This window comes from Stenotrophomonas sp. YJH_SMC_69 (assembly GCF_059370495.1).
The window spans coordinates 113,653-171,323 of record NZ_JCAFTS010000010.1 but is presented as its reverse complement, the minus strand read 5'-3'; the positions used below and the strand labels follow the sequence as shown (position 1 = coordinate 171,323).

At 68.5% G+C, this 57,671-nt stretch carries 44 protein-coding genes (2 of these 44 only partly in view); 22 read left to right on the top strand and 22 right to left on the bottom strand.

Annotated elements, in window-relative coordinates:
- Window positions 1–543, bottom strand: the 5' portion of a protein-coding gene (locus tag AC5P8F_RS16970; RefSeq protein WP_005420986.1) for a nucleotide-binding protein. 87 nt of this gene lie to the left of the window's left edge; the window shows 543 of its 630 coding nt (coding positions 1–543); it begins with the start codon at window positions 541–543; its stop codon lies off the left edge, out of view.
- Between the two features lie 123 nt (window positions 544–666).
- Between AC5P8F_RS16970 and AC5P8F_RS16965 the strand changes: the two genes are divergently transcribed.
- Window positions 667–2,151 (top strand): AAA family ATPase, encoded by a 1,485-nt coding sequence (locus tag AC5P8F_RS16965; RefSeq protein ID WP_014645482.1) that lies wholly within the window; start codon window positions 667–669, stop codon window positions 2,149–2,151.
- Between the two features lie 385 nt (window positions 2,152–2,536).
- Here the strand turns inward: AC5P8F_RS16965 and AC5P8F_RS16960 are convergent, their stop codons facing one another.
- Entirely contained in the window at window positions 2,537–3,172 is a 636-nt protein-coding gene (locus tag AC5P8F_RS16960) for a tetratricopeptide repeat protein (RefSeq protein ID WP_046427754.1), read from the bottom strand.
- 169 nt (window positions 3,173–3,341) lie between these two features.
- Between AC5P8F_RS16960 and AC5P8F_RS16955 the strand changes: the two genes are divergently transcribed.
- Window positions 3,342–7,028 carry an indolepyruvate ferredoxin oxidoreductase family protein gene (locus tag AC5P8F_RS16955; RefSeq protein ID WP_046427751.1) on the top strand — a complete coding sequence of 1,229 codons (3,687 nt, stop codon included), beginning with the start codon at window positions 3,342–3,344 and terminating at the stop codon, window positions 7,026–7,028.
- A 73-nt stretch (window positions 7,029–7,101) separates the two neighbouring features.
- On the opposite strand, the gene AC5P8F_RS16950 is transcribed toward AC5P8F_RS16955, so the two are convergent.
- Window positions 7,102–7,716 carry a DUF938 domain-containing protein gene (locus AC5P8F_RS16950; protein ID WP_495228622.1) on the bottom strand — a complete coding sequence of 205 codons (615 nt, stop codon included), beginning with the start codon at window positions 7,714–7,716 and terminating at the stop codon, window positions 7,102–7,104.
- A 762-nt stretch (window positions 7,717–8,478) separates the two neighbouring features.
- Here AC5P8F_RS16950 and AC5P8F_RS16945 point away from each other — a divergent pair.
- Genes AC5P8F_RS16945 through AC5P8F_RS16905 form a run of 9 tightly spaced genes read left to right on the top strand, consistent with a single transcriptional unit; the run spans window position 8,479 to window position 20,830 of the window.
- Window positions 8,479–10,110: a TldD/PmbA family protein gene (locus AC5P8F_RS16945; RefSeq protein ID WP_032957606.1), complete on the top strand. Its 1,632-nt coding sequence runs from the start codon at window positions 8,479–8,481 to the stop codon at window positions 10,108–10,110.
- 30 nt (window positions 10,111–10,140) lie between these two features.
- Entirely contained in the window at window positions 10,141–11,775 is a 1,635-nt protein-coding gene (locus AC5P8F_RS16940; RefSeq protein WP_495228621.1) for a TldD/PmbA family protein, read from the top strand.
- A 21-nt stretch (window positions 11,776–11,796) separates the two neighbouring features.
- Complete coding sequence (locus AC5P8F_RS16935) at window positions 11,797–13,131, top strand: TldD/PmbA family protein (protein ID WP_014645476.1); 1,335 nt, start codon at window positions 11,797–11,799, stop codon at window positions 13,129–13,131.
- A complete protein-coding gene (locus AC5P8F_RS16930; protein ID WP_005411842.1) occupies window positions 13,131–13,838 on the top strand; it encodes a DUF4159 domain-containing protein in 708 nt (235 codons plus the stop codon). The genes AC5P8F_RS16935 and AC5P8F_RS16930 overlap by 1 nt, the downstream gene beginning before the upstream one ends.
- Before the next feature lie 16 nt (window positions 13,839–13,854).
- The gene (locus AC5P8F_RS16925; protein ID WP_014645475.1) at window positions 13,855–14,838 is read left to right on the top strand and encodes an AAA family ATPase; all 984 of its coding nucleotides are present in this window, start codon (window positions 13,855–13,857) and stop codon (window positions 14,836–14,838) included.
- Between the two features lie 7 nt (window positions 14,839–14,845).
- Window positions 14,846–15,742 carry a DUF58 domain-containing protein gene (locus AC5P8F_RS16920; protein ID WP_046427741.1) on the top strand — a complete coding sequence of 299 codons (897 nt, stop codon included), beginning with the start codon at window positions 14,846–14,848 and terminating at the stop codon, window positions 15,740–15,742.
- Window positions 15,739–16,860 (top strand): BatA domain-containing protein, encoded by a 1,122-nt coding sequence (locus tag AC5P8F_RS16915; RefSeq protein WP_262093404.1) that lies wholly within the window; start codon window positions 15,739–15,741, stop codon window positions 16,858–16,860. Before AC5P8F_RS16920 ends, AC5P8F_RS16915 begins: the two co-directional genes overlap by 4 nt.
- Window positions 16,857–19,025: a hypothetical protein gene (locus AC5P8F_RS16910; protein ID WP_495228618.1), complete on the top strand. Its 2,169-nt coding sequence runs from the start codon at window positions 16,857–16,859 to the stop codon at window positions 19,023–19,025. The genes AC5P8F_RS16915 and AC5P8F_RS16910 overlap by 4 nt, the downstream gene beginning before the upstream one ends.
- Window positions 19,022–20,830, top strand: a complete 1,809-nt coding sequence (locus AC5P8F_RS16905) for a hypothetical protein (protein ID WP_329768352.1) — start codon at window positions 19,022–19,024, stop codon at window positions 20,828–20,830. Before AC5P8F_RS16910 ends, AC5P8F_RS16905 begins: the two co-directional genes overlap by 4 nt.
- Window positions 20,831–20,889: 59 nt before the next feature.
- Here AC5P8F_RS16905 and AC5P8F_RS16900 read toward each other — a convergent pair whose 3' ends face one another.
- Window positions 20,890–21,564, bottom strand: coding sequence for a hypothetical protein (locus AC5P8F_RS16900; protein WP_014645470.1), 675 nt, complete (start codon window positions 21,562–21,564; stop codon window positions 20,890–20,892).
- A gap of 40 nt (window positions 21,565–21,604) precedes the next feature.
- On the bottom strand, window positions 21,605–22,123 hold the full coding sequence (locus AC5P8F_RS16895; RefSeq protein ID WP_032957598.1) for a hypothetical protein: 519 nt from the start codon (window positions 22,121–22,123) through the stop codon (window positions 21,605–21,607).
- 212 nt (window positions 22,124–22,335) lie between these two features.
- Between AC5P8F_RS16895 and AC5P8F_RS16890 the strand changes: the two genes are divergently transcribed.
- The 3 genes from AC5P8F_RS16890 (at window position 22,336) to AC5P8F_RS16880 (ending at window position 26,237) form a co-directional block, all read left to right on the top strand.
- Complete coding sequence (locus AC5P8F_RS16890) at window positions 22,336–24,825, top strand: DEAD/DEAH box helicase (protein WP_401727957.1); 2,490 nt, start codon at window positions 22,336–22,338, stop codon at window positions 24,823–24,825.
- Complete coding sequence (locus AC5P8F_RS16885) at window positions 24,822–25,844, top strand: ribonuclease H-like domain-containing protein (protein WP_495228616.1); 1,023 nt, start codon at window positions 24,822–24,824, stop codon at window positions 25,842–25,844. The genes AC5P8F_RS16890 and AC5P8F_RS16885 overlap by 4 nt, the downstream gene beginning before the upstream one ends.
- Before the next feature lie 78 nt (window positions 25,845–25,922).
- Window positions 25,923–26,237 carry an I78 family peptidase inhibitor gene (locus tag AC5P8F_RS16880; RefSeq protein ID WP_049404229.1) on the top strand — a complete coding sequence of 105 codons (315 nt, stop codon included), beginning with the start codon at window positions 25,923–25,925 and terminating at the stop codon, window positions 26,235–26,237.
- 66 nt (window positions 26,238–26,303) lie between these two features.
- Here AC5P8F_RS16880 and AC5P8F_RS16875 read toward each other — a convergent pair whose 3' ends face one another.
- Together AC5P8F_RS16875 and AC5P8F_RS16870 are read right to left on the bottom strand one after the other, a co-directional pair.
- Window positions 26,304–28,304 carry a M56 family metallopeptidase gene (locus AC5P8F_RS16875; protein ID WP_046427723.1) on the bottom strand — a complete coding sequence of 667 codons (2,001 nt, stop codon included), beginning with the start codon at window positions 28,302–28,304 and terminating at the stop codon, window positions 26,304–26,306.
- 3 nt (window positions 28,305–28,307) lie between these two features.
- Complete coding sequence (locus tag AC5P8F_RS16870; protein WP_014645465.1) at window positions 28,308–28,694, bottom strand: BlaI/MecI/CopY family transcriptional regulator; 387 nt, start codon at window positions 28,692–28,694, stop codon at window positions 28,308–28,310.
- Window positions 28,695–28,885: 191 nt separating this feature from the next.
- Here AC5P8F_RS16870 and AC5P8F_RS16865 point away from each other — a divergent pair, with 191 nt between their 5' ends.
- Entirely contained in the window at window positions 28,886–30,007 is a 1,122-nt protein-coding gene (locus AC5P8F_RS16865; protein ID WP_329768360.1) for a serine hydrolase domain-containing protein, read from the top strand.
- Here the strand turns inward: AC5P8F_RS16865 and AC5P8F_RS16860 are convergent.
- The 3 genes from AC5P8F_RS16860 to AC5P8F_RS16850 form a co-directional block, all read right to left on the bottom strand.
- Window positions 29,942–30,754 carry a hypothetical protein gene (locus AC5P8F_RS16860; protein ID WP_329768351.1) on the bottom strand — a complete coding sequence of 271 codons (813 nt, stop codon included), beginning with the start codon at window positions 30,752–30,754 and terminating at the stop codon, window positions 29,942–29,944. The two genes, AC5P8F_RS16865 and AC5P8F_RS16860, sit on opposite strands and share 66 nt — an antisense overlap.
- A gap of 3 nt (window positions 30,755–30,757) precedes the next feature.
- Complete coding sequence (locus tag AC5P8F_RS16855; RefSeq protein WP_053495445.1) at window positions 30,758–32,173, bottom strand: XVIPCD domain-containing protein; 1,416 nt, start codon at window positions 32,171–32,173, stop codon at window positions 30,758–30,760.
- 118 nt (window positions 32,174–32,291) lie between these two features.
- On the bottom strand, window positions 32,292–33,398 hold the full coding sequence (locus tag AC5P8F_RS16850; RefSeq protein WP_075075919.1) for an SDR family oxidoreductase: 1,107 nt from the start codon (window positions 33,396–33,398) through the stop codon (window positions 32,292–32,294).
- A 218-nt stretch (window positions 33,399–33,616) separates the two neighbouring features.
- On the opposite strand from AC5P8F_RS16850, the gene AC5P8F_RS16845 reads away from it, so the two are divergent.
- The gene (locus AC5P8F_RS16845; RefSeq protein ID WP_014645461.1) at window positions 33,617–33,925 is read left to right on the top strand and encodes a hypothetical protein; all 309 of its coding nucleotides are present in this window, start codon (window positions 33,617–33,619) and stop codon (window positions 33,923–33,925) included.
- Here the strand turns inward: AC5P8F_RS16845 and AC5P8F_RS16840 are convergent.
- On the bottom strand, window positions 33,913–34,971 hold the full coding sequence (locus AC5P8F_RS16840) for a DNA topoisomerase IB (RefSeq protein ID WP_014645460.1): 1,059 nt from the start codon (window positions 34,969–34,971) through the stop codon (window positions 33,913–33,915). The genes AC5P8F_RS16845 and AC5P8F_RS16840 overlap by 13 nt on opposite strands.
- A gap of 111 nt (window positions 34,972–35,082) precedes the next feature.
- Between AC5P8F_RS16840 and AC5P8F_RS16835 the strand changes: the two genes are divergently transcribed.
- The 3 genes from AC5P8F_RS16835 to AC5P8F_RS16825 all read left to right on the top strand — a co-directional run bounded on the left by AC5P8F_RS16835 (window position 35,083) and on the right by AC5P8F_RS16825 (window position 41,608).
- Entirely contained in the window at window positions 35,083–35,472 is a 390-nt protein-coding gene (locus tag AC5P8F_RS16835) for an I78 family peptidase inhibitor (RefSeq protein ID WP_197574336.1), read from the top strand.
- A 174-nt stretch (window positions 35,473–35,646) separates the two neighbouring features.
- Window positions 35,647–40,101 (top strand): glutamate synthase large subunit, encoded by a 4,455-nt coding sequence (gene gltB, locus AC5P8F_RS16830; protein WP_069118198.1) that lies wholly within the window; start codon window positions 35,647–35,649, stop codon window positions 40,099–40,101.
- A gap of 61 nt (window positions 40,102–40,162) precedes the next feature.
- Window positions 40,163–41,608, top strand: coding sequence for an FAD-dependent oxidoreductase (locus AC5P8F_RS16825; protein ID WP_032962391.1), 1,446 nt, complete (start codon window positions 40,163–40,165; stop codon window positions 41,606–41,608).
- Here the strand turns inward: AC5P8F_RS16825 and AC5P8F_RS16820 are convergent.
- Window positions 41,594–44,002 carry an ATP-binding protein gene (locus AC5P8F_RS16820; protein WP_495228613.1) on the bottom strand — a complete coding sequence of 803 codons (2,409 nt, stop codon included), beginning with the start codon at window positions 44,000–44,002 and terminating at the stop codon, window positions 41,594–41,596. The two genes, AC5P8F_RS16825 and AC5P8F_RS16820, sit on opposite strands and share 15 nt — an antisense overlap.
- 166 nt (window positions 44,003–44,168) lie before the next feature.
- On the opposite strand from AC5P8F_RS16820, the gene AC5P8F_RS16815 reads away from it, so the two are divergent.
- Window positions 44,169–45,035, top strand: coding sequence for a methylglyoxal synthase (locus tag AC5P8F_RS16815; RefSeq protein ID WP_014035467.1), 867 nt, complete (start codon window positions 44,169–44,171; stop codon window positions 45,033–45,035).
- Window positions 45,036–45,360: 325 nt separating this feature from the next.
- Here the strand turns inward: AC5P8F_RS16815 and AC5P8F_RS16810 are convergent, their stop codons facing one another.
- From AC5P8F_RS16810 to ttcA, 3 genes are read right to left on the bottom strand one after another with little or no spacing between them, the layout of a single operon-like run.
- Window positions 45,361–46,140, bottom strand: a complete 780-nt coding sequence (locus AC5P8F_RS16810) for a M48 family metallopeptidase (RefSeq protein WP_111205511.1) — start codon at window positions 46,138–46,140, stop codon at window positions 45,361–45,363.
- 59 nt (window positions 46,141–46,199) lie between these two features.
- Complete coding sequence (locus AC5P8F_RS16805) at window positions 46,200–47,105, bottom strand: recombination-associated protein RdgC (RefSeq protein ID WP_005411825.1); 906 nt, start codon at window positions 47,103–47,105, stop codon at window positions 46,200–46,202.
- A 36-nt stretch (window positions 47,106–47,141) separates the two neighbouring features.
- Window positions 47,142–48,062 carry a tRNA 2-thiocytidine(32) synthetase TtcA gene (gene ttcA / locus AC5P8F_RS16800; RefSeq protein ID WP_032962383.1) on the bottom strand — a complete coding sequence of 307 codons (921 nt, stop codon included), beginning with the start codon at window positions 48,060–48,062 and terminating at the stop codon, window positions 47,142–47,144.
- Between the two features lie 91 nt (window positions 48,063–48,153).
- Here ttcA and AC5P8F_RS16795 point away from each other — a divergent pair, with 91 nt between their 5' ends.
- Window positions 48,154–48,357, top strand: coding sequence for a YdcH family protein (locus AC5P8F_RS16795; protein WP_032962381.1), 204 nt, complete (start codon window positions 48,154–48,156; stop codon window positions 48,355–48,357).
- Window positions 48,358–48,456: 99 nt separating this feature from the next.
- Here the strand turns inward: AC5P8F_RS16795 and plsB are convergent, their stop codons facing one another.
- From plsB to AC5P8F_RS16770, 5 genes are all read right to left on the bottom strand, one after another.
- A complete protein-coding gene (plsB, locus tag AC5P8F_RS16790) occupies window positions 48,457–51,093 on the bottom strand; it encodes a glycerol-3-phosphate 1-O-acyltransferase PlsB (RefSeq protein WP_032962379.1) in 2,637 nt (878 codons plus the stop codon).
- Window positions 51,093–52,046: a hypothetical protein gene (locus AC5P8F_RS16785; RefSeq protein WP_014645453.1), complete on the bottom strand. Its 954-nt coding sequence runs from the start codon at window positions 52,044–52,046 to the stop codon at window positions 51,093–51,095. The genes plsB and AC5P8F_RS16785 overlap by 1 nt, the downstream gene beginning before the upstream one ends.
- Before the next feature lie 316 nt (window positions 52,047–52,362).
- A complete protein-coding gene (locus AC5P8F_RS16780) occupies window positions 52,363–53,184 on the bottom strand; it encodes a S1 family peptidase (RefSeq protein WP_032962376.1) in 822 nt (273 codons plus the stop codon).
- A 218-nt stretch (window positions 53,185–53,402) separates the two neighbouring features.
- On the bottom strand, window positions 53,403–54,128 hold the full coding sequence (pyrF, locus tag AC5P8F_RS16775; protein ID WP_014645451.1) for an orotidine-5'-phosphate decarboxylase: 726 nt from the start codon (window positions 54,126–54,128) through the stop codon (window positions 53,403–53,405).
- Window positions 54,125–55,048 (bottom strand): 5'-nucleotidase, lipoprotein e(P4) family, encoded by a 924-nt coding sequence (locus AC5P8F_RS16770; protein WP_032962372.1) that lies wholly within the window; start codon window positions 55,046–55,048, stop codon window positions 54,125–54,127. Before AC5P8F_RS16770 ends, pyrF begins: the two co-directional genes overlap by 4 nt.
- Window positions 55,049–55,149: 101 nt before the next feature.
- On the opposite strand from AC5P8F_RS16770, the gene AC5P8F_RS16765 reads away from it, so the two are divergent.
- Window positions 55,150–55,800 carry a YceH family protein gene (locus tag AC5P8F_RS16765; RefSeq protein WP_014645449.1) on the top strand — a complete coding sequence of 217 codons (651 nt, stop codon included), beginning with the start codon at window positions 55,150–55,152 and terminating at the stop codon, window positions 55,798–55,800.
- Window positions 55,801–55,931: 131 nt separating this feature from the next.
- Here the strand turns inward: AC5P8F_RS16765 and AC5P8F_RS16760 are convergent, their stop codons facing one another.
- Together AC5P8F_RS16760 and AC5P8F_RS16755 are read right to left on the bottom strand one after the other, a co-directional pair.
- Window positions 55,932–56,456 (bottom strand): GNAT family N-acetyltransferase, encoded by a 525-nt coding sequence (locus AC5P8F_RS16760; protein WP_032962369.1) that lies wholly within the window; start codon window positions 56,454–56,456, stop codon window positions 55,932–55,934.
- Window positions 56,457–56,539: 83 nt separating this feature from the next.
- Window positions 56,540–57,671, bottom strand: partial view of a UvrD-helicase domain-containing protein gene (locus AC5P8F_RS16755; RefSeq protein ID WP_197574340.1) — the 3' portion only. The gene runs 845 nt beyond the window's last position; only the last 1,132 of its 1,977 coding nucleotides appear in the window; the start codon falls outside the window, past its right edge; it ends in the stop codon at window positions 56,540–56,542.

Genomic DNA, 57,671 nt, shown 5'->3' with positions numbered 1-57,671 from the left:
CAGGCCGGTCATGACCACGTAGCTCTGGCTGTCACGCAGCTGCGCGACCACCGGGTATGGCCATTCGGCCAGCATCTGCAGCGCCTGCTGCGAGGTCTGGGTCCAGGGTTTGGTGCGGTTGAGGACCAGCCCCACCGGCAGCTTGCGGCTGTGCACGCGCGGGTTCTGGGCCAGGCTGTTGAGGAAGCCGACGATGGCTTCGATATCCAGCGCCGAGGGCAGCACCGGCACCACCACGGCGTCGGCCGCGTCCAGGAAATGGGGGATATCGTCGGCCAGCGCACCGGCCGGTGCATCGATGATGACGGTATCGGTACCGTCGGGCAGCTTCTGCGCCCACTGCTTCTTCCGATACACATCGATGGGGAGCACCGCGCTTTCCAGCCCTGCACGCCGTTGTGCCCAGCGGGTGCTGGAGCCCTGCGGGTCGGCATCGGCGATCACCGTGGCCTTGCCCTGCAATGCCGCGTACGCGGCCAGGTGGGTGGCGACGGTGGTCTTGCCCACCCCGCCCTTGGAACCGGCCACCAGGATCGTCTTCATGCCAGCCTCGCTTCCGGGTACGTGCCCCGAGCGTACACCGGCGGTGGTGACGGGAGGTAGCACCGTGCTGAACCAGTGGCCATCGCCTTTGCTATCGTGGCGCCCCCGAAGGATCGAACCGGCATGAGCGAACTGCAGGACCTGAGCGCACTGATCCGCGCCAATACCCCCCTGATCGTGATCGAGACCCAGGATGAGGCCCGCATCGTCGAGCTGTTCCGGCAGACGCTGATGCACGTGTGGCGGGCCCTGCACCGCTGGTCCATCACCGAGGGCCTGCGTCGCATCGACCTGGACCGCGAGGACCCGCCGGTCGGCCCGCCCGATGCCAGCGCCGCCCTGCAGATGATCCGCCAGGCCGATCAGCGGGGTGTCTACCTGCTGCTCGATTTCCACCCCTACCTGGGGTATGCCAGCCACCAGCGCGCGCTGCGCGACCTGATCCAGCGCCGCCATAGCGAGCCGCATGTGCTGGTGCTGATCGGCGCCAAGGTCGAGCTGCCGGCCGAGCTGGAGGCCCTGGCGGTGCGCTTCAACCCGCGCCTGCCCGATGCCAATGCCCTGCTGAAGATGCTGCGCGAGGAGGCCGACGCCTATGCGCGCGAACACGGCGGCCGCCGTGTCGAGGTCGACAGCGAGGCGGTGAAGAAGATCCTGAAGAACCTGCAGGGCCTGAGCCTGGTCGATGCCCGCCGCATCGCCCGCCAGCTGATCTACGCCGATGGCGCGCTGCGCGACGACGACCTGCCGCAGCTGGCACGGCTGAAGTTCGAGCTGCTCAACCGCAGCGGCCACCTGTTCTTCGAGCATGACAGCGCGCGCTTCGGCGACGTGGCCGGTGCCAACCGGCTCAAGCGCTGGATCAGCCAGCGCCGGGTGGCCTTCATCGCCGGCTCGGCACCGGCCGGCCTGGATCCGCCGCGCGGCATGTTGCTGCTGGGCGTGCAGGGCTGCGGCAAATCGATGCTGGCCAAGGCCACCGCCGCCGGCTTCGGCGTACCGCTGCTGCGCCTGGACGTGGGCGCGCTGTACAACAAGTACCACGGCGAGACCGAGGCCAACCTGCGCCAGGCGCTGGCCTCGGCCGAGCAGCTGGCGCCCTGCGTGTTGTGGATGGACGAGATCGAGAAGGGCCTGGCCAGCGGTGGCGAGGACGGTGGCGTATCGCGCCGCGTGCTCGGCTACCTGCTGACCTGGATGGCCGAACGCAAGGCGCCGGTCTTCATCGTCGCCACCGCCAACCAGGTACACGAGTTGCCGGCCGAACTGCTGCGCAAGGGCCGCTTTGACGAGATCTTCTTCGTCGACCTGCCCACGCCTGAGGTGCGTGTGGAGCTGCTGCGGCTGCACCTGGGGCGACGCCAGCTCAACGGCGACGACTTCGCGCTGCCGGCGCTGGCGGCCGCGGCCAATGGCTTCTCCGGCGCCGAGATCGAGCAGGCGATCGTGGCCGGGCTGTATGCGGCGCACGCCGAAGGCCGGCCGTTGGATACCGAGCTGCTGATGAACGAGATCCGTGCGACGCGGCCGCTGTCGGTGCTGATGGCCGAGCAGGTAGAGGCATTGCGGGCATGGGCGTCGGGTCGGACGGTTTCCGCGGACGATTGAAGTGGAAGCGCAAAAGCAAAAGCGCTTGGCTGGCTGCTCTTGAGGGCATGGGGGTCAGATCCGTTTTCCTCTGGAAAACGGATCTGACCCCAGTTCGATTTCTATCCCTGGCAGATCTCATCCACGCATGGCGTGGATCGACCGTGTCGACCAAGGTCGACACCTACCAACAGCCGCCGGAACCTGTCGAAGGCGGGGCACTGTGGGTTTGCGGGGTGTGAGCCGCATGGATGCGGCGACCAAGCCCCCATGGATGGGTTTACGGCGGCCCCGCAAACCCACAGTGCCCCGCCATCCCGCAGGAAGCCCCCTGTTGCAACGGCTGCTGCAGTTGCTCCAGCCGTTGCCTCTGCGGGTGCCGGGTGCAACCCGGCCCCCCCCTCCCTCAGGGCCAGGCCGGCGGCGCGGCCGCCCAGGCCTGCTGCACTTCCGCCAGCGAGGCGCGCTCGTCGTCACGCCACAACGGCAACAACTGCGCAAAGCGGCTGCTGTCGCTCCATTGCGTCGGCTCGGTACGCACCGCTGCGGCATACCACTGCACCGCCTCCTGCTTCTGCCCGGCCCGCCACAGCGCCAGCGCATAGGTGGGTGGCAGCCAGCCCGGCTTGCTCAGCGAACCACCGGCAGCGGCCTGCCATTGCTCCAGGGCGGCTTCGGGCTGGCCCTGACGCAGCAGGTCCCAGCCGTAATTCCAGCGCACGCTACGGCCCAGGCTGCCCTGCACCGGCGCATCCTTCAGTGCTTCGCGATACAGCTGTTCACCCAGCTCGGTGCGGCCCTGCGCAATGGCCACCGACGCCAGCTGCACGGTGGCCTCCACGGTACGCCGGCCGCGCTCGCGCTGTTTGAGCAGCTGCGCCACCAGCGCATCCCCGTCGGACTGGACCACGATCATGGGCACGGCGGCCGCATCGCTGTCGAAGTAGAACTCCTGTGGTGCCGGCACCGCCGGCGCGGCCCACACGGGGGCCGTTCCCGAGACCAGCAACATGCTGCCCAGGATCTTTGCTGCAACTGACATCCCTTCTCCCCAGGCCGCAACCGCAGCCTCCCTCTCTCTCCCCGATCCTAACCCCAGCATGGCCGCCGGCGCGAGTGCCGGGGCGGTCGGGCCTCGCTGCTACAATTCGCGCCTTTCCCGCCGCGTGCCTGCACGCGGCCGGTGCCAGCCGATCCTGACCGGGCCAGCCATGACCAGTACCGCGCAACTCACTTCGCCCTCTTCCGCCGACCTGATCGACCGTGACTACACGCTCGACCACAAGTACACCCGCAACGAGGGGCGGATCTACCTGAGTGGCGTGCAGGCGCTGGTGAAACTGCCGTTGATGCAGCGGCTGCGCGACGCGCACGAAGGCATCGACAGCGCCGGTTTCGTCAGTGGCTACCGTGGCAGCCCGCTGGGCGGCTTTGACCTGGAGCTGTGGCGCGCGCGCAAACACCTCGACGCGGCCAAGGTGAAGTTCACCCCCGGCCTGAACGAGGACCTGGGCGCCACCATGGTGTGGGGCACCCAGCAGACCAACCTGTTCCCCGGCGCCAACGTGCAGGGCGTGTTCGGCATGTGGTACGGCAAGGGCCCGGGCGTGGACCGCTGCGGCGACGTGTTCAAGCACGCCAATGCCGCCGGCACCTCGCGCCATGGCGGCGTGCTGGCGCTGGCCGCCGATGACCACGCCTGCCGCAGTTCAACCCTGCCGCATGGCAGCGAGGACGAGTTCGTCAGCGCCATGATGCCGGTGCTGAACCCGGCCGGCGTGCAGGACATCCTGGACATGGGCCTGCTGGGCTGGGCGATGAGCCGCTACACCGGCCGCTGGGTCGGCTTCAAGACGATCGCCGAGACGGTGGAATCGTCGGCCTCGGTCGAGGTCGATCCGATGGCGCGCCGCATCGTGCTGCCGGAAGACTTCGAAATGCCTACGGGCGGCCTCAACATCCGCTGGCCGGACCCGCCGCTGGACCAGGAAATGCGCCTGCACCGCTATGCGGTGAAGGCTGCACAGGCGTTCGCCCGCGCCAATGGCATCGACAAGGTGGTGATGGATGCGCCGCGCGCGCGGCTGGGCATCGTCACCACCGGCAAGAGCTACCTGGACGTGCTGCAGGCGCTGGAATACCTGGGCCTGGACGAAGCCGCCTGCGCCGACATCGGCATCCGCGTGTACAAGGTCGGCATGACCTGGCCGCTGGAGCCGCAGGGCATCGCGCGCTTCGCGCAGGGCCTGGAAGACATCATCGTGGTGGAGGAGAAGCGTGCCTTCATCGAGCGCCAGATGAAGGAACAGTTCTTCAACTGGCCGGCCAGCTGGGGCCAGCGCCCGTCCATCGTCGGCAAGTACGACGAGAGCGGTGAGTGGATCCTGCCGTCCACCGGTGAACTGACCCCGGCCACCATCGCCGGCGTGATCGGTCGCCGCATCCAGAAGTTCTTCAACAACGCATCGATCGAGCAGCGCCTGCAGTGGATGCAGGAGAAGGAAGCCGAACTTGCGTTGCCGCGCGCCAGTTTTCCGCGCGTGCCGCACTACTGCTCCGGCTGCCCGCACAACACGTCCACCAACGTGCCGGAAGGCTCGCGTGCGCTGGCCGGCATCGGTTGCCATTACATGGTGACCTGGATGGACCGCAGCACCGATACCTTCACCCACATGGGCGGCGAAGGCGTGACCTGGGCCGGGCAGGCGCCGTTCACCGATACCCCGCACGTGTTCCAGAACCTCGGCGACGGCACCTACTTCCACAGCGGTTCGCTGGCGATCCGCCAGGCGGTCGCTGCCGGCGTCAACATCACCTACAAGATCCTCTACAACGATGCGGTGGCGATGACCGGCGGCCAGCCGGTGGACGGTCCGCTGAGCGTGCCGGACATCGCAAAGCAGATGCGCGCCGAAGGCATCCACACCATCGTGGTGCTGTCGGACAACATCGGCAAGTGGACCGGCCAGCGCGAGCACTTCCCCAGCGACGTCGAGTTCCATGACCGCAGCGAGCTGGACGAAGTGCAGAAGCGCCTGCGCGAAGTGAAGGGTGTTTCGATCCTGATCTACGAACAGACCTGCGCCACCGAGAAGCGCCGCCGCCGCAAGCGCGGCAAGCTGGAAGACCCGCAGAAGCGGGTGCTGATCAATTCGCTGGTCTGCGAAGGCTGCGGCGACTGCGGCAAGAAGAGCTTCTGCGTGTCGGTGCTGCCTAAGGAAACCGAGTTCGGGCGCAAGCGCGAGATCGACCAGTCCAACTGCAACAAAGACTATTCCTGCGTGAACGGCTTCTGCCCGAGCTTCGTCACCGTGCACGGTGGCCAGCCGCGCAAGGGCAGCAAGCGCGATGCGTCCACGCTGCTGGACAACCTGCCGGCACCGACCCTTCGCGACAGCCTGGAACAGCCCTGGAACATCCTGATCACCGGCGTCGGCGGTACCGGCGTGGTGACCATCGGCGCGCTGCTGGGCATGGCCGGCCACCTGGAAGGCAAGGGCGCGACCGTGCTCGACCAGACCGGCCTGGCGCAGAAGGGCGGCGCGGTGACCACGCATATCCGCATTGCCCGTCGCCCTGAAGACATCCACGCCGTGCGTATCGCCGCCGGTGAAGCCGACCTGGTGCTGGGCTGCGACATGGTGGTGGTCAACGATTACTGGGCGCTGTCGAAGGTGCGCGCCGGCCGTTCGCAGGTGGTGCTGAACACCTACGAAGCGATGCCGGGCACGTTCACCACCCGCCCGGACATGCAGTTCCCCGCCGCCGACATCATCGCCGGCGTGCGCGTGGCACTGGGCGGCCAGGAACCACTGCTGCTCGATGCCACCCAGCTGGCCACCGCGCTGCTGGGCGATGCCATCGCCGCCAACCTGTTCATCCTCGGCTACGCCTGGCAGCAGGGCCTGGTGCCGCTGTCGTTCGACTCACTGATGCGCGCCATCGAGCTCAATGGCGCCGCCGTGGCGATGAACCAGCAGGCCTTTGCGTGGGGCCGCCTGGCCGTGGTCGATCCGCAGGCCGTGCAGCAGGCCGCCGGCCTGGTGCGCAACCGCCACACCGATGCCGAATCCACCCCGGGCCCGCTGCATCCGCTGCCGCCAGGCGAGTGGGAGGGCAATGAATGGGGTGCCACTGCGGCACCGCGCAACACCGGCGACGAACGCGAACTGCGCGGCCTGCCCTCGCACGGTGGCGACGTGGCGTTCCTGCCGCTGGATGACGCCCGCCTGTCGCGCTCGCTGGATGAAATGATCGAGCGCCGCGCCGCGTTCCTGGTCGAGTACCAGGACACTGCCTACGCCAACCGCTACCGCCGCCTGGTCGAGCGCGTGCGCACCGCCGAAGCCGAGCGCATCGGCGGCTCCACGGCGCTGACCGAGACCGTGGCCCGCTACCTGTTCAAGCTGATGGCCTACAAGGACGAGTACGAAGTGGCCCGCCTGTACACCAGCGGCGACTTCCAGCGCCGCCTGCAGCAGCAGTTCGAGGGCGATTACCAGCTGCGCTTCCACCTGGCGCCGCCGCTGTTCGCCAGGAAGGATGAGCAGGGCCGGTTGCTGAAGAAGGAATACGGCCCGTGGATGTTCAAGGCCTTCGGCCTGCTGGCCAGGCTGAAGTTCCTGCGTGGCGGCCGCTTCGACGTATTCGGGCGCACCGCGGAACGCCGCATGGAGCGCAAGCTGATCGGCGATTACGAGGCCACCGTGCAGGTACTGCTGGACGGCCTGGATGACGACCGCCTGGCCCTGGCGGTGGAGATTGCCAGCATCCCCGAGCACATCCGCGGCTTCGGCCACGTCAAGGAAGCGCATTTCGAGCAGGCCAAGGCGCGCGAAGCGGCCCTGCTGGCGCAGTGGCGCAATCCGAAGGCGCTGCATATCGTGCAGGTGGCCTGAAGGGAGTGCCGGCCGCTGGCCAGCATTCATCCCGGCAATCGGTTGCCGGCCAGCGGCCGGCACTACCGATGGTTTACCCCAACCGCCACAGCAGCAGGCGGTTGTTGGCCGGCATCGCTACATCCCCCAGGCGGGTGAATCCGTGCTCGGCGGCCAGCGCCTGCACCGCTTCGCTATCGCGGATGCCGCTGCGCGGGTCGCGCGCCTTCAGCCAGGCATCGAACTGCGCGTTGCTGTCGCTGCTGTAGCGGCCGCCGTAGTTGAACGGGCCGTACGCGGCCAGCAGCGCGCCGCGACGCAGCACCGATGGCAGCGCGGCGAACAACGCCTGCACGTGCGCCCAACTCATGATGTGCAGCGTGTTGGCGCTGAACGCGGCGTCGAACGTGCTGCTCTGTGGCAGGCTGAGCCCAGGCGCCGGTGGCAGTTCCACCTGCAGCGCCACCGCCGGCAGCAGGTTCAGCAGCGCCGCTTCCGCGCGCCAGGCCTCGATGCCGGGCAGATGGTCCGGATGGTCGCTGGGCTGCCAGCGCAGCCAGGGCCAACGCTCGGCGAAGAAGGCCGCGTGCTGGCCGGTGCCGCTGCCGATTTCCAGCACCCGATGGCGGTCGCCCATCCACGGGTCGAGTGCGGCGGCGATCGGTTCGCGGTTGCGCTCGCAGGCTTCTGAATGCGGCTTGCTCGACATCAGGACGGTGTCCGGGCGGGGTCGGCCCCATTGTGCACGAGGGGGGTGTTCCGAGCAGGGCTGCGCCCTGCACCTGCTTCAAGCCACAGCAACGGCAACAGCCAAAGCAACAGCAACAGCGGGCTTCCTGAGGGATGGCGGGGTGGAGTGGCAGGGGACGCCGTAAATCCGTCCATGGAGGCTCGGTCGCGCCATCCATGGCGCTCACGCCCCTGCCACCGGACCCACCCCGCCTTCGACAGTTGGCCGCGATCTGTCGGAAACATCTTGGGGTCAGATCCGTTTTCCGCAGGAAAACGGATCTGACCCCGAATTTCATTCGATATCTGACAGATGTGTCGACCAAGGTCGACACCTACCAGCAGCGCACGGAATCTGTCAGAGGCGGGGCGGTGTGGGTGGGCAGGACCGTTGGCGCCATGGATGGCGCCATCGAGCCCCCATGGGTGAGGGCGCTTTGCTTGCGAAGCACTGCTTCGCAAGCGCCCGAACGCACAGCCGCCAGCGGCTGGGCCGGACCCCGGAGGGGGGTTAACGGCGTGTCCTGCCCACCCACACCGCGCCGCCATCCCTCAGCAAGCCCGCTGTTGCTGTGGCTGTTGCTCCGGCTCTGAGCAGGTGCAGGGCTGCAAGCCCTGCCGAAACACCCCCAACCATGACTGCAGTCACTTGCCCGGATGCCCCGCGCTGGCGAAAGTCGAGTGGTTGACGTGATCGGCTCGGCCCGTTGCCGGCCGCACGCAAGCGAGAGAGAGAAACGCTGTGCAACGACGTGAGTTCCTGGCTTTTTCCGGTCTGGGCCTGGCGGGCCTGCTGCTGCCGCATTCCCGTGCCATCGCCGCCGAGCAACTGCTCGCCCCGGTCGACACCCTCCAGCGCAGGCGCCTGGCGGACGTGGCGCTGGCCACCGCACGCACGGCCAAGGCCAGCTACTGCGATGTGCGCATCGGCCGCTACCTCAACCAGTCGGTCATCACCCGCGAGCATCAGGTCGGCAACGTGACCAACCGCGAATCGTCCGGCGTGGGCGTGCGGGTGATCGTCAACGGGGCCTGGGGCTTCGCTGCCACCCACCAGCAGACCGAGGCCGCCGTACGCGCTGCGGTCGAGCAGGCGGCCGCGATCGCCCGCGCCAACGCCAGCATCCAGACCCGGCCGGTGCAGCTGGCGCCGACGCCGCCGGTCGGGGAGGTGCGCTGGCAGACCCCCGTCCGCAGGAACGCGATGGCGGTGCCGATCCAGGACAAGGTCGAACTGCTGCTGGCCCTCAATGCCGCCGCGCTGGATGCGGGCGCCGACTACATCAATTCCACCCTGTTCCTGGTCAACGAACAGAAGTACTTCGCCTCCAGCGATGGCTCGTTCATCGACCAGGACATCCATCGCATCTGGCTGCCGTTCACCGCCACCGCCATCGACAAGGCCAGCGGCAGGTTCCGCACCCGCGCCGGCCTGTCCTCGCCGATGGGCATGGGCTATGAGTTCCTCGATGGCGATGCGCGCGGCAAGGTGCACCTGCCCGGTGGCATCACCGCTTACCGCGATTCCTACGACCCGGTCGAGGACGCCATTGCGGCCGCCCGCCACGCGCGCGAGAAACTGAAGGCGCCGTCGGTGAAGCCCGGCAAGTACGACCTGGTGCTGGACCCGTCCAACCTGTTCCTGACCATCCACGAAAACGTCGGCCACCCGCTGGAGCTGGACCGCGTGCTCGGCTACGAAGCCAACTACGCCGGCACCAGCTTCGCCACGCTGGACAAGCGCGATGCGGGTTTCCGCTGGGGCAGCGACATCGTCACCTTCTTCGCCGACAAGACCCAGCCGGGCAGCCTCGGTGCGGTCGGCTACGACGACGAGGGCGTCAAGACCCAGCGCTGGGACCTGGTGCGCGACGGCATCCTGGTCGATTACCAGGCCACCCGCGATGAAGCCCATATCCTCGGCCGCGATGCATCGCATGGCTGCAGCTACGCCGATTCCTGGTCCAGCGTGCAGTTCCAGCGCATGGCCAATGTCTCGCTGGCGCCGGGCAAGCAGCCGCTCAGCGTCGAGGACATGATCAAGGACGTGGAGAACGGTATCTACATCCACGGCCGGGGGTCGTACTCGATCGACCAGCAGCGCTACAACGCGCAGTTCGGTGGCCAGCTGTACTACCAGATCAAGGACGGAAAGATCGCCGGCATGGTCGAGGATGCGGCCTACCAGATCCGCACGCCGGAATTCTGGAATGCCTGCACGGCCATCTGCGATGAACGCGATTTCCGCCTGGGCGGTTCGTTCTTCGACGGCAAGGGCCAGCCCGGCCAGGTCTCGGCGGTCTCGCACGGTTCGTCCACCACCCGCTTCAACGGCATCAACATCATCAACACCGCGCGCAGTCTCGGCGCTTGAGCCACCCATCCTTCGACATGGAGAGCAGCCTTGCAAAGACGTGACTTCCTGGCCCTGACCGGGCTTACCGCGGGCGGGCTGATCGTGCCCTCCTTCTTCGGCAAGGTGATCGCCGCCGAGCAGCTGCAGTCCAGCCTCGACCCGGCATTGAAGAAGCGCCTGGCCGACGCGGCGCTGCAGGCGGCGCGCAGCGCCGGTGCCACCTACTGCGACGTGCGCATCGGCCGCTACCTGCGGCAGTTCGTGATCACCCGCGAGGACAAGGTGCAGAACGTGGTGAACACCGAGTCCACCGGCGTGGGCATCCGCGTGATCGTCAACGGCGCCTGGGGCTTTGCCGCCACCAACGCACTGGGTACCGCCGACGTGGCCAGGGCCGCGCAGCAGGCGGCGGCCATCGCCAAGGCCAATGCCGGCGTGCAGACCGCACCGGTGCAGCTGGCCAAGGCGCCGGGCGTGGGTGAGGTGAGCTGGCGCACGCCGATCCGCAAGAATGCGATGGAGGTGCCGATCAAGGACAAGGTCGGCCTGCTGCTGGACGTCAACGCTGCCGCAATGGGCGCTGGTGCCAGCTTCGTCAACTCGATGCTGTTCCTGGTCAACGAGCAGAAGTACTTTGCTTCCACCGATGGTTCCTATATCGACCAGGACGTGCACCGCATCTGGGCGCCGATGACGGTCACCGCCATCGACAAGAGCAGCGGCAAGTTCCGCACCCGTTCGGGCCTGTCCTCGCCGATGGGCCTGGGCTACGAGTACCTGGACGGCGCCGCCGCCGGCAAGGTGGTCAGCCCGAATGGCGTGGTCAACTACAGTTCTTCCTACGACATGAAGGAAGACGCCATCGCCGCCGCCCGGCAGGCGCAGGAAAAGCTGAAGGCCCCGTCGGTGAAGCCGGGCAAGTACGATCTGGTGCTCGATCCGTCGCATACCTGGCTGACCATCCACGAGTCGATCGGCCACCCGCTGGAACTGGACCGCGTGCTCGGCTACGAAGCCAACTACGCCGGCACCAGCTTCGCCACCCTGGACAAGCGCGAACAGCATTTCCAGTACGGCAGCGAGCTGGTCAACATCTTCGCCGACAAGACCCAGCCCGGCAGCCTCGGCGCGGTGGCATACGACGATGAAGGCGTGAAGTGCAAGCGCTGGGACCTGATCAGCAACGGCAAGCTGGTGGACTACCAGACCATCCGCGACCAGGCCCACATCCTCGGCAAGACCGAGTCCGACGGCTGCTGCTATGCCGACTCGTGGTCCAGCGTACAGTTCCAGCGCATGGCCAACGTGTCGATGGCACCGGGCAAGACGCCGCTGAGCGTGCCGGACCTGATCAAGGACGTGGAGAACGGCATCTACATCATCGGTGATGGCTCGTTCTCGATCGACCAGCAGCGCTACAACGCGCAGTTCGGCGGCCAGCTGTTCTACGAGATCAAGAACGGCCAGATCACCCGCATGCTGGAAGACGTGGCTTACCAGATCCGCACGCCGGAGTTCTGGAACGCCTGCACCGCCGTGGCCGACGAACGCGACTACCGCCTGGGCGGTTCGTTCTTCGACGGCAAGGGCCAGCCGGGACAGGTCTCGGCGGCCTCGCACGGCTCGTCCACCGCGCGCTTCAACGGCATCAACGTCATCAACACCGCACGCAGCCTCGGCTGACCGGTCAGGAGCCCTTACACCATGAGTATCTTCACCGAAGCCCAGGCCAAGGCCATCCTCGACAAGGTCATCGCCCTGTCCAAGGCCGACGAGTGCACCGCCGTGCTGGCCGGCGCGATCAGCGGCAACATCCGCTTCGCGCTGAACAATGTCTCCACCAGTGGCATCGTCGACAACACCGAACTGGCAGTCACCGTCGCCTTCGGCAAGCGCGTCGGCACCGCCTCGATCAACGAGTTCGACGATGCCGCGCTGGAACGCGTGGTGCGCCGTGCCGAAGACCTGGCCCGCCTGGCCCCGGAGAACCCGGAGTTCATGCCGGCCATCGGCAAGCAGAGCTACCGCGCCAGCCCCACCTTCAGCGAATCCACTGCTGCCATCGATCCGGCGTTCCGTGCCAAGGTCGCCGCCGATTCGATCGCCCCGTGCCGTGGTCACGGCCTGATCGCCGCCGGCTTCCTCGAGGACGGCCAGGGCTTCCAGGCCACCGCCAACAGCAACGGCAACTTCGCCTACCAGCGCACCACCAACTTCGATTACACCTGCACCGTGCGCACTGAAGATGGCCGCGGCTCGGGCTGGGTCGGCCGCAACCTGAAGGATGCGGCCGACTTCAAGGCCGACCAGGACATCCGCATCGCCATGCGCAAGGCCACCGAGTCGGCCGAAGCCAAGGCGCTGGAACCGGGCAAGTACACGGTGATCCTGGAGCCGGCCGCAGCGGCAGGCCTGATCAGCTTCATGATGAACTTCTTCAGTGCGCGCTCGGCCGATGAAGGCCGCAGCTTCCTGTCGAAGAAGGGTGGTGGCAACAAGCTGGGCGAGCAGGTCTACGACCCGCGCGTGACCATGATCGCCGATCCGTGGCATCCGGACGCACCGGTGCTGCCGTGGGACAACGAAGGCCTGCCGCGCGAGCGCATGGCCATCATCGAGAACGGCAAGATCGCCAACCTGGACTACTCGCGCTTCTGGGCGCAGAAGCAGGGCAAGACCGCCAAGGCCTCGCCGGGCAACCTGCTGATGAGCGGTGGCGACAAAAGCACCGCCGAGCTGGTGCGTGGCACCCAGAAGGGCATCCTGGTCACGCGTACCTGGTACATCCGCATGGTCGATCCGCAGACGGTGCTGCTGACCGGCCTCACCCGCGACGGCACCTTCTACATCGAGAACGGCCAGATCAAGCACCCGGTGAAGAACTTCCGCTTCAACGAGTCGCCGGTGATCATGCTCAACAACATCGAAGAGCTGGGCAAGCCGGTGCGTGTGGCCGGTGATGAGTCCAGCTACGTGATGATGATCCCGCCGATGAAGCTGCGCGATTTCACCTTCACCTCGCTGTCCGACGCCGTCTGATGGATCGCCGGGCCTGCCTGCGCTGGTTGGCCGCTGCCGCTTCGGCGGCGGCGCTGCCGGCCTGGGCACAGGCAGGCCCGCGCAGTTCGCGCTACGACTTCTGGTTCACCCGCCTGCAGTACGACTCCGGTGACTGGGACGTGGACGCGCGCATGCCGTCCAACCTGATCACCTCGCTGATCGACTACACCTCGCTGCGCGTGGACCCGCAGGAGCACGTGGTGGCACTGGCCGACCCGCGCATGCTGGAAGCGCCGTTCTGCTACCTGGCCGGCCACACGCTGGTGGAGTTCAATGCCGCCGAGCGGCAGAACTTCGTGCGCTATGTGCGCAATGGCGGCTTCGTCTTCGTCGACGACTGCAACCACGATATCGATGGGCTGTTCGCCACCTCGTTCGAGGCACAGATGGGCCGCCTGTTTGGTCCCAGGGCACTGCAGAAGCTGCCCAACAGCCACCCGCTGTACCGCAGCTTCTTCCGTTTCCCCGATGGCCCGCCGGCCACCAGCTTCGAACTCAATGGCTGGGGCGACGACCTGGTGCACGACTACCTGAAGGGCATCGAGGTCGATGGCCGCCTGGGGCTGCTCTACAGCAACAAGGACTACGGCTGCGAGTGGGACTACGACTGGCGCAACAAGCGTTTCCTGGCCGAAGACAACACCCGCTTCGGCGTCAACATCGTGATGTACGCGTTGAACAATTGATAGGACCTGCACGCCCATGACTTCCCCCGACCTCGATTCCCTGTTGCCACGCCTGGATGCGCTGCGCGCCGCGCTTGCACGCGCCGTGGTGGGCCAGCACACCGTGGTCGAGCAGCTGCTGATCGGCCTGCTGGCCGGCGGCCACTGCCTGCTGGAAGGCGCGCCCGGGCTCGGCAAGACCCTGCTGGTGCGCTCGCTCGGGCAGGCGCTGGAACTGCAGTTCCGGCGCGTGCAGTTCACCCCCGACCTGATGCCCAGCGACATCCTCGGCACCGAGCTGCTGGAGGAAGACCACGGCACCGGCCATCGCCATTTCCGTTTCCAGCAGGGCCCGATCTTCACCCACCTGCTGTTGGCAGACGAACTCAACCGCACCCCGCCCAAGACCCAGGCCGCACTGCTGGAAGCGATGCAGGAACGCACGGTCAGCTACGCCGGCACCACCTACGCACTGCCGGCGCCGTTCTTCGTGCTGGCCACACAGAACCCGATCGAGCAGGCGGGCACTTACCCACTGCCGGAAGCGCAGCTGGACCGCTTCCTGCTGCACGTGCTGGTGGATTACCCCAGCGAGGACGAGGAGCGGCAGATCCTGGAACAGACCACCGGCGGCGCCACCGACGCGGTGCCGAAGGTGATGGATGCAGAGGCGGTGATCGCGCTGCAGGCCGCCGTACGCCAGGTGCATGTCAGCCCGGATGTGCTGGCCTGGATCACCCGCCTGGTGCGCGCCAGCCGCCCAGGCGAAGGCGCACCCGCCGCGATCAACCAGTGGGTGAAGTGGGGCGCGGGCCCGCGCGCCGGACAGTCGCTGGTGCTGGCGGCAAAAGCGCGCGCATTGCTGCAGGGCCGCTTTGCCGCCACCCGCGAGGATGTGCAGGCACTGGCCGCGCCGGTGATGCGTCATCGCCTGCTGCTGTCGTTCGCCGCCGAGGCCGAGCAGAAGCGTGCCGACGACGTGGTCGCCGCCCTGCTGCAGGCCGTGCCGTTCCCGGGTTGAGCCACCCGTGAACGCCGGTACCCCGCTGACCTTGCCACCGGAACTGCGTGCGCGCCTGCGCACGCTCCGCGTGCGGCCACGCCTGGCCAGTGGCGCCAGTGGCATCGGCCAGCACGCCAGCCGCAGCCGCGGTGCCGGCCTCGAATTCGCCCAGTACCGTGCCTACGAACCAGGCGATGAGCTGCGCCAGATCGACTGGAAGCTGTATGCACGCTCGGACCGCTTCTTCGTGCGCGAATCCGAACGCGAAAGCCCGATCACGGTCTGGCTGCTGCTGGATGCCACCGCCTCGGCCGGCCAGGCCGATCGCGCGGCACCGCAGCGCACCCGCCTGGACCACATGCGCGGTGTGGCCGCCTGCGTGGTGGAACTGGCCCTGCAGCAGGGCGACCGTTTCGGCCTGCTGGCGATCAATGGCGATGGACTGCAGTTGGTGCCCGCAGCGAACGGCGCACGCCAGCGTGATCGCGTGCACCTGCAACTGCATGCGCTGCAGGCGCGTGGCGGCTGGCCTGTGGCCGATCGCCTGCGCCCGTTGTGGGAGCGCGTGCGCCCGGGCGACCTGCTGCTGGCGATTGGCGACGGTTTTGACGAGGCCGGCATTGTGCTGCTGGAACAACTGGCCAGCGCACGCCGCGAAGTGGCACTGCTGCAGATCCTCACCGCCGACGAGCGTGACTTCCCGTTCGGCGCAGGCCATCGCTTCCGCGATCCGGAGACCGGCGAGGAACTGCTGGGCGATGGCGCGGCGATCCGCACCGACTACCTGCAACGCTTCGCTGACGCACGCAACGCATTGCAGTCGCGCCTGCAGGCCAGCGGCATCGCCAGTGCCACTGGCTGGCTCGACCAGCCGCTGGACCAACCACTGCAGGCACTGTTTGGCCGCAGGGGCGGCGCATGACCCTGCTGTTCCCGTTGGGCCTGGCCGCGCTCGCTGCAGGGTTGCTGCCGCTGCTGATCCACCTCGCCCGCCGCCATCCGTACACACCGCTGGATTTCGCCGCGCTGCGCTGGCTGCGTGCACAGATCCGGCCGCGCCAGCGCATCCGCTTCGATGACTGGCCGTTGCTGCTGGTGCGCCTGCTGTTGCTTGCCGCGTTGGCCTTGCTGCTGGCACGACCTGCATTGACCGGGCCTGCGCCAGCCCCCACTGCGTGGACGGTCGTAGCCCCAGGGCTGGACGCGACCGCACTACGCGGCACCGCCGAAGCGGGCAACTGGCATTGGCTGGCGCCCGGCTTCCCGGCCATTGATGAAGTGCCACCCGCGTCCACGGCTTCCCTGCCCAGCCTGCTGCGCGAACTGGACGCACAGCTGCCTGCGGGCACCGCATTGACCGTGCACGTTCCCGATCCCCTGCCCGGCCTGGACGGCGCACGCCTGCAGCTGTCGCGCGAGGTGCAGTGGCGTCCGCAGCCGATACCGGTGAGTGAGCAACCGAGTGCCGCAACGTTGCCGCGCCTGCGCGTGCACAGCGATGCTTCGGCCGCCGTCCAGCACTGGTTGAATGCACTGCAACGCGCGTGGGGCAGGCAGGCGCCGCTCGCGCCTCTGGTGGCGGATGCGCTGCCCGAACGCGGCGAGATCGGCGTGTGGAGCCGCACTGGCGCACTGCCGGCGAACTGGCAGGCGTGGCTGCAGGACGGCGGACGTGTAGTGACTGCCGGCAAGCCTGCCGCCGAGGCCAGCATCCTGCTGCGCAACACCGAGGGCTCCCCGCTGCTGTGGCAGCAACGCATCGGCCACGGTGTCCTGCTGTCTCTGCCCGGCGACTGGGATGCCTCAGGCAACGCTGCGCTGCGCGATCCGCAGTTGCCACGCGCGCTGCTGCTGGCTCTGCAGCCGCATCCGCTGCCACGCCTCGGCGATGCCCAGGACCAGGCCCCCCGCCAGGCAGCACTGCCTGCGGCAACGCCGCCGCTGCGCAAGCTCACCCCGTGGTTGCTGCTGGCCATCGTGCTGCTGTTCGCGCTGGAACGCTGGATGGCCAGCAGTCATCGACGCAGGGGGCCCGCATGAACACCCTGCAGCTCGCCTGGCAGCACGCGCGCCGCCGCCGTGCGCTCGTCACCCTGCTGCTGGGCCTGCCGTGGGCGCTGGCCGCAACGGTGCTGGCGCTGCGCCTGGCGGGCTTCGATATCGCCTGCGTGATCGGCACCATCGGCCTGCTTGCCTGCGCAGCGCTCGCCACGGCACGCTCCCGCCAGCTGGACCCGCAGTGGTTGCAGCGCCAGCTCGATGGCAGCGGCGCCAGTGAGGACAGTGCCGACCTGCTGTTTGCCGATGCGCTTACCCTCAATCCGCTGCAGCAGCGCCAGCGCGCGCATGTGCTGGCCACGCTGGAACGCGCGATGCCGGAACTGCGTCCGCGCTGGCCGCGTGGAGCATTGGCGCTGTGCTGGATCGCAGGCCTGGCCATCGTTGCGCTGGCATTCGGCTGGCCACGTTCCAGCCCCGGCTCCGCGCCGGCCCGTGCGTCGGCGCCTGGCAGCACGGCTGCCGCGGGCCCACTGCACCTGCAGTCCACCCGCATGCGCATCGACGCGCCGGCCTATACCGGCCAAGCCACGCTCACCCAGAACGCACTGGATGCCAAGGTCGCCGCCGACAGCCGGCTGTCGTGGTCGTTGCGCTTCGATCGCGCACCGGACAAGGCATGGCTGCAGTTCCACGATGGTCGCCGGTTGCCGCTGAACGAACACGATGGCCAGTGGCAGGCACAGGATGTGGCGCGCACGCCGGTGCTGTACCGCGTGGTGAGCGAGCCGGCGTTGGCCGGAACCGACCTGCATCGTCTGGACGTGGTCGCCGACCGCGCGCCCGGCGTACGCGTGCTGGAGCCGGCCGCCAGCCTGGTGCTGGGCACGCCCGGGCAACGCCAGTGGTCGTTGCGCTTCGAGGCCACCGACGACTATGGCGTAGCCGCGCAGGCAACGCTGTCGATCACCACCACCCAGGGCAGCGGTGAGAACATCACCTTCGTGAAACGCAGCGTGACGCTTGCCGGCAGCGGCGAAGCCACCGCGCGGCGTTTCGCCCACACGCTGGATCTGGCTGCGCTGGGCGCGCAACCGGGCAACGATGTCATCGCCCAGCTGGAAGTGCGCGACAACCACGCGCCAACACCGCAGACCGGGCGCAGCAGCAGCGTGATCCTGCGCCTGCCCAGCGCCGAGGTTGCACTCGGTGCCGAACTGGAAGGCCGCATCAAGAAGACCCTGCCGGCCTATTTCCGCAGCCAGCGGCAGATCATCATCGATGCCGAAGCGCTGATCCGGCAGCGACGCAGCCTTGCCGCCGAGGACTTCGTGAAACGCAGCGATGCGATCGGTGTCGACCAGCGCATCCTGCGCCTGCGCTATGGCCAGTTCCTGGGCGAAGAAAGCGAAGGTGCACCGAAGCCACCGCCGACCAGCGACCTGCCCACCAGCGATGCGCCGACCGCAGACAGCCACGACGACGAACACGATCACGACGATGGCGCCGAGGCCGGTGCGCACGACGCGCATGGCCACGACCACGGCGGCAAGGCGTCCAATGCCGATGCGCCACCGGTGTTCGGCAGCGCCACCGATGTGCTGTCGGAGTACGGCCACACCCACGACCATGCCGAGGCCGCGACCCTGCTCGACCCACAGACCCGCGCCACGCTGAAGGCCGCGCTGGACCAGATGTGGTCGGCCGAAGGCGAGCTGCGCCAGGGCCGTCCGGAGCAGGCACTGCCGTTCGCCTACAAGGCACTGGGGTTCATCAAGCAGGTGCAGCAGGCCGAGCGCATCTACCTGGCACGGGTGGGGCCGGAGCTGCCGCCGATCGATGAAGGCCGCCGGCTGGGTGGCGATCGCGCTGGGCTGGCCAGCCGTGAACTGCCGTTGGCCGCCCGCACCCCGCCCGATCCGGCCATCGTCGAAGCGTGGCAGCGCCTCGGCGATGACACCAGCGTGCCCGACCTCGACGCACTCGCCAGCTGGCAGCAGCGCAATGCCGCCTACCTGCCCGACGCACTCGATCTGGCTGCCGCCATCGAGCAGCTGCGCATCGAACCCGGCTGCCGCGACTGCCGCCAGCGCCTGCGCGCACAGGTATGGCGCGCGCTGCAGCGACCCCTGCCGCAGGCAATGCGGCGCAACGCCGCCGATGCGATGGGGCAGCGGTACCTTGATGCGCTGGAGGTGCAGCCATGAACGCCTCCGCTGTGAACCTGTGGATTGCGCTGGCACTCGTCCTGATCGTGGTCATCGCCAGCGTGCGCCAGCTGCGTGGCAATGCCGCGCGTCGTGGCCGCCAGTGGATCGTGATTGCGCTGCAGCTGATCGCTGCCACGCTGCTGTACTTCTGCCTGGTCCCGCCCACCGGCCAGCAACCCGCAGTCGGCCTGGTCGTGCTGGGAATCGATGCCGACAAGGCCGGCGCGCTGCCGGCCAGCGCAGGCCCGCGGCTGCTGTTGCCTGAGGCTGCCGATGTGCCTGGGGGCCAGCGCGTGCCGGACCTGGCCACGGCGCTGCGCCAGCATCCGGCTTCCACGCTGACGCTGGTCGGTGCCGGCCTGGTCGCGCGTGACCGCGACGCGGTACTGCCACGCGACGTGCGCTGGCAGCCGGTAGCTCCGACGCGCGGGTGGATCGCGCTGCAGCCACCCGCCGACACCGCGCCCGGCGCACGCTTCGACGTGCATGCACAGGCGCGCGGCGTCGCCAAGGCCAAGGCGGAACTGCTTGACCCCGCCGACAGCGTGGTCGATCGCGTGGACGTTGCCGAGGACGGTCACGTGCAGCTCAGCGGCATCGCCCGCGCCGAGGGCCGCAGCGTGTTCCAGCTGCGCCTGCTCGATGCCGGCGGTCATGTGGTGGACAGCGCGCCGGTACCGCAGCAGACCCTGCCGGCGGCACCGCTGCGCATGCTGGTGCGTGCCAGTGCGCCGGGCCCGGAGCTGAAGTACCTGCGCCGCTGGGCCGCCGATACCGGCATCCGCGTGCAGGTACAGGCCGATACCGGGGCAGGTGTCAGCGTGGGGGATGGCGCGGTCGCGCTGGATGCAGCGTCACTCGCGCGCAGCGATCTGTTGCTGCTGGACGAGCGCAGCCTGACCGCATTGAGTGCCGGCCAGCTGGCTGCCGTGCGGCAGGCGTTGCGTGACGGCCTTGGCGTTCTGTTGCGCAGTGCAGGCGCACCTGCAGCCGGCGCGCGCCAGCGCCTCCGCGATCTGGGCCTGCCAGTGCAGGGCGATGGCAGCAGCCACGCCCTCGAACTTCCCGGCGATGGCGACAGCGCGGTCCTCGCCGCACGACGCGGCCCGCTCGCCGCCGGAACGCTGCCGACCGGCTACGGCGAGGAGGCTGACCGCAGCTCGCACAGTGCGCCCCTGCCCGCGCTGGAAGCACTGGCGCTGCAGGCGCCAGGCAGCAACGCCCTGCTGCGGGATGGGTCGGGCAAGGCCGTCGGCGGCTGGCGCGCGGTCGGCAAGGGCCGCATCGGCCTGCTGCCGATCACCGACAGCTGGCGCTGGGTGTTGGCCGGACGCGATGATCGCCACGGTGAACTCTGGAGCAGCGTCGTCGCCACGCTGGCGCGCGCGCAGGGCAGCGGTGATGCGCTGTGGTCGCCGCAGACGCTCGGCTGGGCGGGCGAACGGCAGGCGCTGTGCGGCGTGCAGGCGCCACTGCAGGTCTTCAACGCGCGCGGAGACAGCGTGCCCCTGATCGTTGACGGCGCAACGTCGACCCTGCGCTGCGCCGGCTGGTGGCCGCGCGAGGCGGGTTGGCAGCGCCTGCAGCACGGCGACACCACGGTCTGGCGCTATGTGTTCGACCCGAAGGCCGCACCTGCACTGCACCAGCAGGCGATGATCGATGCAACCACGCGGGCGTTGGCCGTCAGCGGGCCGACGAACACGGCGATGATGCAGCCCGTGCCGGGCTCGCGCTGGCCCTGGTGGCTGGCGTTCACGGTGTGCGCTTCGCTGCTGTGGTGGCTGGAGCGGCGGCGCTGACCCTGGGTCGGATCCCTTTCGCCCACGACAGGGCTCTGACCCCCTCCGTCATGCGTCCTTCAGCGTTTCCCCGCGCGCCGGTACACGCCGTTGAAGCGCACGTTCATGCCACCGCATTCGCTGTTGTCGGCCACGATCAGCACCTCGCCCAGCGAGTGCACGCGCACCCGGCACGTGTCCTCGACGAACTCGACATCAGCACCACGCGGCGTCGCGCGCGCTTCCACCTGGCCCATGTTCGGGCCATACGGGCGCTGTTCCGGCGTGGGGTTGGCAGAAGGCCAGTAGGCGTCGCCATCCACATGCAGTTGTCCACCCTGCACGGTGATGCGCAGGCCGTTGTCGCCGTCTTTCCAGTGGCCCACCCAGTCCTGCAGCGTTGGCACGGCCACCGGCAACGGCTGCAGCTTGCTGCGGTCCACCCAGCCGGCGCTGCCACCCACCTTGTTCGGGAAGAACGCACAGCGGTAGCGGCCAAGGTCGCGACCGGTCACCACCGTATCGCCGTTGACCACATAGCTGCGCTGGCGGCAGGCCGGTTCGCCCTTGGCGGGGCACCCGTCCATGTCGCCGAGCAGATACAGGCGCGGTGCGTCGACCACCCGCGCCAGCGCGAACCGGCTCTGTTCGGAGGGGAACGCGCCATTGCGGCACGCGCCATCACCGGCGATGCCGGCAGCAAAGGCGGACGCGGGCAGCAATGCAGCCAGCAGGCAGAACGAACGCAGGAACATGGCAGCGCTATCGGTTGAGGAACCGGCAGGATATACCGGCCTACTTCACCGGCGGTGCATCACCGGCATCCTGCTGCTGGGAGAACCGCAGCGCACGCTGCCGCTGTTCGGCACTGAGCTCAGGCGGTGGCCGGGCGATGGCGGACTGGATCTGGTCGGGGCCACCGGTGAGCTTGTTCAGGCCCCGGCCCGCCGCCAGCACGCCCTTGACCACGCCCATCATGATGTAGCCGCCGCCCATGCTGACCTGCTCCGGTGACGGTGGCTCGCTCCAGTCGCGGCTGAAGCGGTTGTCGCCGAACTTCACCGGGTTCTTGAAGCGGTACAGGTCCAGCGGCTCGTCGTCGGGCTTGAGTGCACGCACCTCGCCGAGGGTGGTGACGTTGTCCTGCGGCAGGGCGGTGGAGATCGGCGCGGTGGCTGCTGCCGGGGCATCAGCAGGGGGAACGGGTGCAGGATCGGGCACCGATACCGGCGCGGCCTGCTGCGCCTGCGCGATGCCGGCCAGCAGCATGCCGGCCAGGAGTGCTCCCTGCGTTCCACGTCGTGCCACAGCCATCCGCCCTGTTGGTTGCGTCCAGCGCCCAAGGATACGGATGCCGGCTTCAGATTTCGTTGCTGCACTGGCAGCTGTTCAGCCAGGGGAGATGCGGCGGCGCCACGGGACGCGAGCACTGAACGGTTCACGCCCTCCGTGTGCGATGTCTCACATCCTGAGACGTGGATGTGGTGCCATGTGACCCCTCGCAATCCGTCCCGGCTCCACTTTCCATGGCTTACGAACTCGCCAAGCGCACCGCCGATGCCGAGCAGAAGCTCGCCACCCGCGATGGCCTGCCCGCCCGTGACGGCGCCCTGCTCAGCGCGCGCCTGCAGCGCCGCTACCAGGACCGCATCACCGGCAGCTTTGCCATTCCCGGCCGCGAGGGCCGCTATGCCCCCATTCCCGATGCGGTACCGTCGGCCCTGGCCGCGGCCCTGAAGGCACGCGGCATCGAGCAGCTCTACAGCCACCAGGCCGAGGCCTGGGAGGCCAGCCAGCGTGGTGAGCACGTGGCCATCGTCACCCCCACCGCCAGCGGCAAGTCGCTGTGCTACACCCTGCCCGTGGTCAGCGCGGCGATGCAGGACAAGGCCAAGGCGCTGTACCTGTTCCCGACCAAGGCGCTGGCACAGGACCAGGTGGCCGAGCTGCTGGAACTCAACCGTGCCGGCGATCTGGGCGTCAAGGCCTTCACCTTCGATGGCGATACCCCGGGTGATGCGCGCCAGGCGATCCGCCTGCATGGCGACATCGTGGTGTCCAACCCGGACATGCTGCACCAGGCGATCCTGCCGCATCACACCAAGTGGGCGCAGTTCTTCGAGAACCTGCGCTACATCGTCATCGACGAAGTACACACCTACCGCGGCGTGTTCGGCAGCCACGTCACCAACGTGCTGCGCCGGCTCAAGCGCATCTGCGCGTTCTACGGCGTGCAACCGCAGTTCATCCTGTGCTCGGCCACCATCGGCAATCCGCAGGCGCATGCCGAGGCGTTGATCGAGGCACCGGTCACCGCGATCACCGAATCCGGTGCGCCCAGCGGACCGAAACAGGTACTGCTGTGGAACCCGCCGGTGATCAATCCGGACCTGGGCCTGCGCGCCTCGGCACGCTCGCAGAGCAACCGCATCGCGCGCATCGCGATCAAGTCCGGGCTGAAGACCCTGGTGTTCGCGCAGACCCGGTTGATGGTCGAAGTGCTGACCAAGTACCTGAAGGACATCTTCGACCACGACCCGCGCAAGCCGCCGCGCATCCGCGCCTACCGTGGCGGCTACCTGCCCACCGAGCGCCGCGAGACCGAGCGTGCGATGCGCGCCGGCAACATCGACGGCATCGTCAGCACGTCGGCGCTGGAACTGGGCGTGGATATCGGCAGCCTGGACGTGGTCATTCTCAACGGCTATCCCGGCAGCGTGGCCGCCACCTGGCAGCGCTTCGGCCGCGCCGGTCGCCGCCAGCAGCCGGCGCTGGGGGTGATGGTGGCCAGCTCGCAGCCGCTGGACCAGTACGTGGTGCGGCATCCGGACTTCTTCGCCGAGGCCTCGCCCGAACATGCACGCATTGCACCTGACCAGCCGCTGATCCTGTTCGACCACATCCGCTGCGCAGCCTTCGAACTGCCGTTCCGGGTTGGCGATGGCTTCGGCCCGATCGATCCGGAAGTGTTCCTGGAAGCGCTGGCCGAAACCGAAGTCATCCACCGCGAAGGCGAGCGCTGGGAATGGATCGCCGACAGCTATCCGGCCAACGCGGTGAGCCTGCGCGCGGTGGCCGACGGCAACTTCGTGGTGGTCGACCGCAGCGACGGCCGCCAGCAGATCATCGCCGAGGTCGATTATTCCGCCGCCGCACTCACCCTGTACGAAGGCGCCATCCACATGGTGCAGTCCACGCCCTACCAGGTGGAGACGCTGGACTGGGACGGCCGCAAGGCCTATGTCACCCGCACGCATGTGGATTACTACACCGACAGCATCGACTTCACCAAGCTCAAGGTGCTGGACCGTTTCGACGGTGGCGTGGCCGGCCGTGGCGATTCGCACCATGGCGAAGTGCACGTGGTGCGTCGCGTGGCCGGCTACAAGAAGATCCGCTATTACACCCACGAGAACATCGGCTATGGGCCGGTGAACCTGCCCGACCAGGAACTGCACACCACTGCGGTGTGGTGGCAGCTGCCGCAGGCGCTGCTGCTGCGCGCGTTCGCCAGCAAGCAGGATGCGCTGGATGGCTTCCTTGGCGCCGCGTATGCCCTGCACATCGTCGCCACCGTGGCGGTGATGGCCGATGCGCGCGATCTGCAGAAGTCAGTCGGCAACGGCGATGGTGCCTGGTTCGCGATCGCCGACCAGAGCGGCCGTGGCCAGCTGCGCGGCAGCGAAGGCGACCCTGGCGCGGTGGAGCTGCTGCAGGAGTTCGTGCCGACCGTTTATCTGTACGACAACTTTCCTGGCGGCGTTGGCCTGAGCGAGCCGCTGTGGCAGCGCCAGGCCGAGTTGGTGCAGCGCGCGCGCGAACTGGTGCAGCGTTGCGACTGCAAGGCCGGTTGCCCGGCCTGTGTCGGCCCGGTGCTGGCTGCACAGGAGGAAGATGAAACCTCGCCGCGCGCGCTGGCGCTGCGCGTGCTCGACCTGTTCGACGCAGAAGCCTGCCAGCACGTGCGCGACCTGGTGGTGACCACGCGCGAGCCGATGGAGCTGCTGGCACCGTGAGCCTGAGCCTGGACAAGCTGCGCCTGCTGCGGAAGCAGGCCGGCGACCCGAAAGCAGTCACGCCGGTGGCACCCGAGCCGCCCCCCCCGGCGCCGGCCCCGGTAGCCGCCAACGATGCACGGCAGCCACCGGCAGAGCGCTCGGTGTTCGCCTGGGTCGAACAGGAAATCCGCCACAAGCCGACCGGCGCTGCCGCGCCTGTGACGGCCGCCGCACCGTTGCGTCGACCGGAAGTGGGCAGCCTGCACCGCCTGCTCGGCCTGCGCTCGCGTGGTGGAGCCGCACCGGCACGCGCCAGTGCCCAGGATCGCCAGCTCCCCGGCGAGGAAATCGCGCCGGGGCTGTTCCTGATCGAGTCGCTGCAGCCGCAACCGATTCCCGTAGAACCGCTTTCCCTGGCTTTCGCCAGGCGCGAGCACGAGCACGTCGCCGCGCGCGACCTGCTGTTCTTCGATACCGAGACCACCGGCTTGGCCGGCGGCACTGGCACCCGCGCCTTCATGATCGGCGCCGCCGACTGGCATGTGTGCCCGCAGCGTGGCGAAGGCCTGCGCATCCGCCAGTTGCTGATGTCGACGATGGCCGCCGAGGACGCGATGCTGGCCACCTTCGCCCGCTGGCTGCAGCCGTCCACCGTGTTCTGCAGCTACAACGGGCGCAGCTACGATGCGCCGCTGCTGAAGACGCGCTACCGGCTGGCCCGCCAGCGTTGCCCGATCAGCGCGCTGGATCACGTCGACCTGCTCTACCCGACCCGCCGCCGCTATCGCGGCACGTGGGAGAACTGCAAGCTGTCCACCATTGAGCGCCAGCTGCTGCGCGTGGTGCGCGAGGATGACCTGCCTGGCTCCGAAGCCCCGGGCGCATGGCTGCGTTTCCTGCGCGGCGGCGATGCGGTGAACCTGCGTCGGGTGGCCGACCACAACCATCAGGACGTGGTCACCCTGGCCCTGCTGCTGCAGCGACTGGTGCGCGAGGAGCAGCGCGAGCGCGAAACACTGGCGCTGGTCGGGCGGTAATGGCCCAGGGCCGCGTTGACATGCCCTGACGGTGGCAGCGGTGACACTGCCGCCACCATCCACGCCTGGAGCCCGACGATGCGCCTCAATCCGCTTGCCCTGCTCGCCATCCTGCCGCTGGCCGCCTGCAGCCACGCCGGCAGCAGCACCACCCACGATGCCGCACCGGCACCGGTGGCCGATGCCGCCCACGAATGCAGGCCGGAAGCGCTGGAAGCCTTCACCGGCAAGACCGCCGACGAGGCCACCATCAAGAAACTGGTCGCCGATAGCGGTGCCCGCAACGCGCGCGTGGTCAAGCCGGGCATGGAGGTAACCATGGACTTCCGCCAGGACCGCGTGACGGTGCAGGTGGACGGTCAGAACCGGATCGAGCGCGCCAGCTGCGGTTGATCAACCCAGTGGGTGCCGGCCACTGGCCGGCACCCCACATTGCCGGCCAGCGGCCGGCACTACCAGTCAGAGTCGCTCGGCCTTGCCGCTGGCCAGTGCGCGTGCGATCACCTGCTGCGCCTGCCGCGACGCCTGCTCATGCACGCGTGCCTGACGCTCACCCAACGCAGCCTGCCGGCTGCCCAGCGCCGCCTGGCGGCTGGCCAGTTCAGACTGCTGGCTGGCCAGGCGCTGCATGCCGCGGGTGTGGGTGGCCCGCGCGGTTTCGTTGTCCACTTCCTGCATCGCACGACGTGCCTCTGCAGCAGCCTCACGTGCAGCCTCACGTGCAATGGCCGCATCGTTGGTCGCGCCCCGCGCCGCCTTCGCCGCTTCTGCCGCCGCTTCGCGGTTGATGTCATGCGCGGCCACCGCGCTGCGCGCAGCCTCGGCAGCGGCCAGTGCCATGCGGCGCGCCTCCTCGCCCTGCAGGCGGCCCATCTCGCCCATCTGCCTGCCGAGTTCGCCCTGCTGGCGACCCAGCGCACTCTGTTGGCGGCCCAGTTCGCTCTGCTGGCGGCCCAGATCCGCCGCGCCGCTGTAGGCACGCTGCAGGCTCTGGATCATCATCGGGTCTCGCACCACGTAGCGCTTGTCGCCCTTGCGGAACCACAGCGCCGGACCCTTGCCGAGCTGTCTGCGGGCCACCGTCACGTCGTCCATGCCGCCGTTGGCGAAGGTCGAATCGCCATCTACCAGCACGAAGGCCTCCGGCGGCGATTTGCCCAGGTCCAGGCGGCCGTAGGTGGTGATGGAAGTGGTGCGGGAGGTCGTGTGTTCACTGTGCATGCCGGTATCGACATCGACATCCGCATCCACGTCGACCGCCACATCCGCATCGTCCGGACCTGACAACGCCTCGACATCAGCCGGCTCGGCGGGCGGCGCGGGCGCCACCGGCACGGCCGGAACGCGCGCGGACGAAGGCGGTGCGGGCGGCGCTTTCGGAGCCTTCGGCGGCGGCGGCGGCACGACCTTCGGCGCCGCAGGAGGCGCGGGCGGTGCCGGCGGCACCGGCGCTGCGACCAGCCGCATCGGCGCCACGCCCACCACCAGCACCACCGCAGTCAACGCCATCGCCAGGATGCGCGGGCAGGACCGGCGCGACTGCAGCGAGAGCAGGCGGCGCTTGAGGCTGGTGGTATCCGGTGCGGCACTGGCCACGCCCAGATGCGGCTGCGGTGCCACGCCCAGCTGCAGCAGCAGACGGCCATAGGCCTGGCGGCTGGCACCGTGCTGGCCAACCACCGCTGCATCCACCGCTTCCTCGCGCGCCTGTGCATATTCACGCACCGACAGGCGCAGCAGCGGGTGGAAGAAGAACAGGTGCTGGGCCAGTGCAGGCAGCAGGCCCCATTGCAGGTCACGCCGCTGCAGGTGCTGCAGTTCGTGGGTCAGGGCCAGGTCCAGCGCGTCGCCCTGCAGGGCGTTGTCGCCCGCCGGCAGCAGCAGCACCGGGCGGAACGGCCCGACCAGTTGCGGTGCGTCCACCTGCGTGCTCATCCACAACCGCGGCGCAGGACGCACGCCGTGCGCATCGGAGGCCAGCTGCAGGGCCTGCACCAGCGCCTCGTCCTCGCAGGGATAGGCCGCTGCCAGCAGCGCGCGGCAGCGACGCCACTCACCGAAGGTACGCAGGGCCATCAGCAGCACGCCGGACATCCACAGCGTGGCCAGTGCGACGGCCCACCATGCCACCGCCGGCACGTCCGCGGCGGGCATCGGCATTGCGGCCAACAGCTGTGCCGAGGCCTCCGGGGCCAGCGGGTAGACCATGTCGGCGGCCACATCGGTCGCGCTCATCGCCACCGCCTGCGGCGCCGGCAACCAGGCCAGCTGCAACGGCTGGCTCCAGAACAGGCCGAGCACAGCCTGCAGCGAGACCAGCCACCACAGGCGGCAGCGGGTCGCCGCCGACAGCGACGGCAGCGCGCGGCATACGCCATACACCAGGGCCACCAGCAGTACGGTCTGCAGGCTGGTCCAGCCCAGCCGTTCCAACATCGGGATCAGCATCGTGGTGTCCATGGCTCAGCCCTCGTGGCGGCGCGATTGGAGTTGGGCAACCAGCGCTTCCAGTTCGGCCAGCTCGTTGTCGCTGACCTGCTGGCGCTGCGACAGGTAGGCCACGAACGGCGACACCGAGCCCTGCAGGGTGTTGTCGACGAACTGCGCCACCGCGCCCTGCAGCACGCTCTGCGGGCCACGCGTGGCCTGGTAGCGGTAGACACCGTCCTGCTGCTGGCGCTGAAGATACCCCTTCGCCCGCAGTCGCTCCATCATCGTCAGCACGGTGGAGCGGGCCAGCCCACGGGCCTCCCCGTAGCCACTGGCGACCTCGCCGACCGTGGCCGGCGCATGTTCATCGATGTACTGCAGCAGGGCCAGCTCCTGGTCCCCGATCGTCTTGCCACGCATGACACCACTCCCTTGACTACACGTGTCGCCACTGTCTGCGTGACGACAACTGTAGTCAACCCCCCGGAAGTCATGGGCCGACGAACGGTAGGCACCACCGAGCGCCTAAACCTTTGACCCGCCCGCTGCATCCGATCTGCAACGCCCCGCTGGAATTCCACATGTCCCGCCCAATGCTCCGTGCCCTGCTCATGCTCATCAGTGCACTGCCCTTCGCCGCCGTTGCTTCCAGCCAGGACCACGCCAACGACCAGACCCGCCGCCTGATCCGCCAGATCATGCTGGAGCAGCGCATCCCCGGATTGCAGGTCGCGGTGGTCAAGGACGGGCAGATCGTGCTGTCCGAGGCCTACGGTCTGGCCAATGTCGAGAACGGTGTGCGTGCCTCGCGCGACACCCGCTTCCCGCTCAACTCGGCCACCAAGGCATTCACCGGCGTGGCGGCTGCGCAGCTGGCGCAGGAGGGACGACTGGATCTGGACGCGCCGGCCTCGCGTTACCTGGATGATCTTCCGCCAGCATGGAGAGACGTGCGCGTACACCAGTTGCTGGCGCATGCCTCAGGCCTTCCGGACATCCTTGATGCGAACGGACTGCTGGGCGGTGGCTCCGAAGCACAGGCGTGGACGGCGGTGACAGCGCGGCCGCTGGAAGCGGCGCCCGGGCAGCGCTTCGCCTACAACCAGACCAACTATGTCCTGCTGGCACGGATCATCGCGCAGCAATCCGGTATGTCCTACGAACGTTTCCTGGCCACACGCCAGTTCAGCAGCGCGCGCATGGCCCGCACCACCTTCGGCGACAGCTACGACCTGATTCCGGATGCGGCGACGATGTACAGCCTGGCCCCGCGTGCCACCGATGCTGTGGATGCACCGTCCCGCCTGTCGCACTGGTTCTACGACATACCGCCTTCGCTCTGGGCCGGTGGCGGCATCCTCACCACCGCCGACGACACCGCGCGCTGGCTCGTCGCACTGACCGAAGGCCGTTTGCTGCCGGAGACGGCCCTGCGGCGGATGTGGAGCGCAGAGCACCTCGCTGATGGCCGCGCCGGCCCGTGGGCGGGTGGCTGGGCGGTATTGCGCGCATCGCCCGACCTTCAGGTGGCCGGTATCGGCGGTGCGCGCTCGGCCTTCGTGGTCTATCCCGAGCGCGGCGTGGCGGTCGTGGTGCTGACCAATCTTGTCGGTGCCAATCCGCAGCAGTTCATTCCGCGCATTGCCGACTTCTATGTGCGCGATGCCTCAACGCCCCGTCACGAACGGGTCGGCCTTGCACGGCAGCAACGGGCTGTCATCGCAGGGCCATAGCGCGGCGGGAACGGCCCTGGCCACTTCGAAGTGATCCTGGTTCCAGTGCAGGAATCCGCCGTGGATGGCATTGCCATGGTCGAAGCTGCGTGCATCGGCGGCCAGTGGCTGTTCGGGGTCGGCTTCGGCCACCCAGCGCAGCACTGGCACTTTGTCCAGCACGCCGATGAAGGCGAACAGATCGCCCGCGCCCTTGTCCTGGTAGGCCGTCATGGTCGCCGCATCGGGCAATCCGGCCTGCGCCAGGATGGATGCGGTGACATCCTGCAGCGGTGCGGCTCCCTGTGCGATGTAGGCGCGCATGCCCGTGGTGGTTGCCGGGCAGCCCTGCAGCTGCACCAGATAGCCGGTGGTACCGCCACTGCCGGAGAACGACCGCATCCAATAGCGGAAACGCGGCCCGCTGCGATCAGTAACCATCAAATCCTGCTGGCCATCCTGCGCGGGAATGGAGAGCACCTGCACCTTGCTGGCGCTCTCCACGTTGCACTTCAACTGCGCCAGCACCTGCCTGGCAGGTTCGGGCAGCGTAGCGTAGCGGCCGCCGGGATGGCCGCTGCCGGAAGCCTTCGGCAATGCGGGCAGTCCGCGATCCGTGGGAAGGGTCTGCGCAGGCAGGGCCTCCGGTTTCGCGGCCGAGCTGGCAGTGGGCGCCACCGGCGCGACGCGCTCTCCAGCGGGCGCGCAGGCACTGCAGGCCAGCAGCAGCATCAATGGAACGCTCGGCGTCAACTGCGATCGGATCATCGATCAACGCCCTCCCATCGCCGGCGCGTCCTGCTGCTGTGCCGGCGCGGGCGCAGGTGCAGCCTGTTCGCGCGATTGCTGCTGCAGCTGGCGCAGGCTGGATTCCACCGCGGTCTCGCGCACCTCGGCCGCATTGACCCCTGCGCGCAGCGCCGCAGGATCGCCCGGGCTGCCTTGCACCAGGAACAGTGTCTCGCCAGCCGCACGGCCGGCGCTGGGATTGCTGGCCACGATCTGGTCGACCCGGGTGATGCCTGCGGCCTTCGCTTCGCGCAGCATCACCAGGCTGTAGTCCTCGGCATGCTCGGCGTAGCGTCCGCCCAGGGCCTGCAGGCGCGTACTGATCTGCTGCTGCAGGGCATGATCGCGATGCTGCGGCTGACGGGGGTCCTCGTTGGCCGCGAGCGGCACGTCCTGCCCCAATTCGCGCGTCTGGCCGGGTGCAACCGAGGTCAGCACGTACTGCCAGCGGTTCTGCCCAGGCGTGCCGCGCACCGTCGACACGAAGTCGTCATACTCGCCGCCACCGATGGTCTGGCAACCGGCCGAATCGGTGTTGGAACGGCTGCCACGATGGATCTTGAAGGTGTCGTTGAGGTCCTGTACGCCCTGGGTATCACGCGCATCGAACCAGCCATCGCCATTGCTGTCGCGCTCCACCCGTCCGGCGCCCGCAGTGATCGCGTCCTGCGAAGGACGCAGTGCGAACTCATCGGGATGGCCATTGCGCGGATGGGTGGTGGCGCGCATCTCGATGGTGCCCTCGCCCAGGCGCCCCAGATCCTTGACCCGGTCGCCGTTGACGTCCTCACCCTCGGTCTTGGCACGCGTCGCCACATTGCCAAAGCCCGGGCTGCGCGGCGCGGTCTTGGCATGGCCGTCGTACTGGGCGGTCGGCTCGGTCGTGGCCTGGTTGAACTCGCGCACGTGGCCGCGGCCCTGCGCATCCTTCCACAGCACCACGATGCGGTCATCGTAGACGCCACGTCCGCGCGCCTCGGTCGTGCGGTTCTCATCGCGCAACCCCAGCACCACGCGGTCCTGGGTCGCCATTGCATCGTTCGCTGCGATGTTGCCGCGCTGGGCCACGATGCTGCCATAAACGTCGTACTGCTGGGCCTGGCTCAATCCCGCTGTCTCGGCAGCATCGGGCATCCGCGGCGGGCGCGTCGCCTCGCCCAAGCGATCCAGCATCGGATTCACCGTAGCTGCATCCGCTGCGGCCACGCCCCCGTTCCGGCGCAAGCCCTCAAGCTCGGCGGCCGCACGCGCCGAGATATAGCGATCCAGCGATTCCTGCACCACTGCGCTCTGGCCGTCGTGCAGGGCCTGGAGGCGGGTGGCGGCAGCACGCGCATCGTTCCGCCGCAGCAGGGCGACGACCTCGTTGGCTGCGGCATTGATATCCATTTCGGGCATGGTCGGTCCTTGAACATGGTCGGTACAGGATCAGCCTACCCCAATCGCACGGTGTGGGGCCTTTGACAGGCCGCACACCTTCGCTGCCGCCGGATCTCCAGGCGGGAACCGTCACGACTCAGCCGCGCGGCCCACCCATCACCGGCAGGATCGCCCCGCTGATGTAGCTTGCACAGACCGGCGAGGCCAGGAACACATACGCCGGTGACAGCTCTTCAGGCTGTGCAGGCCGGCCCATGTCGCTGTCCTTTCCGAACTCGGCGACATCCCCGGCCTGCTTGTCGGCCGGGTTCAGCGGCGTCCATACCGGCCCCGGCGCCACGCAGTTGACCCGGATGCCGCGCGGCAGCAGCTGGCTGGCCAGGGCCTTGGTGAACGCATGGATCGCGCCCTTGGTGGCCGAGTAGTCGATCAGCGCCTTGCTGCCGAAGAGTCCGGTTTCCGAGCCGGTGTTGATGATGCTGGCCCCCTCGCCCAGATGCGGCAGTACCGCACGCGCCATCTGGATGTAGCCGCCGATGTTGGTCTGCAGCGTCTCCTGCAGGTGCGCGTCTTCCAGATCCTCCAGCCGCTCGCAGTGCAGCTGGAACGCGGCGTTGTTGACCAGGATGTCGATGCCACCGAAGGCCTTGGCCACCTGCTTGACCGCCTTGTTGCAGAAGCGCGGGTCGCGCACGTCACCGGCGATCACCACACAGCGGCCACCTTCGCGCTCCACGTGCTGGCGGGTAATGTCGGCATCTTCGGCCTCGTCCAGGTGCAGGACCGCCACATCGGCGCCTTCGCGTGCGAACAGCACGGCCACAGCACGGCCGATGCCGGAATCACCGCCAGTGACGATCGCGCGCATGCCCTGCAGCTTGCCGCTGCCGGTGTAGTCCGGCGCGAGGAAGCGCGGTGCCAGCTCCAGTTCGTGTTCGCGCCCCGGCTTTGCCAGCTGCTGGGCCGGCATGGCCTCCGGCTGGCGGCGTGCGCCGGCCTGGGTCGCGGTCTTTTTCGTGGCCTTCTTGGCTGCGCGGGCGTCCTTGGCCTTTTCCTGGTCCTGCAGGCGCCGCTGCCGGGCGGCAACGCGGGCGGCGCGGGGATCACCAGCCGCCGCCTTGCGGGTTGCGGTCTTCACCACCCGCGGGCGAGCGGGATCGGCAGCGGTCTGGGTCGCGGTGCTGCCTTTGCGCACCTTGGGTGAGGCTTTGCGGCGGGCGGGGGTCTTTCGGGTGGTGGCCATGCAGGTCTCCTCGGGGGGGGAATGGGATCGCCGGCCAGCGGCCGGCACTACCGGGCGCATGCGCCGCAGTACCGGGGGCGGCATCCGCCGCGACTGCAGTGTCTCCACCCAGGCTGTTGGCGGGGGTGAGCGCACCGTATCCACGATGTGCACGGTGTTCATTCCGCCACCACGTGCGCCGTCGCACGCTGCACGCAACCACACCAAGGAATCCTTCCATGAAGCATGCCATCGCCACCGCCGCCGTCTGTCTCGCCCTCGCCGCCTGCAGCAGTACGCCGGTGGCCCAGGTGCAGCCGATCGACGGCGTGATTTCCGGCCAGTGCCACAGCGACAGGGTGCGTGGTGCGCTCGGCCTGGCCGCCTCCGCCGCAACCGTCGAGCGCGCGCGCGTGGACAGCGACAGCCTGCACGTGCAGGTGCTGCGCCATGACGGCCCGCGCGTGCCGCCGGCACACGAAGGCGGTGACCGCCTGACCATCGAGAAAGGCCGCACCAACAACATCACCGCGATCTATTGCGGCTGACGTCTGCGGCTGAGCCGGCGCGCCCTGCGCAGCACGCGCAGGGTGGCCTGCTCCCACTGGCGCGGCCCACGCAGGCCGGCCAGTTCCGCCAGTTCACCGCGCTCCCAGCCGGCGAACACGCAGGGGTCGATGTAGGCCTTGCGGCACACCGCAGGCGTATTGCCCAACTGGGTCGCCACCTTGCACACCACCTCACGCTGTACCTTGGCCAGCGCACGCTGGCTGGCCGGTTCGGGCAACTCGGTGGCCGCGAACGCTTGCACCGCGGCCAGGGTGCCGCCCCAGGTGCGGAAATCCTTGGCGGTGAATTCCTCGCCCATCACCTCGCGCAGGTAATCGTTGACCGCACCGGAGTCGACCGGCTGGATGGCACCGTCGTCGTCGCGATACTGGAACAACGCCTGGCCCGGCAACTGCTGCACGCCGCGCACCAGCGTGCCCAGCCGGCGGTCACCTACCGTCACTTCGTGCAGCTGCCCGGATTTGCCGCGGAAGCGCATCCGTACGCGCCCGCCGCGCAGCAGGTCGAGGTGCCGGTTGCGCAGCGTGGTCAGGCCAAAGGATCTGTTTTCCTTGGCATAGGACTCATTGCCTACCCGCACCAGGGTGTCGGCCAGCAGCGCGACCACGACCGCCAGCACCTTTTCGCGGGGGAAGCCGCTGTGCTTGAGATCGCGGCTGAGCCGGCGCCGCAGCGCGGGCAGTGCTTCACCAAAGGCGATCACCCGGTCGAACTTGCCGGCGTCGCGCACTGCGGCCCAATCGGCGTGGTAGCGGTACTGCTTGCGCCCGCGGGCATCGCGGCCGGTGGCCTGCAGATGGCCATTGGCGTGGGCGCAGATCCATACGGCGGTATAGGCCGGTGGAATCGCCAGCGCGCGGATGCGCTGCAGGGTGGCGGCATCGCGCACCGCATGGCCATCGGCATCGCGGTAGCTGAAGCCCTTGCCGGCGCGGCGCCGGCTGATGCCCGGCTGGGTGTCATCGACATAGCGCAGGCCCGCAGCGCGCGCGGCCTGTCGTTCGGGGGTAGAGGGGGTCGGCATGCGTGCAGTGTCGCTGCCGCGCTGCCGCGATCCTGTCGATAACACAAGACAAACACGTGAGGATCGGTTCGCCGCTATGCTCGGGCTTTCACAATCCCTTCCGGAGTCATGATGTCGTTCCCGATTCGCGCCCGTTCGCTCTCCGCCCTGCTGCTGCCGGCCGCGCTGGCCCTGACCGCCTGCCAGGCACCGGCGCTGGATGAACAGGATTCGGCCACGGCCCATGCCCAGCAGGCTGCCGAAGCCGCCAAGGCACCGGCCGACGAAGCCGGCAAGGCCACCGAGGCACCGCCGGTCGGCACCTGCGATGCCAGCCAGGTGCAGAGCCTGGTCGGCCAGGCCTACGCCGACGCGCTGGGCAAGCAGGCGCAGGAAGATGCCGGTGCCCACCAGCTGCGCGTCATGAAGCCCAACGACGTGGCCACGATGGAATTCCTCGGCGACCGCCTGAACATCGAAGTGGACGACAAGGGCCTGGTCAGCGGCGTGCGCTGCGGCTGAGGCCGACCCCGCGCCGGCACGGGGTTGCCGGCGCGTTCTGTTGCACCTGCAACCGTGTATTGCGGCGCTGCAGCAACCTGTGATCTAGTCGAGGCATCCGGTGGCCTCACGATGCGCTCCAGGGAATGAGCGGGGACGAGTGTCGCCGCCAACCCTATACGCATCGAGGTAGAGATGGCCCCCCGCAACCGCCAAGGGCTTTACGACCCGCGCTCCGAGCGCGATGCCTGTGGATTTGGCATGGTCGCCCAGCTCGACGATCAACCTTCGCGCCTGTTGGTTGATACCGCCATCGCCGCGCTTTCACGCATGACCCACCGTGGCGGCGTCGCCGCCGATGGCCTGACCGGCGATGGCTGTGGCCTGCTGCTGCGCCGCCCCGATGCATTCCTGAAACTGCTGGCCAGCGAAGCCGGCATCACCACCGCCGCGCGCTTCGCTGCCGGCCTGGTGTTCCTGCCGCACGACACCGAGGCCGCCGACGCCTGCCGCACCCAGCTGCAGGCGCAGGTGGAAGCGGTCGGCTGCAAGGTCGCCGGCTGGCGCGAGGTACCCACCGATGACAGCGTCTGCGGCCAGCTGGCGCGCGATACCCTGCCGCGCATCGAACAGGTGTTCGTCGATGCCGGTGTCGGCCAGGACGATGCCGGCTTCGCGCTGGCGCTGTTCCTGGCCCGTCGCCGCAGCGAGCAGCAGCTGCGCGATCACGCTGATTTCTACGTCACCACCCTCACCCCCGATGCGATCAGCTACAAGGGCATGGTGCTGCCGGACAAGCTCAGCCGCTTCTATCCGGACCTGCAGCGGCGCGAACTGGCCTCCAGCGCGATCGTGTTCCACCAGCGCTTCTCGACCAACACGCTGCCGCGCTGGCCGCTTGCCCACCCGTTCCGGATGCTCGCCCACAATGGCGAGATCAACACCATCGAAGGCAACCGCCGCTGGGCCCAGGCGCGCAGCAAGGTGTGGAAGACGCCGCGCTTCGACATCGCCGAATTCGACCCGGTGATCTCCATGCACGGCTCGGACTCGCAGAGCCTGGACAACATGCTGGAACTGATGGTCGCCGGTGGCATGGAGCTGATCCAGGCGCTGCGCATCCTGGTGCCGCCGGCCACCCAGTCGCTGGAGTTCAAGGACCCGGACCTGGCCGCGTTCTACGAGTTCCACGGCCTGAACAGCGAGCCGTGGGATGGCCCGGCCGGCATCGTTGCCTGCGACAGCCGCTACGCCGTCTGCACCCTCGACCGCAACGGCCTGCGCCCGGCACGCTGGATGCTGACCGCCGACCGCCACTTCCTGGTTGCCTCTGAAGCGGGCGTGTGGGAAGTGCCCACCGAGCGGGTGGTACGCAAGGGCAAGCTCGGCCCCGGCGAAATGATCGCGATCGACCTCAAGCGCGGCGACCTGCTCGACTCCGATGCGGTCGACCGCATCAACCGCGGCCGCGCGCCCTACAAGCAGTGGCTGCAGCAGGGCGTGACCTACCTGCAGACCGAACTGATCGACCCGTCGCTGGTGGAAGAGCCGTTCGACGAAGCCACCCTGCGCAGCTACCACAAGCTGTACCAGCTCAGCAGCGAGGAAGTGGAGCAGGTGCTGCGGCCGCTGGCCGAGACCGAGCAGGAAGCCACCGGCTCGATGGGCGACGACACGCCGATGGCGGTGCTGAGCCAGCGCAGCCGCCCGCTGTACGACTATTTCCGCCAGGCCTTCGCGCAGGTCACCAACCCGCCGATCGATCCGCTGCGCGAAGACTGCGCGATGTCCCTGTCCACCCAGCTCGGCAAGGAGACCAACATCTTCCATGCCGGTCCGGAGACGGTGAACCACGTCATCCTCAATTCGCCGGTGCTCAGCCAGCGCAAGCTGCGCCAGCTGCTGAAGATGGAGCAGTACGTGCAGGCCAACCGCCTGCTCGACCTGTCCTACAGCGAAGACGAGGGCCTGCGTGCCGGCATCGAGCGCATCTGCGCCGAGGCCGAACAGGCCGCGCGCGACGGCATGGTGATGCTGCTGCTGTCCGACCGCTACCCGGTGGCCGGGCGGCCGATGGTGCATGCGCTGCTGGCCACCAGCGCCATCCACCACCACCTCTCGCGGCTGGGCCTGCGCTGCGACGTGAATCTCATCGTCGAGACCGGCACCGCGCGCGACCCGCACCACATGGCCTGCCTGCTCGGCTTCGGCGCCACGGCGGTGTATCCGTACCTGGCCTATCAGACCCTGTTCGACCTGGGCCGCCGCGGCATCCTCAAGCTCAGCAAGGGCGGTGAGCAGTCGCAGATCGGCCGCCGCTACCGCAAGGGCGTCTACAAGGGGCTGTCGAAGATCATCTCGAAGATGGGCATCTGTACCGTGGCCAGCTACCGCGGCGCGCAGCTGTTCGAGATCATCGGCCTGGAACCAGAGGTCGTCGATCTGTGCTTCCCGGATACCGCTTCGCGCATCGGTGGCGCGGGTTTCGCGCGCCTGGATGCCGACGCGCGCGAGCTGTGCGCGCAGGCGTGGGACGCGCAGCAGGACGTGGATGTCGGCGGCCTGCTGAAGTACGTGCACGGCGGCGAGTACCACATGTACAACCCGGACGTGGTCACCACCCTGCAGCGCGCGGCGCGCAGCGGCGATCCGCGTGCCTGGCAGCAGTACTGCGATGCGGTGCATGCGCGCCCGCCCTCGGCACTGCGTGACCTGCTGGAACTGGTCCCTGCCGCCACGCCCGCACCGCTCGATGAAGTGGCCCCGGCCAGCGAACTGTTCCCGCGCTTCGATACCGCGGCGATCAGCCTCGGCGCCCTGTCACCGGAAGCGCATGAAGCGCTGGCGATTGCGATGAATCGCCTGGGTGGCCGCAGCAATTCCGGCGAAGGCGGTGAAGACCCCGCACGCTATGGCACCGCCAGGCGCAGCAAGATCAAGCAGGTGGCCTCCGGGCGCTTCGGCGTGACCGCCGAGTACCTGGTCAATGCCGAGGTGCTGCAGATCAAGGTCGCGCAGGGTGCCAAGCCCGGCGAGGGTGGCCAGCTGCCCGGGCACAAGGTCAACGAACTGATCGCGCGGCTGCGCTATGCGCGCCCGGGCATCGGCCTGATTTCGCCGCCGCCGCACCACGACATCTATTCGATCGAGGACCTGGCGCAGCTGATCTACGACCTCAAGCAGGTCAACCCGACCGCGCTGGTGTCGGTGAAGCTGGTCAGCCATGCCGGCGTCGGAACGATTGCGGCGGGCGTGGTCAAGGCCGGTGCGGATCTGATCACCATCTCCGGCCATGATGGCGGCACCGGTGCCTCGCCGGTCAGCTCGATCCGCTATGCCGGCGTGCCGTGGGAGCTGGGCGTGGCCGAGGCGCACCAGGCGCTGCTCGCCAACGACCTGCGCGGCCGTACCCTGCTGCAGACCGATGGCGGCCTGAAGACCGGGCTGGACGTGGTCAAGGCCGCATTGCTGGGCGCCGACAGCTTCGGCTTCGGCACCGCGCCGATGATCGTGCTGGGCTGCAAGTACCTGCGCATCTGCCACCTCAACAACTGTGCCACCGGCGTGGCCACCCAGGACGAGCGCCTGCGCGAAAACCACTTCACCGGGCAGCCCGAGCGCGTGGAGAACTTCTTCCGGCTGCTGGCCGAAGAAGTGCGTGGCTGGCTGTCCTACCTGGGCGCGCGTTCGCTGGAAGAGATCGTCGGCCGTACCGACCTGCTGCGCCAGATCGAATCCGCGCCGCGCGACGGCGTGCGCGTGGACCTGTCGCGCCTGCTGGCCGACAGCCGCTACGAGGGCAGCCACTGCGCCGCGCAGCGCCTGTACGAATCGCCGGACAGCCTGGCCACGCAGATGGATGGCCTGCTGGCCCCGGCCATCGAGCACAAGCGCGGCGGCGAGCATCGCTTCCTGATCCACAACACCGACCGCAGCATCGGTACCCGCCTGGCGGGTGCGGTGGCACGCGCGCACGGCAACCAGGGCATGGCCGAGGCACCGCTGGAACTGCGCTTCCGTGGCAGCGCCGGGCAGAGCTTCGGCGCCTTCAATGTCGGTGGCCTGCACCTGGAAGTGGAAGGCGAAGCCAACGATTACGTCGGCAAGGGCATGGCTGGCGGCCGGCTGGTGGTGCGGCCGCCGCGTGGCGCGCGCTTCGAGGCACGCAGCACCGCCATCATCGGCAACACCTGCCTGTACGGTGCCACCGGCGGTGAGCTGTTCGCTGCCGGCCGCGCCGGCGAGCGCTTCGCGGTGCGCAATTCCGGCGCACTGGCCGTGGTCGAAGGTGCCGGTGACCACTGCTGCGAGTACATGACCGATGGCGTGGTGCTGGTGCTGGGCAAGGTCGGGCTGAACTTCGGCGCCGGCTTCACCGGCGGCCTGGCCTACGTACTGGACGTGGACCGTGATTTCGTCGACCGCTACAACCACGAGCTGATCGACATCCATCGCGTGTCCGCCGAAGGCTTCGAGAACTACCGCCAGCACCTGCACCGCCTGATCGGCCGCCATCGCGAGCTGACCGGCAGCATCTGGGCACAACAGATCCTGGACGAGTTCCGCGATTACATCGGCAAGTTCTGGCTGGTCAAACCCAAGGCCGCCAGCATCGAGTCGCTGACCGAAACCCTGCGACGCGCCGCGTGATGTTTTCCGGTAGTGCCGGCCGCTGGCCGGCAACGTTCCCCCCCGCATTCCAGAGCCCGCCATGAGCCGCAAGCACGCCTTCCAGTTCCTCGACCTGCCCCGCACCATGCCGCAGCGCATCCCGGTGGAACTGCGCACGTCCGGCGACTGGGGCGAGCTGTACGGAAAGTTCGGCAAGGAGGACGCCCAGTACCAGGCGGGCCGCTGCCTGGACTGCGGCAACCCGTACTGCAGCTGGAAGTGCCCGGTGCACAACGCCATTCCGCAGTGGCTGCAGCTGGTGCAGGAGAACCGCATCCACGAAGCCGCCACGCTGTGCCACAGCACCAACCCGCTGCCGGAGGTGTGCGGCCGGGTCTGCCCGCAGGATCGCCTGTGCGAGGGCAGCTGCACGCTGGAAGAGTTCGGTGCGGTCACCATCGGTGCGGTGGAGAAATACATCGTCGATACCGCGCTGGCCAGCGGCTGGCGCCCTGATCTGGGCGCGGTGCAGCCGACCGGCCGCAGCGTTGCGGTGATCGGGGCCGGTCCCGCGGGCCTGGCCTGCGCCGACCGCCTGGCCCGCGCCGGCATTGCCGCGGTGGTCTATGACCGCTACGAGCAGATCGGCGGCCTGCTGCAGTTCGGCATTCCCAGCTTCAAGCTGGACAAGGACGTGATCCACCGGCGCCGCGACGTGCTGGAGGGCATGGGCGTGCAGTTCCGCCTCGGCGTGGAGATCGGCCGCGACCTCAGCGTGCAGCAGCTGCTGGACACCCACGATGCGGTGTTCATCGGTACCGGCGCCTACCGCTACACCGATGGTGGCCTCGACGGCCAGGACCTGAAGGGCGTGCTGCCGGCGCTGCCGTTCCTGGTGCAGAACAGCCGCATCGTCGGCGGCGATGACCCGAAGGGCCGGCCGATTGCCGGCTGGGAAGACACCATCGCCCTGCCCGACCTCAACGGCAAGCGGGTGGTGGTGCTCGGTGGTGGCGATACCGGCATGGACTGCGTGCGCAGCGCGGTGCGCCTCGGCGCGGCCAAGGTCACCTGCGCCTACCGGCGCGACGAAGCCAACATGCCCGGCAGCGCTCGCGAAGTGGCCAATGCGCGCGAAGAGGGCGTGCGCTTCCTGTTCAACCGCCAGCCGCTGTCGATCGAAGCCGGCGCCGACGATGAAGTGATCGGCGTGACCGTGGTCGAAACCCGGCTGGGCGAGCCCGATGCCAATGGCCGCCAGAACGCCGTGCCGATCGAAGGCAGTGAATCCCTGCTGGAAGCAGACGTGGTGATCATCGCCTTCGGCTTCTCGCCGAGCGTGCCGGCGTGGCTGGCGGACCTGGGGGTGGAAGGCCAGCCCAACGGCCGCATCGTCGCCGGGGGCAAGGACCGCCTGCCATTCCAGACCGCGCATCCACGCCTGTTCGCCGGTGGCGACGCGGTACGCGGTGCAGACCTGGTGGTGACCGCCGTGGCCGAAGGCCGCGATGCCGCAGCCAGCATCGTCCGCCTACTGGCGCACTGAGTCCGGCAACAGCAGCTCCTCCAGCAGCGCGCGCAGTTCGCACGGCGCCACCGGCTTGGCCAGGAAATGGTCGATGCCCGCATCACGGCAGGCCTCGCGCGTGCGTTCCAGCACACTGGCAGTCAGCGCGACGATCGGCACCTGCGCACGGATGGCACAGGTATCGCCACGGATCGCCCGTGCCAGCGCGAAGCCGTCCATGTGCGGCATATGGCAGTCGGTGATGACCAGATCAAAGGGCTGCGCCTGCCAGGCCTCCCATGCCCGCTGGCCGTCGTCGCAGGCGTGTACCTGCAGCCCCAGCTCGCGCAGGCGCTGTACCAGCAACTGCAGGTTGGTCGGATGGTCTTCAACAACCAGTGCCCGCGCCGGCGGCAGCGGCCGTTGCACGGCCGTCGTGAGCACCGGTACCACCGTCGGTGCCGCACAGGCCGCCAGCACCAGTTCCAGCCATACGGTGGTTCCCTTGCCCGGCGCGCTGCGCAGGTGCAGCTGGCCCCCCATCGATGCCGCCAGCTCGCGGCAGATCGACAGGCCCAGCCCACTGCCACCAAAGCGGCGCGTGGTCGAGGTCTCGGCCTGCTCGTAGGCAGCGAATACCGCCTGTTGCCGCTCCATGCTGATGCCCACGCCCGTATCGGTCACCTGCAGGCGCAACCGCTGCCCGCCATCGCGCTGCTGCAGCACATGGGCCTGCAGCACCACGCTTCCCTGCAGAGTGAACTTGAGTGCATTACCGGCCAGGTTGAACAGGACCTGGCGCAGGCGCAGCCCATCGGCCAGCGACCACTGCTGCAGCATGGGGTCGATCTCGCTGTGCAGGTGCAGGCCGCGGCTGGCCGCGACGGGCATCAACAGCTGCTGCACCGCGCGCACCAGCGCCGCAAGATCGGTCGGCCGCAGCTGCAGTGGCGCTGGCTGCAGGCGCTGGCTGTGCAGCACATCGTCCAGGATCTGCCGCAGCATCTGCGCGGCATCACCCACGGTGGTCAGCACCTGCCGCTGGCCCGCATCCAGGTCACTGGCAGCCAATCGCTCCAGCATGCCCAGCAGGGTACTCATCGGCGTGCGGATCTGGTGGCTCATGGTCGCCAGGAAATGGCTCTTGGCCAGCGCCGCCTGCTCGGCCGCGCGGCGCGCCTCGGCCAGCGCTACTGCACGCGCCTGTGCTTCACTGACATCCAACCAGTAGCCGCTCCACTCCACGCTGCTGTCATCGCACTGCAGCGGTCGTCCCTGCGAGCGGACCCAGCGCCAGCCCTGCGCCGACCGGGTGCGGAACGTAACGTCGATGGGACCGCGCACCAGCGCGGCCGCTTCGATGCACGCCATCACCCGGCTGCGGTCGTCGGCATGCACCGCGGCCAGCAGTTGCAGATGGTCGATCCGCGCAGTCTCCACGCTTACGCCGAACAACGCCTGCACGTCACCGGCGATCTGCGCCAGGCTGTAGTGGCCGGTTGCCGAACGGCGGGCCTGGTAGACCACCGCCGGCAGGTTCGCGGTGACGTCGTGCAACCGCTGCTCCAGCACGCGGCGACGCACGCTCTCGCGATGCACGCGCCAGTAGCCGAAGGCATGCAGCAGCACGAGCGCGAGCAGGATCAGCGACGCCGGCACCAGCCAGCGCAGCGCCGAACCGGTGAGCCGCGCGCGTGGCCGGTCCGGCAGCCAGGCGCTGCGGCTCGACGCGCGATGTGCATCGCTCTCCTGCAGGAGCCGCTGGTCGAAAGCAGCGACCACCTCGGCACAGGCCGGCACGGCCGCGAGTACCAGTGCATCGCCGAAGCCCGCGGGTGCCGCGATCACCACAGCATCGCCTGGCTCCGCGCGGAGCGCGGCCTCCAGTTCAGCGAGATTGGCGACCACGGCGTCGACCAGCCCGGCACGCAGCAGTGACAGCGCGTGGTCCAGCGGCGCAGGGGCCAGCAGCTGCGCCCCCGGGGCCTGCTCGGCCAGCAATGGCTCCAGCGGCAGCCGGTCCGGGCTGGCCACGCTGCGGCCACGCAGGCCCTCCAGCCCCAGCACCGCAGCGGCGCCCTCGCGCCGCACGATCACCTGCGGCACCTCCAGGTAGGCCCTGCTGGCCACCCAGCCTGTCGGCAGCTGTGCGCGCGGCCAGCCCAGCAGCACCTGGGTGCCGGCCGGCAGTGCTCCCTCGGTAAGTACCGTCGCAGGCAACGGCTTCGCATGCTGCGCCGCCTGCATGCCCAGCAGCGGCAGGTAATCCGCGGCCAGTCCAGCAACCTCGCCCTGCTGGCTGTATGACAGGGGCGCCCGGTCGGAGCGCCATGCCACCTGCAGGGGGCCCGTACAACCGGATGCAGCGGCGATGCCGGGCAGCAACAGCGATGCCATGACGGCGGCGACGGCGCGGCGGCCGGCGACATTCACGGTAGACGTCCTCATTTCGCGGGCAGGAACCACGGCCGCGCAGCGGTACCGCTGCCAGCCACGCTAGCGAGGCAGGCTTCCGCGACAATGAGAAAAATTGGAAAAGCATCCGCATCGGCGAATGCCGACATACACTGCCGCTTCTACCCGTCCTACGGAGCGCTCGATGCGTATCGGCCTGGCTGCCAACCGTCTCCATCACCACGATGCGCGCGCGGCGCTGTTCCGCTGGCTGCGTGCCAGCGAGGCAGGCCTGCGCGAACTGGGGGTGTCACTGCATGCGGTCGGGCGCACCCACGATGCGATCGAACGGCAGGGATTCCTGGCCGGCTACGGCGGCCTGCACCGGTATCCCTACGGGCGCGAGGGAGGCCTGATGAAGCTGGTGGCCGAAGTGGTCGGCATGGGGCCGGAGCGGACACTGGACGGTGCGATCTACCTGATCGACCCGGTCGATCCGTCCTCGGTGTTTCCGGAAGCAACCGCGCTCAAGCGGCAGTGCGTGATCCACGGCAAGCCGTTCATTTCAACCGTGGCCACTGCACGCGACTGGATCGAGGTGGAGCGCATCCACGCCGGGCTGGCTGCCGACACCGGTGCCGACGACCTGCATGCCTTCCAGGGGCAGACGCTGGCGCTGATCGCGCATGATGCGATGAAGCCGGCGATGCTGGCCTTCGCCGATGAACACTTCGATGTGCTGGCCCGGTTTGGCCAACGCGTTGCGACGGGCACCACCGGGCAGCGCTTGAACGAGCTGGCCTGGAGCCGGGGTTGGCCCAGCGATACGCCGTGGGTGACGCGTTACCAGAGCGGCCCGATGGGCGGCGATGCACAGATTGCCGACCGGGTGCTGGAGGGGCGCTGCCAGCGCGCGATCTTCTTCGAGGACCCGCATGTGGCACGCCAGCACGAGGCCGATATCCAGCTGCTGGAGCGCGCGGTGACGACGGTGACCGACCAGGCGGTGTGCATCACGGCGCCGCGGGTGGCGGCACGCTGGGCGGCAGCGGCGGCGTTGCGGGCGGGGTGAGGGTTTCGGCCAACGGCTGAGCCGCTCGTGGTGGGTCGTTCAAATCAGAAGCCGTGCTCTGCCGGGCGGGGTGGATTGCGCAGGGGTCGCTGCAAGTACGTCCTTGCAAGCTCGGTCGCCGCATCCATGCGGCTCACGCCCCTGCGCAACCCACCCCGCCCGGCCACGGACAGTTTCCTGTGTGCCCATCACGGAAGAAAGAAGGAAGAGCAGGAGCGGGTCGCGCGCTGCGCGCGCTTTTGTAGAGCCGAGCCATGCTCGGCTGCTGTCGATCGCGAGGGCTGGATATCCGCGCCACGCGCGTCAGCCGAGCATCGGCTCGGCTCTACAGCAGCTGGCGAAGCATCGCCTTCAGCCTGCGCCCTTCCAGCTGGAAGTAGTCGCGCTGCTCGCGCCACGCGGGGAAACGTTGTTCCACTTCGTACCAGAACGCGGGCGAATGATTCGGCTGGATCAGGTGGCAGAGTTCGTGCACCAGCACATACTCGAATGCTTCAGGGCGCCCCAGCACCAGTGCCAGGTCCAGTGCCATGCTGCCGTCCGGCGCCAGCGAGCCCCACTGCGAAGACATCACCTTCAGCCGCAGGCGGCTGGGTGCACGTGGCAGGGTGGGCAGGTACTTCGGCAGCCAGCGGCCGACATCGGCGCGGGTCTGTGCTTCGTAGAACTCGCGCAGCAGGCGGCGCAGGGTGGCATCGCCGGCACGGGTCGGCCACTGCACGCAGGCGCCGTGTTCGTCGATTTCCAGCCGCGCATAGCGGCCTTCCTGCCAGCGCAGCGGCAACAGGTCGCCGCGCAGTGGCAGCACGCCGTCCTCGCCCGGCTGCAACGGGGCGGGCAGGCCCTGGCTCTGGTACTGGCGCAGCTGCAGCGCCAACCAGTCGCGGTGCTGTTCCAGGAATCGCTCGCCCATCACCAGGCTGGCCCGCGGCGGCAGCGTCAACCGTGCGCCGCGCTCGTCCACGCTCAGCTTGATCCGGCGCGCGCGCGGATCGCGCACGCGCAGCACCTCGATCTCGGCATCCTCCAGGCGCAGGCGAACGGTGTCGCGCTGCACGGTAGCGGGCGGGGTCGGGCTGATCAGGCGGCGCAGCAGACGGCTCATGCGCCCAGCATAGCGCTGCTTCGGGCCGCCGGATGACCGGCGGCCCACAGGGTGCCTGTTCAGTCAGCCTTGCTGAGCTTGAACGCTTCTTCCAGCAACAGGAACAGGCGGCGGATCTCGGCGCTCTGCAGGGCGAAGCGGGCGTCGAACTCGGCGCGGCGGCCGTCTTCGTCGGCATGCTCCAGCTGGTCCAGTGCGCCGTCGAGGAACTTCAGCTTGCGCACGATCAGGTCGTCGCCGATCACGAAGGACAGGTTGTCCTCGAAGATCAGCGCCAGCTTGGTCACCTGCTTGCCGGCGTCCAGGTGCTTGTCGATCTCGTCGCAGCGCAGTTCCTGGTGCTGGCACTTGACCACGGCGCCGCCTTCCACCGGATCCTTCATCTCGCACTCTTCGCCCAGGCTCAGCCCGGTCGGCAGCGGCTCGCCGGCGATCCAGCCGGTCAGGATCGAACGCGGTGCGACTTCGGCGTTCAGCGGCATCGCCGGGAAGCTGCCGAGCAGGCCGCGGATGTCGGACATGAAGTACTCGCCGGTCTTGCGGCTGGAGGTATCCACCGCCACGTAGCCGTGCTGCAGGTCGATGAAGGCATCATTGCGCGAGGACTTCACGAAGGCGCGCGGCAGCAGTTCATGCAGCAGGTCGTCCTTCATCCGCTTGCGCTCGCGGCCACCCGGGCGGCGGCCTTCCTTCTCCTCGATCTCCTCCAGCTTGCGCTCGAGCAGGTCGTTGACCACCGCCGCCGGCAGGATCTTGTCCTCGCCGCCCACGGTCAGCCACAGGTGTTCGGCGATGCGGTGGGAGAGCAGTTCCTTCTCCTCGCGGCCGAACGGCGAGATGAAGCCGCGCGAATTCATTTCCAGCGCGCCGACCGGCTTCAGCAGGGCGTGCGGCAGCAGGGTGTCGACTTCGGAAAAATCGGTGGTGGTCGGGAAACGGAAGAACGTCAGGTTGCGAAAGAACATGGAATTCCGGATGGCGAAGAGGAAGGGCGCCCGACCTTAAACGGTGGGCGTCTCGGGATCTGCGTCGGCGTCGGCCGGGGAGCCGGCCAGCCAGGCATGGGCGTCGGGCAGCGGCGCGTCGTCGCGACGGCCCAGCGCCATGAAGTCGAACAGGGTGGTGTCGGCCAGCTGCGAGGGCCGGACTTCACCCATGGCGCGCGCGATCTGCTCGATGCGGCCCGGGTGGTCCTTTTCCCATTGCTTCAGCATCAGGCCGACCTGGCGGCGCTGCAGGTTCTCCTGGCTGCCGCACAGGTTGCAGGGAATGATCGGGAACCGGCGTGCCTGCGCGTACTCGACGATGTCACTCTCGCGCACGTAGGCCAGCGGCCGGATCACCACGTGCCTGCCGTCGTCGCTGCGCAGCTTCGGCGGCATGCCCGACAGCTTGGCGTGGTGGAACAGGTTCATGAAGAACGTGGCCACCATGTCGTCGCGGTGGTGGCCCAGCGCGATCTTGGTGAAGCCGTGGGTCTCGGCGTAGTTGTACAGCGCGCCACGACGCAGGCGCGAGCACAGCGAACACATGGTCTTGCCTTCCGGGATGACCCGGCTGACCACCGAATAGGTGTCCTGCTCGATGATGTGGTACGGCACGCCCAGGCCTGCCAGGTATTCCGGCAGCACGTGCTCGGGGAAGTCCGGCTGCTTCTGGTCCAGGTTCACCGCCACCAGCTCGAACGGCACCGGCGCCTTCTTCTGCAGCTGCAGCAGCACGTCCAGCAGGGTGTAGCTGTCCTTGCCGCCGGACAGGCACACCATGACCTTGTCGCCGGCCTCGATCATGCCGAAGTCGGCAATCGCCTCGCCGACCTGGCGGCGCAGGCGCTTGGCCAGCTTGTGCTGCTCGCGCTCGGCCACGCGCGGATCGCGGGCGGCGCGCGGTGGGGGATCGGGAAGGGAAATCACGGCACTCATGGGTTCCATTCTAACGGCTCGGAGCCGCCCCGGCCGGGGATCGGGATTCCCCTCTCCCGGCGGTCATCATCGCTGTGTATGCTCGGAGGCTGTGGACACCTACAGCCCCGCCGAGATCGTCGAGCGCCTCGTCGCCCTGCGCGCCGAGCACCGCCTGCTGGATGAACAGATCACCCGCATGGCCGCCAACGGCGAGGACGAGCTGGAGTCCAAGCGCCTGAAGCGGCGCAAGCTGCAGCTGAAGGACTGCATCGCCAGGCTGGAAAGCCTGCAGATTCCCGACGAGCCGGCCTGAGCGGTGCCCATCCACGCATGGCGTGGACCTACTGCTTCGCCCCGGTAGATGCCAACCTTGGTTGGCATGTCGTTCGCCGGGCAGGACCCGGCGCTGCCTTCAATCCTGCGGCGCAGGCTCGTCCGGGCGGGCCGCTTCCGGGCTGACCCGTTCGATGGTGTGGCGCAGCTCACGGCCCAGGATGAACTTGGCATCCTTGGCCCAGGCATCCAGGCGCTCGTCGAACAGCAGCTTGCTGTTCTCGTCCGGCCACACCAGGCGCAGTTCGCGCAGCTTCTGGATGAAGCCACGGAACAGGGACTTGTCGAAGAACTCCGGCGCGGCCGGCGCATAGAGCAGGCTCAGCCGCTGCGCGGCCTGCTGGCACAGGCTTTCCAGCTCGGCAGCGCCGAGCACGCCGGGGCCGTTCTTCACCAGCACCGAGATGGCAATGTAATAGCGCTCGAACGCCTGCTGCAGCGAATGGCCGATCGCGCGCAGGCGGAACACCTCGTCGGTCTGCCCGGTGTTGCGCGCCAGGATGCCGCCGTCGTCATCGTTGACGTTCTGCAGCAGGCCCTCGCGCACGAACACATCGATGGTCCGGTCGATGCGCTGGGCGAACTCGTCCTCGCTCCACGGCAGGAACAGCTCGGCCTGGAGGAACGGGTACACCGTACGGCCCAGCTGGACCAGGCCGGTGCGGCTCATGCGGCGGTTGTTCTGGAAGCAGCAGGCCACCCACGACGAGGCGGTGAACAGGTGCACCACGTTGTTGCGGAAGTAGCTCAGCAGCACTGCGGTGTCGCCACTGACGCTGAGCACATCGCCCAGCGGGTGCTTGATGCGGGTGAGGACGTTGATTTCCTCGGCGTGGGCGATGATCCGCTCCGGCGAGTGCGGCGTCACCGTCACCCGGTCCGAGTACGGCATCTCGACCAGCAGGGTCTTGCACAGTTCGATCTGCGCGATCAGGTCGGCCTCGCCCATCGCGTGCTTCGGCGTGGACAGCAGGGCCAGCGCCAGCAGGTTGATCGGGTTGACGTCGGCGGCGCCATTGATGCGCACCTGGATGCGTTCGGCCAGCGTGTCCACCGTGGTCGACAGCCAGGCCGGCTTTTCGTCCTCGGACACCGCCTCGCCCTTCCACTCCGGCGCCTTCTCGGCCAGCACGTCGTTCAGCGCGATCGGCTCGCCGAAGTTCACCACCACCTGGCCGTAGTTCTGCTTGAGCACCTTGGGGATGCCCCACAGCAGCGACCAGATCGATTCCTTCTCCTTCGGCCGGCCGGACAGTTCGTCCAGGTAGCTGCCGCCTTCCATCAGCTTCTCGTAGCCGATGTAGATGGGCTGGAACAGCACCGGCTTGCGCGGCTGGCGCAGGAACGCGCGCAGCGTCATCGAGATCATGCCGCCCTTGGGCTGCAGCAGCCGGCCGGTACGCGAGCGGCCGCCTTCGACGAAGTACTCCAGCGAGTAGCCGCCGGCCACCAGCTGCGCGACGTATTCGCTGAGCACCGCCGAGTACAGCGCGTTGCCACGGATCGAGCGGCGGATGAAGAATGCACCGCCCTTGCGCAGCAGGGTGCCGACCACCGGCAGGTTCAGGTTGATGCCGGCCACGATGTGCGGCGGCACGATGCCACGGTCGTACAGCAGGTAGGACAGCAGCAGGTAGTCCATGTGGCTGCGGTGGCTGGGCACGTAGACCACTTCGTGCCCCGGCGCGGCGGCCTTGAACTTGTCCAGGTGGTGCACCAGCACGCCCGCATAGATGCGGTTCCACACGTGGCTGAGCATGAAGCTGGCCGAGCGCACTACCGGGCTGGAATAGTCCGCAGCGATTTCCCAGGCGTAGGCGTGTGCCTTCTTCCAGGCATCGGCCGGCTTTGAGTTGTCGCGCTTGGCCTGTGCGGCGATCGCTTCGCGTACCGGCTCGGCGGCCAGCACCTGGTCCACCAGCAGGCGCCGGGTCGACAGGTCGGGGCCGATCACCGATTCACGGATGCGTCGGAAGTGCGTACGCAGCACGCGCTGCAGCTTGCGCACCGTGCGCTCCGGCTCCAGGCCTTCATCCACGGTGTTGCGCAGGGAGATCGGCGGGGCGAAGCGGACGATGGTGCTGCGGCCGTTGAGCAGCACCGCCAGCAGGCGACGGAAGCGGCCGACCAGTGCCCAGTTTTCCGAGAACAGCACCGCGAACCAACCGCTCTGCTTGTCCGGGGCGCGGCCGACGAAGATCGACACCGGCACCAGGTGCACGTCCAGGTCATCGCGCACGCGGTGCGCCTGCAGGACCTTGGCCAGCGAGTCGGAGTGGGTCTTGGCGCCGCGCTGCTCGGGAATCAGCGAGTTGCTGGAGCTGCGCCGCGACAGCGCCAGGTAGGCGCGCTTGCGGCCGGTCGGGTCACCGGCCAGCGGCACCAGCGGCGACGGCAGGCCGGCCTGGCGGCAGGCCTTGTCCAGGATCAGCGCGTTGGACAGGCCGTAGTCTTCCAGCACGTACATGACCGGGCGGCCATCGTTGTACTGGCCCGGGTCTTCCGGTTCGATCTTCAGCGACAGCCACGGCTCGACCAGGCGGCCGAGCAGGCGAGCCCACAGCGGGCGGCGGCCGGCCGGACGCGCGTGCGCGGGCGGCGGTACCGGGTTCGGGCCGGTACCGGTCGAGGGGGACGCCGGCACCGTATCGGCGGGCGTCGACTGGGATTCTTCGCCGGGGAACGGCAGCGGGTTCTGTTTCGACATCGGCGCCATTATGGCTTAGGCGGCGGCGTTGCCGCTTCCCCACCTTCGGCGGGGGCTTCAGCGGCTGCCGGCGACGCAGCCGCGCGGGCCGCGTCGGCCTTGCGCAGCAGCGCGTCGGTGTCGGCCAGGGTACGGGTCAGGTACCAGTGGCCCTCGCGCCGGCTCAGTGGCAGCTGCAGGCTCATCTCGCGGCCGGCCAGGTCGTAGTGCAGGCGTACCAGCGCATTGTCGCCTTCCACCGAGAGCAGCTCGCCCCGTACGCTGCGAAGCGCGTCATCCACGCCCAGCCCGTAGCTGCCAAGCACCGCCTTGAGGGTGTGGATGAACGGCGCCAGCTGCTGCAGGCTGCCCTCCATGCCAGCCGCCTGCAGGCCAGCCTCGTCATCGAAGCCGACCTTGCCGGCCGCGCCGACCAGCGCGGCGATGGTGCTGCGTGCACGGGCGCGGTCACTGATCGGCGCGCCCTGCGCCCAGACAGCAAGGGTTTCGACCAGGGCGATGTAATGGGCCTGCTGGCCGGGCGTGTAGCCCTTCTGATGGCGCAGGTACTGCACCCCGAAATTGCCCATCGACTGCGCGGCCTGGCGCACGGCGCTGGCCTGGCCGGCCAGCTGGCGGTCGAAGCTGCGCTGCAGTTCGGTGCTGGCATCGGGCTTGCGCAGCGCGGCCAGCATCGGCAGCAGCTGGTCCCCCAGCGGCAGCTCGGTCAGCGGCCACTGGCTGTGTCCCTCCGCCCAGGCCTGCTGCAGCCGCTGATACTGGCCTGGCGGTACCGACAGCTTTGCGTAGCCGACCAGATCATCTTCGGCCAGGCGCAACGCCATCGCCTGCACCGCAGCCACCGGCTCGGCCGCCGGCCTGGCCGGATCGTTCACAGACTCGCGGCATGCCGCAACGGCCAGCAGCAGCATCGCCGCCAGCCCCCATCCACGCGCAGACCTTCCTCGCACCGCCACGCTCATGCACTCGGACTCCCCGGACCGGCCCGCATCTTGCGGCCTGCGACGTGACAGCGGCAAGCCGTGCGGTCACGTTTCCAACCAAGGGGGTCAGATCCCTTCTGCCGGCAGGCAGAAGGGATCTGACCCCAGAACCACCAGCGGGATAAAAAAAGAGCCCGGATCACGGGGATCACAGGCTCTTCAAACCGGCACGGGGCCGGAGGACAGTGTTGTGGCACATGTCCGGTCCGAGGACCGGATGGCGGCGATCCTACGCTGCCCTTCAAGTTAAGGCAACACTTCACGTAATACCATGTATGTATTTGATTTTATTGAATCAATCGTGCTGCCAGACGGATTCAATGAAATCTACGGCGTGTTTTTCGGCGATTCGGGCATAAATCCCCGGATAGCCGGCCAGCGCGCAGCCCTCGCCCCAGCTGACGATGCCGAACTGGGTCCAGCCCTCACGCAGGCGCAGCAGCAGCGGCCCGCCGGAGTCCCCCTGGCAGCTGTCGATGCCCTCGCGGCCGGCGCAGATCACCTTGCCGCGCGACAGTTCCCCGCCGTAGGCCTGCTGGCATTCATCGAATGCCACGAACGGCACCTGCACGGTCTGCAGCTGGGTCGGGTAGACCCGGCCATCGCCGATGTCGGTGTCGCCCCAGCCGATCACGGTGAATTCGCGGCCCGGCTTGAGATAACTGGCGTCGGGCCGCAGCCGCAGCGCCACCGGCTGTGCACCGTCCAGGGGGGCGTTGAGCTGGATCAGGGCCACGTCGTGCTCCAACGAGTTGCCGCTGTTGAATGCCGGATGGACGTGGATCGCCTTGACGTTGGAGGCGCGGGGCGAGGCTTCGGTGGACAGGGCCGCGGCGTTGCCGACGACGGCGATGCCGCCCGGCGCTTCCCCCTGCATGCAGTGCGCGGCGGTCAGCACCCACGAAGGCGAGATGAGGGTGCCCCCGCAGAAGTGGCGGTCATGATCCGAATCGCCGTCGAAGATGCCCTGGATGCTGACCATGAACGGGTACTCGCCAGCCGGCGCTGCTTCACCGCCGATGATGCGCGGTGCTTCGCGCACCTGTGGCGCAGCGAAGGCGGGTACGGCGGACGCGGCCAACAACAGGCCGATGAACAAAGAGGTGCTGCGATACATATCCCTGTACTCCTCTATCAATGGTTGGAACCGGCGCGGCCGCGGTCCGTGCCGGTGCATCGATTGGGAAGCAGGGATGAAGCCTGCAGCGCGAACGCGCGCACAGTTTCGGTGCAATGCGCTGCCTGCGACAGTCGCAGGCCAACAATTGCGAACGCCATCCCGCATGGATCGGAATGGCGTTCGTGGTGCCGGCGTGACCGGCGTCAGCGGTGGGCTCAGCGTGCAGCCAGAGCCGACGCGATTTCCTGCTGGATTGCCTGCGCAGCGGCCTGCGGATCAGCCGCCAGGCGGATCGGGCGTCCGACCACGATGGCGTCGGCGCCATCGGCGAAGGCCTGGGCCACGCCAACGGTGCGCTTCTGGTCATCGCCGACCGGACCACCGGGACGGATGCCCGGACAGACGATCGAGAACCCGCTACCGGTCGCGGCACGGATCGGTGCAGCCTCCTGGCCCGAGGCGATCACGCCATCGACGCCCGCTGCCTGGGCGGCCAACGCGCGTTCGACCACCACGTCCACCGGCTCGCGGTCGACGCCCATCTGCGCCAGATCGGCGCGCCCCATCGAGGTCAGCACGGTCACCGCCAGCAGCCGCATGTCGCTGCTGTTGGCGGCCGCGCAGGCCTCCATCATCGCCGGGTGCCAGCCATGGATGGTGGCGTAGCTGACCGGCCACTGCGACAGGCGCTTGATCACCGCTGCAGCGGTCGCCGGGATGTCGAAGAACTTCAGGTCGACGAACACGCGCTTGTCGCGGCGGGCCAGCTCATCCAGCACCTGGAAGTACTCGCCGGAGGCCAGCAGTTCCATGCCGATCTTGTAGAACGCCACGCTGTCACCAAGGCGATCGACCCAGTCCAGTGCCTGCACGCGATCAGGCACGTCCAGCGCGAAGATCAGGCGCTCATCGGCGCGCAACGGCAGCGGTGCGCGGCTCACGGGGCGTAGTCCAGGGCGGCGCGCTTGGCGTCGTGGCGGGCCTGGCGCGACTGGCTGTAGTCGTTGTTGAACTGCGCCGGCTCGAAGCCGCCGTAGGTCGGGTTCGGCAGCATCCACCAGCGCTCGCCGAACCAGTCGTGGTACTGCTGCAGCAGCGCGTCACGGCCGTCGTTGGTGTTGGCGGTCACTTCGACGAAGTCACCCAGCTGGTCGCCGAACTGCATCAGCACGCGGTACTTCTGCCCTGCCAGGCGGCGGCGGCAGTTCTTCTCGCTGCCGGCCTGCTCGCAGCCCGGCACCACCGTGCCCAGGCCAAGGAACACGCTGTCGTCGGCCACCGGCAGGCCCTGCTCGCGCAGGTTGGCCAGGGTCGCGTCCTTCAGGTGCACGGCGCGGTTGGAGATGTAGAGCAGGGTCACGCCCTTGGCATTGGCGGCCTTGGCGAAGTCGACCACGCCCGGGATCGCCTTGGCCTTCTTTTCGGCTACCCACTGGTCCCAGGTCAGTTCGTCGTATTCCTTGCCATCGCGCACCAGGCGCGCCTGGTAGGGCGAGTTGTCCAGCACGGTCTCGTCCACGTCCAGCACCACGGCCGGCTTCAGGCCCTTGGCGTCGTTGCCGCGCTCTTCCGGCACCAGCGCATCCCAGTGGGCTTCCTTCAACGCCGCATCCAGGTGGTCGGCGGCGGCACGGTAGGTCTGCTCGGTGATCGCCCTGTACTCCTGCGCGCGCTGCATCCACAGCACTGCGTTGAGGTTGTCGTTGGCGGTGGCATCGAGCGCGCCGTCGGCCTTGGCGGCGGCAGCGGGCGCCTGCGGGGCCGCGGCTTCGGCGGCGGGCGCCTCCACGCGCTTGCAGGCGGACAGGCCCAGCGCCGCAGTGGCGAGCAGGGTCAGGGACAGGGAAACGGGACGACGCATGGATTCACCGGCAATCAGATATACCGGCGCATTTTACCGGCAAAGCCGGCCCCGGGACGGCTATGCTTGGCGGTTGACCCGTTGCCCTTCCGGAGGCCGCCATGACCGATTCCGCCCAGACCCCTGACGTCCCCCTGCTCGACGCCGTGCAGGCCCGCCTGCTGGGCTGCCTGGTGGAGAAGGAGGCGACCACCCCGGACACCTACCCGCTGACGGTCAACGCGGCCCAATCGGCGGCCAACCAGAAGACCGCGCGCGAGCCGGTGATGAACGTGGACGCTGGCAGCGTGCAGCACGCGCTGCGCCAGCTGGAGGCGTTGGGCCTGGCCCGCCAGCACTTCTCCTCGCGCGCCGATCGCTACGAACACCGCCTGCAGGCCGCGCTGGACCTGACCCGGCAGCAGACCGTGCTGCTGGCGCTGCTGCTGCTGCGCGGTCCACAGACGCTGGGCGAGCTGGTCACGCGCAGCGAGCGCCTGCACCGCTTCGCCGACACCGACGAAGCCCGCCATGCCATCGAGCGCCTGCAGCAGCGTGCCCTGCTGGTGGTGCTGCCGCGTGCCAGTGGCCAGCGCGAAGACCGCTACATGCACCTGCTGTGCGGCGAGGTGGATGGCGCGGCGCTGGCGGCGAAGTACGCCAGCAGCAGCGGCAGCAGCGATGCGGCCGACCCGGGCCTGGCCGAGCGCGTGGCCCAGCTGGAAGCGGCCGTGGCCGAGCTGCAGGCACAGCTGGCCGAACTGCGCGGTTGAGGCAATCTACTGGGGTCGGATCCCGCAAGGCGGGCTCTGACCCCAGTGCTATCCCGGGTTGCCGGCCAGCGGCCGGCACTACCGGATGTCCTGCCGATGCAGTGCAGACCAACTGTCGGCACCCACCATGATCAAACCTCGGCCGCGCCCGGCGTGGCATACAGCCGGCTCGGGCTGTCCACGCCCGGCAGCTGGATCACCCCGCGTTCCTGCATGCCCAGGCCCAGCAGGATCTTTCCGGACACCACATTGTCCAGGTCGGTGATGCCATACAGATCGTGCAGGCCCAGCGCTCCGCGTGCATGCGCGAACACTGCCCGCGCCGCCTCGCCGGCATAGCCCTGCCCGGCAAATTCCGAAAGCACCGCATAGCCGATATCCGGCCCCGGCAGGCCATCACGCCGCACCAGCCCGGCGTTGCCCAGCCAGGCACCATCGGACAAGCGCTCGATGGCATACATGCCGAACCCGTTCAACGCATAGCTGTGCAGTACCCGCAGCGCGATGTACTCCCGCGCCTGCGCCTCACTGCGCACATCACGGTCGCCGATGAAGCGCAGGAAACCCGGATCGTTCAACAGCGCCAGCATCGGCACCGCATCGCGATCAGGTTCGATCGCACGCAGGCGCAGGCGTTCACTTTCAATCGGATGCACGCGCAGACCTCCAATGGAAAACCGATTGTAGAGCCGTGAGCTGGGATCGGATCCCTTCCCATCGGGAAGGGGTCCGGCCCCGGTCAATCGAACAACGCCTCGATCGCCGCCAACCCGGCACTCGCCCGCTCCTTCTTCCGCGCCGCATCGGCCACCGGGTCGGCACCGTCGCGCTGGATCTCCTCGGCCGGGATCTCATCGAAGAACCGGCTCGGCTTCAGCCGCACGTGCTCGCCAAACTTGCGCGTGAGCTTGCTGTAACTCATCCACAGCTGGATCTTGGCGCGGGTGATGCCCACGTACAGCAGGCGACGTTCTTCCTGCAGGTTGCCCTCGTCCAGGCTGACCTGGTGCGGCAGCACGCCGTCCTCGCAGCCGACGATGAACACGTACGGGAACTCCAGGCCCTTGGAGGCATGCATGGTCATCATGCGCACCTGGTTGCCGCCCTCGTCCTTGTCGCTGCGCGACAGCAGCGCCAGCTGTCCGGCCAGGTCGGCCGCGGTTGCACCGCGCGGGCCGCCCTCGAACCACTGCGCCAGTTCCTCGATGTTGTTGGCACGGCGCTGGTAACTGGCTTCTTCCTTGGCCTGCTGGCGAAGTTCGCTGAGCAGGCCGGACTCCTTGGCCACCTTGCGGATCATGTCGCCGGAACTGACCTGGCGCATCTGCGCACGCAGGTCGCGCAGGATGTCGGTGAAACGCGCCAGGCTGTTGGCCGCACGCGGCGGCAACTGCTGCAGGGCGCCGATCGCCTCGGCGGCCTGCGCCATCGGCATGTCTTTCTCCTGCGCCAGTTCGGCCAGCCTGGCCAGCGTGCCGGCACCGACATCGCGCTTGGGTGACTGCACCGCACGCATGAACGCGGTGTCGTCATCCGGGTTCACCAGCAGGCGCAGCCAGGCCAGCGTGTCCTTCACTTCCTGGCGCTCCAGGAACATGGTGCCGCCGGTCAGGTGGTAGGGGATGCGCAGCAGCTGCATCGCCTTTTCCAGCGGGCGCGACTGGAAGTTGCCGCGGAACAGGATGCAGAAGTCACTCCACGGCACGTTGCGCGATTGCGCCACGAAGGCGATCTCGGCGGCGACCTTCTCCGCTTCATGTTCGCTGTTGCGGCATTCCCAAACACGGATGCGTTCGCCGTCGGCCTGGTCGCTCCACAGCTTCTTCAGGTGCTCATGCGGATTGTTGGCGATCAGCGCATTGGCCGCACGC

Bases quoted from the DNA above. Each gene is read 5' to 3' on its own strand.
- AC5P8F_RS16965 (WP_014645482.1), top strand. From the start codon at position 667: ATGAGCGAACTGCAGGACCTGAGCGCACTGATCCGCGCCAATACCCCC.
- AC5P8F_RS16960 (WP_046427754.1), bottom strand. From the start codon at position 3,172: ATGTCAGTTGCAGCAAAGATCCTGGGCAGCATGTTGCTGGTCTCGGGA.
- AC5P8F_RS16955 (WP_046427751.1), top strand. From the start codon at position 3,342: ATGACCAGTACCGCGCAACTCACTTCGCCCTCTTCCGCCGACCTGATC.
- AC5P8F_RS16950 (WP_495228622.1), bottom strand. From the start codon at position 7,716: ATGTCGAGCAAGCCGCATTCAGAAGCCTGCGAGCGCAACCGCGAACCG.
- AC5P8F_RS16935 (WP_014645476.1), top strand. From the start codon at position 11,797: ATGAGTATCTTCACCGAAGCCCAGGCCAAGGCCATCCTCGACAAGGTC.
- AC5P8F_RS16930 (WP_005411842.1), top strand. From the start codon at position 13,131: ATGGATCGCCGGGCCTGCCTGCGCTGGTTGGCCGCTGCCGCTTCGGCG.
- AC5P8F_RS16925 (WP_014645475.1), top strand. From the start codon at position 13,855: ATGACTTCCCCCGACCTCGATTCCCTGTTGCCACGCCTGGATGCGCTG.
- AC5P8F_RS16915 (WP_262093404.1), top strand. From the start codon at position 15,739: ATGACCCTGCTGTTCCCGTTGGGCCTGGCCGCGCTCGCTGCAGGGTTG.
- AC5P8F_RS16910 (WP_495228618.1), top strand. From the start codon at position 16,857: ATGAACACCCTGCAGCTCGCCTGGCAGCACGCGCGCCGCCGCCGTGCG.
- AC5P8F_RS16905 (WP_329768352.1), top strand. From the start codon at position 19,022: ATGAACGCCTCCGCTGTGAACCTGTGGATTGCGCTGGCACTCGTCCTG.
- AC5P8F_RS16900 (WP_014645470.1), bottom strand. From the start codon at position 21,564: ATGTTCCTGCGTTCGTTCTGCCTGCTGGCTGCATTGCTGCCCGCGTCC.
- AC5P8F_RS16895 (WP_032957598.1), bottom strand. From the start codon at position 22,123: ATGGCTGTGGCACGACGTGGAACGCAGGGAGCACTCCTGGCCGGCATG.
- AC5P8F_RS16890 (WP_401727957.1), top strand. From the start codon at position 22,336: ATGGCTTACGAACTCGCCAAGCGCACCGCCGATGCCGAGCAGAAGCTC.
- AC5P8F_RS16880 (WP_049404229.1), top strand. From the start codon at position 25,923: ATGCGCCTCAATCCGCTTGCCCTGCTCGCCATCCTGCCGCTGGCCGCC.
- AC5P8F_RS16875 (WP_046427723.1), bottom strand. From the start codon at position 28,304: ATGGACACCACGATGCTGATCCCGATGTTGGAACGGCTGGGCTGGACC.
- AC5P8F_RS16870 (WP_014645465.1), bottom strand. From the start codon at position 28,694: ATGCGTGGCAAGACGATCGGGGACCAGGAGCTGGCCCTGCTGCAGTAC.
- AC5P8F_RS16865 (WP_329768360.1), top strand. From the start codon at position 28,886: ATGCTCATCAGTGCACTGCCCTTCGCCGCCGTTGCTTCCAGCCAGGAC.
- AC5P8F_RS16860 (WP_329768351.1), bottom strand. From the start codon at position 30,754: ATGATCCGATCGCAGTTGACGCCGAGCGTTCCATTGATGCTGCTGCTG.
- AC5P8F_RS16855 (WP_053495445.1), bottom strand. From the start codon at position 32,173: ATGCCCGAAATGGATATCAATGCCGCAGCCAACGAGGTCGTCGCCCTG.
- AC5P8F_RS16850 (WP_075075919.1), bottom strand. From the start codon at position 33,398: ATGGCCACCACCCGAAAGACCCCCGCCCGCCGCAAAGCCTCACCCAAG.
- AC5P8F_RS16845 (WP_014645461.1), top strand. From the start codon at position 33,617: ATGAAGCATGCCATCGCCACCGCCGCCGTCTGTCTCGCCCTCGCCGCC.
- AC5P8F_RS16840 (WP_014645460.1), bottom strand. From the start codon at position 34,971: ATGCCGACCCCCTCTACCCCCGAACGACAGGCCGCGCGCGCTGCGGGC.
- AC5P8F_RS16835 (WP_197574336.1), top strand. From the start codon at position 35,083: ATGTCGTTCCCGATTCGCGCCCGTTCGCTCTCCGCCCTGCTGCTGCCG.
- gltB (WP_069118198.1), top strand. From the start codon at position 35,647: ATGGCCCCCCGCAACCGCCAAGGGCTTTACGACCCGCGCTCCGAGCGC.
- AC5P8F_RS16825 (WP_032962391.1), top strand. From the start codon at position 40,163: ATGAGCCGCAAGCACGCCTTCCAGTTCCTCGACCTGCCCCGCACCATG.
- AC5P8F_RS16815 (WP_014035467.1), top strand. From the start codon at position 44,169: ATGCGTATCGGCCTGGCTGCCAACCGTCTCCATCACCACGATGCGCGC.
- AC5P8F_RS16810 (WP_111205511.1), bottom strand. From the start codon at position 46,140: ATGAGCCGTCTGCTGCGCCGCCTGATCAGCCCGACCCCGCCCGCTACC.
- AC5P8F_RS16805 (WP_005411825.1), bottom strand. From the start codon at position 47,105: ATGTTCTTTCGCAACCTGACGTTCTTCCGTTTCCCGACCACCACCGAT.
- ttcA (WP_032962383.1), bottom strand. From the start codon at position 48,062: ATGAGTGCCGTGATTTCCCTTCCCGATCCCCCACCGCGCGCCGCCCGC.
- plsB (WP_032962379.1), bottom strand. From the start codon at position 51,093: ATGGCGCCGATGTCGAAACAGAACCCGCTGCCGTTCCCCGGCGAAGAA.
- AC5P8F_RS16785 (WP_014645453.1), bottom strand. From the start codon at position 52,046: ATGAGCGTGGCGGTGCGAGGAAGGTCTGCGCGTGGATGGGGGCTGGCG.
- AC5P8F_RS16780 (WP_032962376.1), bottom strand. From the start codon at position 53,184: ATGTATCGCAGCACCTCTTTGTTCATCGGCCTGTTGTTGGCCGCGTCC.
- AC5P8F_RS16770 (WP_032962372.1), bottom strand. From the start codon at position 55,048: ATGCGTCGTCCCGTTTCCCTGTCCCTGACCCTGCTCGCCACTGCGGCG.
- AC5P8F_RS16765 (WP_014645449.1), top strand. From the start codon at position 55,150: ATGACCGATTCCGCCCAGACCCCTGACGTCCCCCTGCTCGACGCCGTG.